General features: G+C 66.0%; 55 protein-coding genes (1 of these 55 running past the window's edge). 11 read left to right on the top strand and 44 right to left on the bottom strand.

The annotated features are described in order from the left end of the window. Positions 1–406: the 3' portion of a TIM barrel protein gene (locus tag BMW90_RS18165; RefSeq protein ID WP_074837799.1), read on the top strand. 488 nt of this gene lie to the left of the window's left edge; the window shows 406 of its 894 coding nt (coding positions 489–894); its start codon lies off the left edge, out of view; the stop codon is at positions 404–406. Positions 407–418: 12 nt separating this feature from the next. Then, positions 419–1,552: a Gfo/Idh/MocA family protein gene (locus BMW90_RS18160; protein WP_074837797.1), complete on the top strand. Its 1,134-nt coding sequence runs from the start codon at positions 419–421 to the stop codon at positions 1,550–1,552. A gap of 3 nt (positions 1,553–1,555) precedes the next feature. Here the strand turns inward: BMW90_RS18160 and BMW90_RS18155 are convergent, their stop codons facing one another. From BMW90_RS18155 to BMW90_RS18135, 5 genes are all read right to left on the bottom strand, one after another. Further along, positions 1,556–2,554, bottom strand: a complete 999-nt coding sequence (locus BMW90_RS18155) for a LacI family DNA-binding transcriptional regulator (RefSeq protein ID WP_074837795.1) — start codon at positions 2,552–2,554, stop codon at positions 1,556–1,558. Positions 2,555–2,685: 131 nt separating this feature from the next. Then, complete coding sequence (locus BMW90_RS18150; RefSeq protein WP_048535804.1) at positions 2,686–3,429, bottom strand: sulfite exporter TauE/SafE family protein; 744 nt, start codon at positions 3,427–3,429, stop codon at positions 2,686–2,688. A 60-nt stretch (positions 3,430–3,489) separates the two neighbouring features. After that, a complete protein-coding gene (locus BMW90_RS18145) occupies positions 3,490–4,548 on the bottom strand; it encodes a LacI family DNA-binding transcriptional regulator (protein ID WP_048535803.1) in 1,059 nt (352 codons plus the stop codon). A gap of 39 nt (positions 4,549–4,587) precedes the next feature. After that, entirely contained in the window at positions 4,588–5,379 is a 792-nt protein-coding gene (locus BMW90_RS18140; RefSeq protein ID WP_074837793.1) for an inositol monophosphatase family protein, read from the bottom strand. Then, the gene (locus BMW90_RS18135; RefSeq protein ID WP_074837792.1) at positions 5,376–5,978 is read right to left on the bottom strand and encodes an AAA family ATPase; all 603 of its coding nucleotides are present in this window, start codon (positions 5,976–5,978) and stop codon (positions 5,376–5,378) included. Before BMW90_RS18135 ends, BMW90_RS18140 begins: the two co-directional genes overlap by 4 nt. A 187-nt stretch (positions 5,979–6,165) precedes the next feature. On the opposite strand from BMW90_RS18135, the gene BMW90_RS18130 reads away from it, so the two are divergent. The 5 genes from BMW90_RS18130 (at position 6,166) to BMW90_RS18110 (ending at position 11,821) form a co-directional block, all read left to right on the top strand. Further along, a complete protein-coding gene (locus tag BMW90_RS18130; protein WP_074837790.1) occupies positions 6,166–7,761 on the top strand; it encodes an ABC transporter substrate-binding protein in 1,596 nt (531 codons plus the stop codon). Positions 7,762–7,824: 63 nt separating this feature from the next. Continuing rightward, positions 7,825–8,796 carry an ABC transporter permease gene (locus BMW90_RS18125; RefSeq protein ID WP_082154709.1) on the top strand — a complete coding sequence of 324 codons (972 nt, stop codon included), beginning with the start codon at positions 7,825–7,827 and terminating at the stop codon, positions 8,794–8,796. Further along, positions 8,793–9,758: an ABC transporter permease gene (locus tag BMW90_RS18120; RefSeq protein WP_074837787.1), complete on the top strand. Its 966-nt coding sequence runs from the start codon at positions 8,793–8,795 to the stop codon at positions 9,756–9,758. The genes BMW90_RS18125 and BMW90_RS18120 overlap by 4 nt, the downstream gene beginning before the upstream one ends. A gap of 13 nt (positions 9,759–9,771) precedes the next feature. Next, entirely contained in the window at positions 9,772–10,788 is a 1,017-nt protein-coding gene (locus tag BMW90_RS18115) for an ABC transporter ATP-binding protein (RefSeq protein WP_048535793.1), read from the top strand. Next, entirely contained in the window at positions 10,781–11,821 is a 1,041-nt protein-coding gene (locus BMW90_RS18110; RefSeq protein ID WP_074837786.1) for an ABC transporter ATP-binding protein, read from the top strand. Before BMW90_RS18115 ends, BMW90_RS18110 begins: the two co-directional genes overlap by 8 nt. A 72-nt stretch (positions 11,822–11,893) precedes the next feature. Here BMW90_RS18110 and BMW90_RS18105 read toward each other — a convergent pair whose 3' ends face one another. The 36 genes from BMW90_RS18105 to BMW90_RS17930 all read right to left on the bottom strand — a co-directional run bounded on the left by BMW90_RS18105 (position 11,894) and on the right by BMW90_RS17930 (position 49,392). Beyond that, the gene (locus tag BMW90_RS18105; protein WP_074837785.1) at positions 11,894–13,003 is read right to left on the bottom strand and encodes a nucleoside hydrolase; all 1,110 of its coding nucleotides are present in this window, start codon (positions 13,001–13,003) and stop codon (positions 11,894–11,896) included. A 12-nt stretch (positions 13,004–13,015) separates the two neighbouring features. Next, the gene (locus BMW90_RS18100) at positions 13,016–13,876 is read right to left on the bottom strand and encodes an ABC transporter permease (protein WP_048535788.1); all 861 of its coding nucleotides are present in this window, start codon (positions 13,874–13,876) and stop codon (positions 13,016–13,018) included. A gap of 1 nt (position 13,877) precedes the next feature. After that, positions 13,878–14,813, bottom strand: a complete 936-nt coding sequence (locus BMW90_RS18095) for an ABC transporter permease (RefSeq protein ID WP_211568937.1) — start codon at positions 14,811–14,813, stop codon at positions 13,878–13,880. A 69-nt stretch (positions 14,814–14,882) separates the two neighbouring features. Beyond that, entirely contained in the window at positions 14,883–16,232 is a 1,350-nt protein-coding gene (locus BMW90_RS18090; RefSeq protein ID WP_074837781.1) for an ABC transporter substrate-binding protein, read from the bottom strand. A gap of 38 nt (positions 16,233–16,270) precedes the next feature. Beyond that, positions 16,271–17,314, bottom strand: coding sequence for an ABC transporter ATP-binding protein (locus BMW90_RS18085; RefSeq protein WP_074837779.1), 1,044 nt, complete (start codon positions 17,312–17,314; stop codon positions 16,271–16,273). A gap of 70 nt (positions 17,315–17,384) precedes the next feature. Further along, complete coding sequence (locus tag BMW90_RS18080) at positions 17,385–18,806, bottom strand: L-fucose/L-arabinose isomerase family protein (protein ID WP_074837777.1); 1,422 nt, start codon at positions 18,804–18,806, stop codon at positions 17,385–17,387. Between the two features lie 15 nt (positions 18,807–18,821). Beyond that, positions 18,822–19,559, bottom strand: coding sequence for a GntR family transcriptional regulator (locus BMW90_RS18075; RefSeq protein WP_048535781.1), 738 nt, complete (start codon positions 19,557–19,559; stop codon positions 18,822–18,824). A gap of 50 nt (positions 19,560–19,609) precedes the next feature. After that, complete coding sequence (locus tag BMW90_RS18070) at positions 19,610–21,079, bottom strand: aldehyde dehydrogenase family protein (RefSeq protein WP_074837775.1); 1,470 nt, start codon at positions 21,077–21,079, stop codon at positions 19,610–19,612. After that, positions 21,076–21,996, bottom strand: a complete 921-nt coding sequence (locus BMW90_RS18065; RefSeq protein ID WP_074837773.1) for a tagatose 1,6-diphosphate aldolase — start codon at positions 21,994–21,996, stop codon at positions 21,076–21,078. The genes BMW90_RS18070 and BMW90_RS18065 overlap by 4 nt, the downstream gene beginning before the upstream one ends. Further along, entirely contained in the window at positions 21,993–23,024 is a 1,032-nt protein-coding gene (locus tag BMW90_RS18060) for a dihydroxyacetone kinase subunit DhaK (protein ID WP_074837771.1), read from the bottom strand. Before BMW90_RS18060 ends, BMW90_RS18065 begins: the two co-directional genes overlap by 4 nt. Beyond that, the gene (locus BMW90_RS18055; RefSeq protein WP_074837769.1) at positions 23,021–23,566 is read right to left on the bottom strand and encodes a DAK2 domain-containing protein; all 546 of its coding nucleotides are present in this window, start codon (positions 23,564–23,566) and stop codon (positions 23,021–23,023) included. Before BMW90_RS18055 ends, BMW90_RS18060 begins: the two co-directional genes overlap by 4 nt. Next, positions 23,556–24,401: a sugar phosphate isomerase/epimerase family protein gene (locus tag BMW90_RS18050; RefSeq protein WP_074837768.1), complete on the bottom strand. Its 846-nt coding sequence runs from the start codon at positions 24,399–24,401 to the stop codon at positions 23,556–23,558. Before BMW90_RS18050 ends, BMW90_RS18055 begins: the two co-directional genes overlap by 11 nt. A 42-nt stretch (positions 24,402–24,443) precedes the next feature. Continuing rightward, a complete protein-coding gene (locus BMW90_RS18045) occupies positions 24,444–26,120 on the bottom strand; it encodes an acetate--CoA ligase (protein WP_170850583.1) in 1,677 nt (558 codons plus the stop codon). Continuing rightward, positions 26,089–26,484, bottom strand: coding sequence for a PhlB family protein (locus tag BMW90_RS26440; protein ID WP_074837767.1), 396 nt, complete (start codon positions 26,482–26,484; stop codon positions 26,089–26,091). The genes BMW90_RS18045 and BMW90_RS26440 overlap by 32 nt, the downstream gene beginning before the upstream one ends. Beyond that, positions 26,481–27,641 carry a thiolase family protein gene (locus BMW90_RS18035; RefSeq protein ID WP_074837766.1) on the bottom strand — a complete coding sequence of 387 codons (1,161 nt, stop codon included), beginning with the start codon at positions 27,639–27,641 and terminating at the stop codon, positions 26,481–26,483. Before BMW90_RS18035 ends, BMW90_RS26440 begins: the two co-directional genes overlap by 4 nt. After that, entirely contained in the window at positions 27,638–28,828 is a 1,191-nt protein-coding gene (locus BMW90_RS18030) for an MFS transporter (protein WP_170850582.1), read from the bottom strand. Before BMW90_RS18030 ends, BMW90_RS18035 begins: the two co-directional genes overlap by 4 nt. A 148-nt stretch (positions 28,829–28,976) precedes the next feature. Next, positions 28,977–30,344 (bottom strand): sulfatase family protein, encoded by a 1,368-nt coding sequence (locus BMW90_RS18025; protein ID WP_074837764.1) that lies wholly within the window; start codon positions 30,342–30,344, stop codon positions 28,977–28,979. Continuing rightward, positions 30,341–31,267 (bottom strand): carbohydrate kinase family protein, encoded by a 927-nt coding sequence (locus BMW90_RS18020; protein ID WP_074837763.1) that lies wholly within the window; start codon positions 31,265–31,267, stop codon positions 30,341–30,343. Before BMW90_RS18020 ends, BMW90_RS18025 begins: the two co-directional genes overlap by 4 nt. Then, positions 31,264–31,467 carry a hypothetical protein gene (locus BMW90_RS18015; RefSeq protein WP_074837762.1) on the bottom strand — a complete coding sequence of 68 codons (204 nt, stop codon included), beginning with the start codon at positions 31,465–31,467 and terminating at the stop codon, positions 31,264–31,266. Before BMW90_RS18015 ends, BMW90_RS18020 begins: the two co-directional genes overlap by 4 nt. Continuing rightward, positions 31,467–32,492 carry an ABC transporter ATP-binding protein gene (locus BMW90_RS18010; RefSeq protein WP_074837761.1) on the bottom strand — a complete coding sequence of 342 codons (1,026 nt, stop codon included), beginning with the start codon at positions 32,490–32,492 and terminating at the stop codon, positions 31,467–31,469. The genes BMW90_RS18015 and BMW90_RS18010 overlap by 1 nt, the downstream gene beginning before the upstream one ends. A gap of 4 nt (positions 32,493–32,496) precedes the next feature. Continuing rightward, on the bottom strand, positions 32,497–33,321 hold the full coding sequence (locus BMW90_RS18005) for a carbohydrate ABC transporter permease (protein WP_139211459.1): 825 nt from the start codon (positions 33,319–33,321) through the stop codon (positions 32,497–32,499). Further along, entirely contained in the window at positions 33,321–34,262 is a 942-nt protein-coding gene (locus BMW90_RS18000) for a carbohydrate ABC transporter permease (RefSeq protein WP_074837759.1), read from the bottom strand. The genes BMW90_RS18005 and BMW90_RS18000 overlap by 1 nt, the downstream gene beginning before the upstream one ends. Before the next feature lie 75 nt (positions 34,263–34,337). Continuing rightward, positions 34,338–35,600 (bottom strand): ABC transporter substrate-binding protein, encoded by a 1,263-nt coding sequence (locus BMW90_RS17995; RefSeq protein WP_074837758.1) that lies wholly within the window; start codon positions 35,598–35,600, stop codon positions 34,338–34,340. A 20-nt stretch (positions 35,601–35,620) separates the two neighbouring features. Next, the gene (locus tag BMW90_RS17990; RefSeq protein ID WP_074837757.1) at positions 35,621–37,168 is read right to left on the bottom strand and encodes a CehA/McbA family metallohydrolase domain-containing protein; all 1,548 of its coding nucleotides are present in this window, start codon (positions 37,166–37,168) and stop codon (positions 35,621–35,623) included. Next, on the bottom strand, positions 37,165–38,457 hold the full coding sequence (locus BMW90_RS17985; RefSeq protein WP_074837756.1) for a Gfo/Idh/MocA family protein: 1,293 nt from the start codon (positions 38,455–38,457) through the stop codon (positions 37,165–37,167). Before BMW90_RS17985 ends, BMW90_RS17990 begins: the two co-directional genes overlap by 4 nt. 70 nt (positions 38,458–38,527) lie before the next feature. Then, complete coding sequence (locus BMW90_RS17980; protein ID WP_074837755.1) at positions 38,528–39,610, bottom strand: GntR family transcriptional regulator; 1,083 nt, start codon at positions 39,608–39,610, stop codon at positions 38,528–38,530. 128 nt (positions 39,611–39,738) lie between these two features. Continuing rightward, entirely contained in the window at positions 39,739–40,095 is a 357-nt protein-coding gene (locus BMW90_RS17975) for a cupin domain-containing protein (protein ID WP_074837754.1), read from the bottom strand. Then, the gene (gene pta, locus BMW90_RS17970) at positions 40,092–41,117 is read right to left on the bottom strand and encodes a phosphate acetyltransferase (RefSeq protein ID WP_074837753.1); all 1,026 of its coding nucleotides are present in this window, start codon (positions 41,115–41,117) and stop codon (positions 40,092–40,094) included. Before pta ends, BMW90_RS17975 begins: the two co-directional genes overlap by 4 nt. 11 nt (positions 41,118–41,128) lie before the next feature. Next, complete coding sequence (locus BMW90_RS17965; protein WP_053083424.1) at positions 41,129–42,160, bottom strand: YeiH family protein; 1,032 nt, start codon at positions 42,158–42,160, stop codon at positions 41,129–41,131. Positions 42,161–42,217: 57 nt separating this feature from the next. Next, positions 42,218–44,008: a sulfoacetaldehyde acetyltransferase gene (xsc, locus tag BMW90_RS17960; protein ID WP_074837752.1), complete on the bottom strand. Its 1,791-nt coding sequence runs from the start codon at positions 44,006–44,008 to the stop codon at positions 42,218–42,220. 27 nt (positions 44,009–44,035) lie between these two features. Next, positions 44,036–45,433: an NAD(P)/FAD-dependent oxidoreductase gene (locus tag BMW90_RS17955; RefSeq protein ID WP_074837751.1), complete on the bottom strand. Its 1,398-nt coding sequence runs from the start codon at positions 45,431–45,433 to the stop codon at positions 44,036–44,038. A gap of 39 nt (positions 45,434–45,472) precedes the next feature. Then, complete coding sequence (locus BMW90_RS17950) at positions 45,473–45,871, bottom strand: nuclear transport factor 2 family protein (protein ID WP_048535739.1); 399 nt, start codon at positions 45,869–45,871, stop codon at positions 45,473–45,475. Positions 45,872–45,882: 11 nt separating this feature from the next. Then, positions 45,883–46,392, bottom strand: a complete 510-nt coding sequence (locus BMW90_RS17945) for a universal stress protein (RefSeq protein WP_074837750.1) — start codon at positions 46,390–46,392, stop codon at positions 45,883–45,885. Between the two features lie 14 nt (positions 46,393–46,406). Next, a complete protein-coding gene (locus BMW90_RS17940) occupies positions 46,407–47,747 on the bottom strand; it encodes a TRAP transporter large permease (protein WP_048535736.1) in 1,341 nt (446 codons plus the stop codon). A gap of 3 nt (positions 47,748–47,750) precedes the next feature. Next, positions 47,751–48,293, bottom strand: a complete 543-nt coding sequence (locus tag BMW90_RS17935) for a TRAP transporter small permease (protein WP_048535734.1) — start codon at positions 48,291–48,293, stop codon at positions 47,751–47,753. Positions 48,294–48,372: 79 nt separating this feature from the next. Then, on the bottom strand, positions 48,373–49,392 hold the full coding sequence (locus tag BMW90_RS17930; RefSeq protein WP_074837749.1) for a TRAP transporter substrate-binding protein: 1,020 nt from the start codon (positions 49,390–49,392) through the stop codon (positions 48,373–48,375). Positions 49,393–49,531: 139 nt separating this feature from the next. Here BMW90_RS17930 and BMW90_RS17925 point away from each other — a divergent pair, with 139 nt between their 5' ends. After that, the gene (locus tag BMW90_RS17925; protein WP_074837748.1) at positions 49,532–50,503 is read left to right on the top strand and encodes a LysR family transcriptional regulator; all 972 of its coding nucleotides are present in this window, start codon (positions 49,532–49,534) and stop codon (positions 50,501–50,503) included. 34 nt (positions 50,504–50,537) lie between these two features. On the opposite strand, the gene BMW90_RS17920 is transcribed toward BMW90_RS17925, so the two are convergent. After that, positions 50,538–51,566 carry a ParB/RepB/Spo0J family partition protein gene (locus BMW90_RS17920; protein ID WP_074837747.1) on the bottom strand — a complete coding sequence of 343 codons (1,029 nt, stop codon included), beginning with the start codon at positions 51,564–51,566 and terminating at the stop codon, positions 50,538–50,540. Continuing rightward, positions 51,563–52,873, bottom strand: a complete 1,311-nt coding sequence (locus BMW90_RS17915; protein WP_139211457.1) for an AAA family ATPase — start codon at positions 52,871–52,873, stop codon at positions 51,563–51,565. The genes BMW90_RS17920 and BMW90_RS17915 overlap by 4 nt, the downstream gene beginning before the upstream one ends. Before the next feature lie 369 nt (positions 52,874–53,242). Between BMW90_RS17915 and BMW90_RS17910 the strand changes: the two genes are divergently transcribed. Then, a complete protein-coding gene (locus BMW90_RS17910; RefSeq protein ID WP_074837746.1) occupies positions 53,243–53,953 on the top strand; it encodes a DnaA N-terminal domain-containing protein in 711 nt (236 codons plus the stop codon). A gap of 19 nt (positions 53,954–53,972) precedes the next feature. On the opposite strand, the gene BMW90_RS17905 is transcribed toward BMW90_RS17910, so the two are convergent. Further along, complete coding sequence (locus BMW90_RS17905) at positions 53,973–55,358, bottom strand: hypothetical protein (protein WP_074837745.1); 1,386 nt, start codon at positions 55,356–55,358, stop codon at positions 53,973–53,975. Positions 55,359–55,567: 209 nt separating this feature from the next. Here BMW90_RS17905 and BMW90_RS17900 point away from each other — a divergent pair, with 209 nt between their 5' ends. Both BMW90_RS17900 and BMW90_RS27290 read left to right on the top strand, forming a co-directional pair. After that, a complete protein-coding gene (locus BMW90_RS17900; RefSeq protein ID WP_244526545.1) occupies positions 55,568–56,074 on the top strand; it encodes a L,D-transpeptidase in 507 nt (168 codons plus the stop codon). Positions 56,075–56,100: 26 nt separating this feature from the next. Then, the coding region (locus BMW90_RS27290; protein ID WP_170850581.1) for a transposase family protein at positions 56,101–56,381 on the top strand (281 nt) is incomplete at its 3' end.

The following is a 56,381-nucleotide window of genomic DNA, read 5'->3' as shown; positions in this document are numbered from 1 at the left end:
GGATTTCGAACCCGAGCTGGAGCGCCTGCTGGACGAGGTCGACGACAAGATCCTCAAGATCTGTTTCGACACCGGCCACCATTCCTATGCCGGTTTCGATCCGGTGGCCTTCATGAAGAAACACATCGGTCGCATTTCCTACATGCATTTCAAGGACATCGACCCCGAGGTCAAAGCCCGGGTGATCGAGAACCGCACCGGCTTCTATGAGGCCTGCGGCCAGGGCATCTTCTGCAATCTCGGCGAAGGCGACGTGGATTTTCCGGCGGTGCGGCAGGTGTTGCTTGACGCCGGCTTCGAAGGCTGGTGCACGGTCGAGCAGGATTGCGATCCGACGCTGGATCCCGATCCGCTGGGCGATGCCCGGGCGAACCGGGAATACCTCGAATCCATCGGCTTCAAGTAAAGGGCAAGGGACATGGCAAAACTCAGATGGGGCATGATCGGCGGCGGCGAAGGCAGCCAGATCGGCCCGGCACACCGGTTGGGCGCGCTGGCGGATGGCCGGTTCGAGTTCACCGCAGGGGCGCTGGATCACCGGCCCGAGGCAGGCCGCGCCTACGCGCAGAAACTGGGCCTCGCCGCCGACCGGTCTTATGGCGACTGGCAAGAGATGCTGGCGGGCGAGAAAGACCGCAACGACCGGATCGATCTGGTCACCGTCGCCACGCCGAACGCCACGCATTTCGAGATCACCAAGGCGTTTCTCGAGGCCGGCTTCAACGTGCTCTGCGAAAAACCGATGACCATGACGGTCGAGGAAGGCGAAGAGATCGTGCGCGTGGCGGAAAAGACCGGCCGTATCTGCGCGGTCAACTACTGCTATTCGGCCTATCCGATGGTGCGCCAGGCCCGCGCCATGGTGCGCGCCGGCGAGATCGGCAAGGTGCGGCTCGTGGTCACCAACTTCAGCCACGGCCACCATGGCGATGCCACCGACGCCGACAATCCGCGCGTGCGCTGGCGCTATGATCCCAAGATGGCCGGTGTCTCCGGGCAATTCGCCGATTGCGGCATTCACGCGCTGCATATGGCGAGCTTTGTCTGCGACGACGAGGTCGAAAGGCTCTCGGCCGATTTCGCCTCGACGATTGCCAGCCGCGAGCTGGAAGACGACGCCATGATCAATTTCCGCCTGTCGGGTGGCACCGTCGGGCGGCTCTGGACCTCTTCCGTGGCGATCGGGCGGCAGCACGGTTTCGACATCCAGATCTTTGGCGAAACCGGCGGGCTGCGCTGGATGTCGGAACAGCCGAACCAGCTGATCTACACGCCGGTCGGCGGCCGCACCCAGATCATCGAAAAGGGCGAAGCCGGGCTGCACGAAGACGCGCAGCGCCTCAGCCGGGTGTCGATTGCCCACCCCGAGGGCTTTCCGCTGGCGGTGGCCAACATCTATTGCGACCTGGCCGATGCGATTGCCGGTGAGGCCCGCGACGGGCTACCCGGCGCCGAGGCCGGTGTCCGGTCAATGGCGGCGGTGCATCAGGCGGTGGCCTCGGCCCGCGACAAAGGCGCCTGGGTCGATGCCCGCCCGCCGATGTTCAGATAGCGTTCAGGGAGCGGGGCGCAAGGTGCCCCGCTCGACCACCGAGCAGGAAAAGACCCGCGCTTCCGGCGTCATTTCCCTGTTTTCCAACGTGGCGACCATCAGCTCGATCGACGAGGCGACAATCTCGCCGATCGGCTGGTGCAGCGTCGTCAGGTTGATGTTGTTCCAGCGCGCCATTTCCATGTCGTTCAGCCCGAGAATGCCGATATCGCCGGGACAGCTGTAACCCGAGTCCTGGATCGCCGACAGCGCCCCGATCGACAGCACGTCATCGCCGCAAAAATAGGCCTCGGCCGGGCGGCTCTCGAGCAGCCGGATCATCTCGCTGCGCCCGGCTTCGAAGGAATAGCTCCCGGCAAAGGAATGGCTGACCGTCACCTCGGAATGGCTGGCGAGTTCGGCCATGAAGCCCGTGTAGCGGTCCTGCGTCGTGGTCGCCGTCGTCGGGCCGCCGAGAAAGGCGATGTCGCGGTAGCCGCGAGCCAGCAGCGTTCGCGCCGCGAGCCGGCCGCTGGCCACGTTGTCGATGCCCACTACATGCACCTCTGGCGCGGTCGAAGCGCGGCCGAAAGCGTGTACCACCGGCATGCCGGCATCCTTGAACGCCTTGGAAAAATCCTGTGGCAAAGTGGAAGAGGCGACGACAACCCCGTCAACCGAATACTGCCGCAGCATCCGCACCGAATCCTCGGGCACCTGTTCGTCGGTGAGGTTGAGCAGCAAGGGGCGCAATCCCCGGTCCTGAAGCCCACGGGTGAAGAGATCGAAGACCTCGAGAAAGATCGGGTTGTGAAAGTTGTTCGACACCATCCCGACCATCTTGGTCCGCCCGGTTGTCAGGCTGGAGGCCAGCGCATTGGGGCTGTACCCCAGTTCGCGCGCCGCCTTCTCGACCTTGGCCCGGGTCTTGGCCGAGACCGAGGCGCCTTCGGTAAAGGTCCGCGACACTGCCGATCGCGACACTCCGGCACGCAGGGCCACCTCTCTCAATGTCACTGCCATATTGCCGTGTCCGTTCTGTGGTCCGGACCATGTCCTTTCCGGTTTCCGCCGCGCCAGAGCCCAATATAAACCGCTTGCAAAAGCGTATACAACACAATCGCGGGGCCCGGGCGGCGCGCGCGCCCCGCGGATCAGAACAATTGGCCGGAGGCCTTGATCACCAGATAGGCCGAAACCACGAACAGCAGCGCCTGGATGACAAACATATAGACCGCCTCGGGCATCCACAGCGCCAGCCGCCGCCCCAGCACCGCCCCGACCGAGGCGACGGCGGCCATCGCCAGCAGCGTCGGCAGATGGATGTTGGCAAACAATCCGACGGCGGAATAGGCCGGCAGCTTGAACAGGTTGATCGCCGCAAACACCAGCGTGTTGGTCCCGGCGTATTGCATCTTGGGCAGCTTCTGGGGCAGCACAAAGGTTTGAAACGGCGGCGCCCCGGTGTGCGAGATGAAGCTGGTGACGCCGGTGAGTGCACCCCAGAACATCCCCTTGGCAGGCCGGAACGGCACCACCTCGGTCCGGCCGCGCAGCTTCTTGCCGACCGCATGGCCGCAATAGAACAGCCCGACCAGCCCGGTCGCCATCTCGGCCACGCTGCGTGAAATGTACGGCGCCAGAAAGGTCGCGAGGATCACCCCGACCAACCCTGCGGGGATCAGCAGCGCCACGTTTCTGGCCGAGAACTCGCGGCGATAGAGCCAGACCCCCACCACATCGCTGACCAGAAAGATCGGCAACAGCACGCCGGCGGCCATCAGCGGATCCATCCAGAGCGACAGGATCGGCACCGCCAGCGCCGCCGCCGAGGCCAGCCCGCCTTTCGATGCGCCGACGATCAGCGCGGCGAGCAGGAACAATCCAAGCGTTTCCATGGTAGGGCGGTCCTTCGGCGCCGCAGGCGCAGACAAATGGGAGACGGAGTTTCTGAAAGGTCAGTCCGGCGGCGGCTCGGCGATCGAGGCCCGCTCGACCGCAGTACAGGCAAGCTGCCGGGTTTCCCAGCCCTCGGACCAGGTGTTGATACGGTGGCTGAGGATATCGACCGTCTCCTGCACCATGGCCTCGAGCGGCTGACGGATGGTGGTCAGACGATAGGAGGCGGCGGCGGCCAGATCGACATCGTCGAATCCCATGACCGAGAGGTCGCGCGGCAGGGTCAGGCCGAATTCGTCACGCGCCACATCCATCAGCGCCATCGCCAGCAGGTCGTTGGCACAGAACACCGCGTCGGGGCGCTCGGCCCGGCTCAGAAGCTTGCGGGCGCTCTCGACCCCGGCGGTATAGGTGTATTCGCGGGCATGGGTCGTCGCGATCACCCCCTGCCCCGCCTCTTCGATCGCGGCGCGAAACCCCTTGCCCCGTTCGATCGTGGTCGAGGCCGTCGAAGGTCCGGCCATGAACCCGAACCGCCGATGCCCCGATTGCAGCAGCCGCGCCCCGGCGACCCGGCCGCCGGCGGCATTGTCGGCGCAGACCACATGCAGATTGGCGCGGCGCGGACGCCGGGCAAAGGCCACCAGCGGAATGCGGCGCTTGTGACATTGCTCGGTGATATGTGGCGAGATCGACCCCGCCGAGACCACCAGCCCGTCAACGCTGTATTGCAGCACCAGTCGCGCCATCTCTTCGAGATCCTGGCCGTCGGAGACGTTGAGCAGCAAGACCCGCAAGCCACGGGCCTGAAGTGCCCGGGTGAAATGATCGAGCACCGTAAGGTAGATCGGGTTCTTGAAGTTGGCGAGGATCACACCGACGAGGTTTGTCCGCTGGGTCATCAGGCTGCGGGCGAGCACATTGGGCTGATAGCCGAGCTTGTCGGCCGCTTCCATCACCCTGACCCGCATCTTGGCCGAAACGCTGGCGCCCGGGGTGAAGACGCGCGAGACCGCCGACAGCGAAACGCCGGCCTCGCGCGCGACATCCATCGCGGTGATGCGGCTGGCATTCCGCTCAGAGGGAGTTTCGGTGCTTTCCTTCATGATCCGCGACAATATGATGTATTTTCCAAGCGGCGCAAACGGTTCCTCGGGTCAGTAAAGCCCGCGGACCGCATCCCAGAGCCCCGGCGTCGAAGCCAGCACCGGCCGTTTCGTTTCAGAGGCGAGCGACGGGGCGAAATCATTGGTGCGCCCCCCGGCCTCGCGCACCAGCAGCATGCCGGCCAGGTCGTCCCAGGGCGAAACCTTGGGCTCATAAGCCGCCAGCAGCCGCCCCGAGGCGACATAGGACAGCGCCAGGGCGCAGGCACCGACGCGAATGTACATGCCGCCGTCGGCCACCAGATTGCCGATGAAGGCCGCCGATTTGTGCGGCGCGCCATGTTCGTTCGCCCCGACCGCGATCAGCCCGGAACCGATGCCCTTGGCATCGGCCACCCGGATCGGCGCGCCGTTGAGAAAGGCGCCGCCGCCGGCGGTGGCATGGAACAGCTCGTCGGTGACCGGCGCGTAGATCGCCGAGACCACTGGCCGGGCGTCGATGGTATAGGTCAGCACCACGCACCATTGCGGCACGCCCAACATGAAACATGTGGTGCCATCTATCGGATCGATCACCCAGGCGGTATTGCCGCTTGCCGGGTCATGGGCGGTTTCCTCGCCGACAATCGCATCCCCGGGGAAAAGCCGGCCCAGCCGGTCGCGGATCAGCGCCTCGACCTCGAGATCGACATTGGTCACCCAGTCCTGCCTGCCCTTGGTCTGCACCGACAGGCTGCCCCGGTCGCGAAACGCCGCCAGCGCCACCCGGCCGGCCTCGCGCACGATCTCGCCGGCGGCGCGGGAGCGCGCTTCATAGGTCTGTGTCATGGTTGTCGCGGTCATGCGCTGCCCTGCCTTTCGCCCATGGCGCCGGCCCGTTCCAGCACCGTGCGAAGATTGCCGCGCAGGGTGTCGAGATCGCCGGTGTTCTCGATCCGCACGTCGGCGGCGGCGATCAGTTCGGCGTTGTTCTGAAAGACGCCATCGCCGCCATTGGCGCGCGCATCGTCCTTGCGAAACCGCTCGAGCTCGGCCGGATCGCCGGCCCGGGCCCGGCCCTGCACCCGCTGAAAGCGGCTTTCGGTGTCCAGCACCAGCGCCAGCAGAACCAGCCGCAGCCCCTTGTCCCTCGCGACCCTGCGCAGGTGGTCCAGCTCGTCGAGGTTGCGCAGCCCGTCGATCACCGCGCGGCGCTGCGCCATCAGATCGGTCTTCGCGATCAGCACCTCGGCATAATAGTGATTGCCGTGGCGCTCCTGCTGATTCTTGCCGTGGCTTTGCACCTGTTCGCGGGTGGGGGTGTCGATTGCCGCCTCGGCCTCTTGCCGCAAAAAGGCCGACAGCGAATAAGGCGCGAACCCCTCGTCGCGCAGCAGCCCGGTCGTGGTCGATTTCCCGGCCCCCGAATCGCCGCAAACCGCAATTATCAATCCGTCGCTCATTCACGCTCATCCTTGCATGGGCTTTCAATTTTGGGGCAGACTGCCCCTAAAAGAAAGCTATTTACTTGATGGGTTGAACCATATCGGATGAATTTCTTTTTGCAAGCCCTTGCAAAAATTCTGGACCAACCGTAACCTCGGATCACTTCAAGCCGGCACAGGCCGGGAACCTCGGGAGGAGAGACACATGCGACACAACTTGTCGGTATTGGCCTTGGTCGCGGCACAGGCCGCAGGGATTGCGGGCCCGGCGCTTGCAGCGCCCGCGGGCGAATTCGTGGTGGCCGTGCACCAGGAGCCGCAGGACCTCGCGGCCCAGGGAGCATACAAGGAAATCAATGCCCCGGGCCTGCGCAATGTGCTCGAAACCCTGATCGCCACCGATCCGGTGAGCGGCGAATACGTCCCGATCCTGGCCACCGCATGGGAGCGTGTGGACGAGAAAACCGTCCGCCTGACCCTGCGCGAGGGCGTGCAATTCCACGATGGCACCGAGATGACCGCCGAAGCGGCCGCCAGGGCCATCAGCTTCATCTGGAGCCCCGACAGCGCCTTCACCATTCAGGAGTACGCCGGCCCCGGCGTCATGAGCGCCAAGGCCATCGGCCCGCTCGAGATCGAGGTCACCTCGACCGAGCCCGATCCGATGCTGGAATTCCGCCTGACCCTGACCGGCATCTCTTCGGCCAAGCAGATCGAGGAAAGCCCGGCGTCGCACTTCAGCCATCCGATCGGCACCGGGCCCTATGTCTTTGACGAATGGGTGCGCGGCCAATACTGGACCGCCAGCGCCAACCCCGATTGGTGGGGCCTGAGCGCCGAAGACGCCTATGGCGAGACAACCCGGCAATTCGAGACCCTGCGCTTTGTCTTCCGGCCCGAGGGATCGGCCCGCAACGCCATGGTCCGCACCGGAGAGGCGCATCTGGCCACCAACCCCTCGCCCGAAGATTGCGACGCGGCCGAAGGCAATGACGGCTATTCCTGCGTCACCGGCCCCTCGGACGCCTATCTTTATGGCCGGCTCGACCAGTCGCTGCACGCCCATCCCGCGCTCGAGGACATGCGGGTGCGCAAGGCGATCTTTCACGCCCTCGATTACGAAGGCATCGCCGATCTGATCGGCCTCGCGTCGGTGCCGCAGGGCCAGCTCGGCACGCCCGACATGCTCGGCTTTGACGAGGATCTGTCGCAATACGACTACGACCCCGCGCTTTCCCGCCAGCTTCTGGAGGAAGCCCGCGCCGATGGTGTGGATGTCGACGGGCTGGTCGTCGAAGTGGTCGGCCGCAACACCACGCCGCGGGTCGGATCCGTGACCGAGGTGATCGGCTTCTTCCTCGAGCAGGTCGGCATCAACACCGAGATCAACGTGCAACTGCCCGATGTCTTCAACCCGCGGGTCCGCATCAAGGGCTATGCCGAAGAGGCGCCGCGCGCAATGATGCAGGTGCATGTGAAACAGAACGCCTCTGGCGAATTCGGCACCAACCTGCTGGGCAACTACGCCTGCCCCGACATCGACGATCCCTCGGGCGCCTCGCGGTCCTCGGTGCATTGCAACCCCGAATTCGATGCCAAGCTGGCCAAGGCGCTGACCCTTGCCGGCGACGACCGCGACGCGGCGCTGAAGGAGCTGGTGGGCTTTCTGCACGGGCAATACCCGATCATCCCGCTGGCCCTGCTCGACAAGGGCTATCTGATCCGGGACACATTCGACTATACCTTCGGGGTCGATCACCGGTTCCTGGCGGTGAACGTGACACCGGCGGAAGACTCCTGAACCGAGCTGCGCGGAGCGTTCCGGCGCTCCGCGTCCCCCTGACTTCAGCCGAGGTATAGCCTGATGCCCTACCTGCTCAGACGTTTCATGCAGTCGCTGCTGCTGCTGTTCGTCCTGATCTCCTTTGTCTTTGTCGTCGGCCGGATCATCGGTGATCCGGCGCTGATCATGTTGGGAACCAGCGCCTCCGAGACCGCGCTCGACCAACTGCGCGAGAACCTCGGTCTGAACCAGCCGATCTGGCAGCAATACCTGGTCTTCCTCGGAGATCTGGTGCAGGGCGATTTCGGCGTCAGCTTCCGCTACGGTTTTTCGATGATGCCGTCGGATGCGCTGCGCGCCGAGGGCACGCCGGTGCTGCCGATCGTGCTGAGCCGACTGCCGGCCACTTTCCTGCTGGCCGGCACCGCGCTGGTGCTGGCGTTTTCGCTGGCGGTGGTGCTGGGCTGTCTCGCGGCGATGTATCCGCGCTCCTGGATCGACAATCTGGTCAATGTGATCTCGCTGGCCTCGGTCTCGGTGGTGCAGTTCTGGCTCGGGCTGATCCTGATCATCGTGTTCAGCGTGCAGCTCGGCCTGCTGCCCACCGGCGGCTACGGCTCCTGGCAACATCTGATCCTGCCGGCGCTGACCCTGGCGGCGCGGCCGCTGGGGCGGATTTCCCAGGTAGTGCGCAGCGCCATGCTCGACGAGCTGTCGAAACCCTATATCGCCGCCGCCCGCGCCAAGGGTGTGCCGGAATGGCGCGTGGTCTTCGTGCATGCGCTCAAGAACGCCTCGATCCCGATCGTCACCATCACCGGTGACGAGCTGTCGCAACTCCTGACCGGGGCGATGCTGGTCGAGACGGTCTTTGCCTGGCCGGGCATCGGCCTTTTGCTGATCGACTCGCTCGGGCGGCGGGATCTGCCGATGGTGCAGGCCGGCATCTGCGTGGTCGCCGCTCTGGTGATCCTCGTGAACCTGGCGGTCGACTTCGCCTATACGGTGTTGAACCCGCGTATCGAAATGGACAACCGGGGAGGCCGGGCATGACCGCCGTCGACGCACAGACCCTGCCGCAAGACGAGGCGCATGACCGCGCGGCGGCAATCACCAGCCGGGCCTATTTCGGCGCCTTGATGCGCGACCGGGTGGCCTTTGTCTCGGCGATCTTTCTCGGGCTGTTGCTGATCGCCGCCCTCGGCGCCGATCTGCTGGCGCCCTACGAGCCGAACCAGGCCAACCTGCGGGCGCGTTTCGTGCCGCCCCTGGGCACCGCGCGCGACGGCGGCTTTCACCTGCTGGGCACCGACGAGCTGGGCCGCGACCTGTTCTCGCGGCTGATGCATGGCGCGCGGGTGTCGATGTCGATCGGCCTTCTGGGCGCGCTCTGTTCCGGCATTGTCGGCATCACGCTTGGGGTGCTGGCCGGTTTCTATCGCGGCCTGCTGGAAGACGTGCTGATGCGCGCGGTAGACGGCATGATGGCCCTGCCCTCGCTGCTGATCGCGCTGTTCATCCTGTTCGTGATCGGGCCGGGCTTCGGCAATCTGATCCTGATCTTTACCCTGCTGCACTGGATGGTCTTTGCCCGGATGGCGCGCTCGCTGACGCTCAACCACCAGCAGCACACCTATATCACCGCCGCCCGCGCCATCGGCGGCAGCGACCGGCGGATCATCCTGACGCATCTCCTGCCCAACATGGTCTCGCCGCTGATCGTGCTCTTCACCCTAGAAATCGCGGTGCTGATTCTGTCGGAGGCCTCGCTGTCCTTCCTCGGCTTCGGGGTGCAGGCGCCGCAATCCTCCTGGGGGCTGATGATCGCCCGCGGGCGGGAATACATCAGCTCGGCCTGGTGGCTGGTGGTGATGCCCGGCGCGGCGATCTTTCTCACTGCGCTGGCGCTGAACCTCGTTGCCGCCTGGGCGCGGGCGATCACCGACCCTGTGCAGCGCTGGCGCTGGCTGACCCCGCCACGCCGCAAAAGCCAGCCGATCGACGATGAAGACTGAGCCGGAGACCAAGATGCGAGCCATGCAACCCTATGAAACCCTGGATGCCGTCCCGGCCCCCCTGCTCGACATCCGCGACCTGCGGGTGAGCTTCGACACGCCGCACGGGCTGGTCAAGGCGGTCGGCGGCGTCAGCTGGTCGCTCTCTCCCGGCGAGACGCTGGGCATCATCGGCGAAAGCGGCTCGGGCAAGAGCGTCGGGCTCGAGGCGATAATGGGGCTGATCAAATCGCCCCCCGGTCATGTTTCGGGGCAGGTGCTGTTTGACGGCCGCGACGTGCTGACCATGGCGGAACGCGACCGCCGGCAGCTCCGAGGCGAGAAGATCGCAATGATCTTTCAGGATGCGATGAGCGCGCTGAACCCCAGCCTGACCGTCGGCACCCAGATCGCCGAGGTCTACCGCCTGCGCCGCAAATGCAGCCAGGCCGAGGCCGAACGCAAAGCCATCGAGCTGATGGACCGGGTCAAGATCCCCTCGGCCAAGACGCGGGTCGGCTGTTATCCGCACGAATTTTCCGGCGGCATGTGCCAGCGGGTGATGATCGCCACCGCGCTGGCGCTGAACCCGCAGATCCTGATCGCGGACGAGCCGACGACGGCGCTCGACGTCACCGTGCAGCGCCAGATCATGACCCTGCTGGCCGAGTTGCAGCGCGAAGACGGCATGGCGCTGGTGCTGATCACCCATGATCTCGGACTGGTGGCGGAAACCGTCGACCGGGCGATGGTGATGTATGCCGGGCGGATCGTCGAAAGCGGCCCGGTCGACGCGCTCTTCGAAACCCCGACCCATCCCTACACGCGCGGGCTGATCCGCTCGATGCCGCGCCTCGACGGGGCATCGGGCGCGCTGCACGCCATCGGCGGCACGCCGCCTGCCGCCGGGCGCATGCCCAGGGGCTGCGCCTTTCACCCCCGCTGCGAGCAGCGGGTCGACCGCTGCCTGACCGAGCGGCCGAACCTGCGGATGGTGGCCAAGGGCCAGGCCGCCGCCTGCCATCTGGCCGAGGAGACGCGCCATGACTGACACCCCCGTTTTCGAAGTCCGTGACATCCGCAAGGACTACGTTCTGGGCAAGCCGGGCCTCTTCGGCGGCAAGCTGCGGTCGCTGGCCGCGGTGCGCGACGTCAGCTTTACCCTGCGCCGCGGCGAAACGGTCGGGCTGGTCGGGGAATCCGGCTGCGGCAAGTCGAGCCTCGCCCGCACCGTGCTCCGTCTCAACGAGCCGACCGGCGGCGAGGTGCGTTATCACGGGCGCAACATTCTCGATCTGCCCAAGGCCGAGATGCAGAAGCTGCGCCGCCATATCCAGGTGGTGTTCCAGGATCCCTACAGCTCGCTCGATCCCCGGTTTACCGTGCGCCGCATCCTATCGGAACCCTGGCAGGTCTTTCCCGACATCGTGCCGCCCGCCCGGCGCGAGGCACGGGTGGCCGAGCTGCTGACGCTGGTCGGGCTAAACCCGTCCGACGCCGACCGCTATCCGCACCAGTTCTCCGGCGGTCAGCGCCAGAGGATCGGCATCGCCCGCGCGCTGGCGCTGGAGCCCGAGGTGATCGTCTGTGACGAGGCGGTCTCGGCGCTCGATGTCTCGGTACAGGCACAGGTGGTGAACCTGTTGAAGGATCTGCAAGACAAGCTTGGGCTGGCCTACCTCTTCATTGCGCATGACCTGTCGGTGGTGCGCCACATCTCGGACCGGGTGATCGTGATGTATCTGGGGCAGGTGGTCGAGGAGGGCCCGACCGACGCGGTGTTCCGTACACCCCGGCACCCCTATACCGTGGCCCTGCTTTCGGCGGTGCCGGTGCCCGATCCGAAACAGAAGGACCGCGATGTCATCGTGCTCGAAGGCGAGGTGCCCAATCCGATCATGCCGCCCTCGGGCTGCCCGTTTCATCCGCGCTGCGCCCATGCGCGCGATCTCTGCCGGCAGACGCCGCCGCCGGTGCGCGAGGTGGGCGACGCCAGGGTCCGCTGTCACTTTGCCGGCGAGCTCGAGCCCGCCGCCGATCTGCGGCATCTGGCCGGCCCGTCCGAGCCCGGCGACCGGGCCTGAGCCGGTCAGGCCGCAAATAGCTCGGGGGCGCGAAACACGCGCCCCCTTTGACTTTCAGGTGAGACCCGCCGGTCAGGATGGCGCGCGCGCCAAGGCCCGGTACATGTCCTCGAAAATCGCATCGCGGTTGAGATCATAGGCCTCGAGCATCAGGTGCCGCCCCTCGGGATGTTGCCAGTAAAGCCCGTCATCGAGCAGGGGCGACCGGGTCATATGGGTCGACACATAGCTTTCGTCGAACAGCCAGGCGACGTTGATCACGTCCCAGATCACCCAGGTCTTGGTTTCCCGCTCGGTGATGGCGAACATCTCGTGCAGCGGGTTGTGGGTATAGAGATGGTGCAGATAGGCGCCGATCGCCCCCTTGTCCTTCACGAAGCTTTCCATTTCCGGCAGCGACAGCTTGAGCTGCGCGCCGACGTGATAGCCCGGAAGATAGACATGCGGCACACCGCAATCGAACAGCAGTTGCGAAGCCAGCGGGTCCTGCACCAGATTCAGCGACGGCACGTTGCAGAACGGCGCGTAAGACGGAAAGCCCGAGGTCCAGACCACGACGATCCTTTCGATGATGTCGGGCGCCATCAGCAGGGCCGAGGCGATATTGGTCAGCGCCCCCATGGCCAGGATGTAGAGCGGCCGCTCGTCCTCGGCCCTTGCGCGTTCGATGATGAAACGCGCCGCCGGAGTGTCGACCGGCTGTTCCAGGCTTTCGAGGTAACCCGGCGTGCCGCGAAACACCTTGCCCTCCGCGGGCACGCCGCATTTGTCGAACACCCGCAGGATCTCTTCATAGGACAGTTCCGCGCCCTCGTCGGGCCCAACGAATTTGACATCTTCGGCCCGCTTGCCCTGATCCACCAGCCGCTGCGCCCAGCCGCCAAGACCGCCCATGAAGCGCCCCTTTTCGCCGGAGTCCCGCGCCGCTTCGAGCGCCTCGACCGAGGCGATCAGCTCGTCGCGGTGATGGGCAAAGCTGAAGGGCACCGCGGTGACGCCTTCGAGCTCGAGCCGCTCGGGCGAGAGCAGTGCCCAGGCGACGGCATATTGATCGTCGATCTCGTTGGCGGTGTCGGTGTCGATGATGACACGCGGTTTCGCGCTCGGGCGGCCGAGCCGCGCCTCGACGAAGGCATCGTCGAGCTTCGGAAACCGGTCGAGGATGGATTGCGGGGTGGTCATGGAATGGTCTCCTTAGTTTCCAAAGCCCTTGCCGAAGGCCTCTTCCTTGATGAAGCGCTCGGAAATGATCAGCAGGATGATGCCCGGCAGGGTGACAATCAGGGTGATCCCCGCCGCCGAGGCGTCGAGCGTGCCGCCGGCGATCTTGGAGAACAGCAGCGTCGGCAGCGTCACGATCTGGCCCTGACCGAGAAAGAAGGTCAGCAGAAAGATGTTGGTCGAGACGAGGAAGGTGAAGAGCGCGCCTGCCACCACGCCGGGCAGCAGCATCGGCAGGGTCACCAGCCGCAGCACCTGCCAGCGGCTTGCCCCGAGGATCATCGCCTGTTCCTCGAAATCGCGGCCCAGCCCCTGATAGACTGCGGTCAGCATCCGCACCATGTAGGGAATGGTCGGAATGAGATGGGCGATGATGATGCCCACGTAACTCCCCGCCAGCCCGAGCCGTATGAACATCATCAGAAGCGCGATGCCGATGGCGGCTTCGGGCACGATCAGCGGCAGCGACAGAAAGAATTCGAAGGCGCTCTTGCCGCGGAACTTCTCGCGCGCCAGCACCCGCGCCGCCGGCAGGCAGATCGCCAGGCAGATCACGGTGACGATCGAGCCGATCAGCACGGTGTTGACCGTCGCCTCCCAGACCCGGCTGTAGGGCGAGAGCACGTAATCCCAGGCCAGCGGCACCATCGCCCGGTCGCGCTGTTCCAGCCACCAGGTGCCGGGCAACAGGTCGGGCCAGGCCCAGCGGAAGGCAAAGCTCTGGATGATGAGCGGAATGAACGGCCCGAGGATGAACCCCGCGATGATCAGAAGGTAGAACTTCTGGAACGGCGACAGCCGGCTCGACAATGCGATGTTGAATTTCCTGGCCATGTCAGTTGCGTCCCATGCGGCGTTCGTAGCGGCGGTAGGCGGCGAGATAGCCAAACAGGATCACCCCGGCGACCAGCCCGATCGACACCACCGTCGCCATGCCCTGAAGTTGCAGCGTGTAGTCCGCGTCGTTGAAATAGCGCCAGGCCACCACCGGCAGCGTATCGGGAAAGCCGCCACCGAGGATGAAGGGCGCCTCGAAGGCCCCGACGTTGAAGGCAAAGCAGATCAGCGTCGACGACACCACGCCCGGCAGAATCTGCGGCAGGGTCACCCGAAAGAAGATCGTGCGGCGGTTGGCCCCGAGGATCGCCGCCGCCTCTTCGGTCTCGCGGCCGATGCCGAGCAGCACGGCATAGACCGCCAGGGTGATGAAAGGCGTCTGCTTCCAGACATAGACCGCGATGATGCCCCAGCCGTAATGGGTCTTGAGGATTTGCGGGAACTGCGCCGGGTCGTCGATCAGGCCGAAAAACGCCGCCAGTCGCGACAGCATCCCGCCGTTCGACAGCATCAGCACGGCCAGCGCGATGCCCACCGTGTAGGGGATCATCAGCGGCAGCTTGTAGAGATACTTGTAGAAGGTCTTGCTGGGAAAGGTCTTGACCAGCGCCAGCGCCAAAAGGATGCCGAGGATCAGCGCGATCACGGTGGAGACGGTGGCATAATAAAGCGTCAGCCCGAGCGAGACCCAGAAGGTGGACGAGCCCCAGAGCGCACCGAAATAGCTGAAATCCGGGAAGGTGTTGACCCCGAACCAGGGCGCGAAACCCAGCGATTGCAGGATCGCCAGAACCAGCGCGCCGCCGAACAGCAGCACCAGGATGGCCATGATCGGCACGAGTTGGACCATCTGCCAGAACCGGGTGCGGCGTTCGCGCGCCGTCATCCGTTCTTGGGCGCCGGATCTGGACGCAATCGACGATGATACGGACATCCGTGCCTCCGATTGGGATAGGAAAAAGGTGCGGCCACCCTGGGGAGCGGTGGGCGGCCGCCCTGCCGGTTACTTCGACAGGTTGTCGTAGGCGCGCGCGACGATCGCCTCGATCGGGTCGGTGCTGTCACGCTCGATGTATTCGAGCCAGGTGGCCTCGATCACGTCGACCAGCGTCGCATTGGTGTCGGGCGCGGCATTGGCGTCCAGTTCGGCCTGGGTCACCCCGACCAGCCCCGGGCTGGCCTCGACGATGGATTGCGCCTCGGCCTCCTCCAGTGTCCAGCCGTCGATGCCGGCCGGCATGCCGGTCTGTTGCAGTTTGGAGGCCTGCGCCTCGACCGAGGTCATCCAATCGGCCAGAACAAGCGCGGCACCCGGGTTCGGCGCATTGGCCGGGATCGCCAGATAGTTCTTGTTCTTGATCATGTTGCCTTCGGGAAAGACGAACTGCGTCGCGGCTTCGGGATAAGAGCCGGTGGCGAGGCCCGTGGCCACGGCATAAAGACCGAACTTGCAATTGAAATCGACTTCTCCGTTAAGGAACAGGCCGTCGAGTGCGGCATTGTCTTCCGGGTAACGCGGCGTGCCGCCGGCGGCGTCGAGCAGCAGCGGCTCGAGGTCGCGCAGATAGTCCAGCCCCGGCGCGATCAGCCGCGCCAGTTCTTCGGCCGGGATCTCGTCGACCGAGCGCTGGAACGGCTCGGCGCCGTTGCCATCGGGGTTATGCGCATAGATCGCCTCCTGCACGAAGGTGTTGCCGATGTAATGCGGCGGCTTGATATAGGTGAATTTGCCGGTGTTCGCCTCGAGATAGCCGCGCAGCTCGGCAAAGGTCGACGGCACATCCTCGGCCGCCACCCGATCCGCGTTGTAGGCGCAGACATATTGTTCGCCCGACCAGGGCACTTCGGCGCCGCCGGTCTCGACCCCGAAGTCGCGCAGGTTGAGCAGCGCGCGCGGGTCGTCGGGGTTCCATTCGAGGTTTTCCGCATTCGGCAACAGCCGCGCGAAACTGCCGAAAAGCGCGTCCTGCCGCTTCAGCGTGGCAAAATTCTCGCCATTGAGCCAGATCATGTCGACGCTGCCCTGGCCCACGCCCTTGCCCGAGTTCTTCTCGGCCAGCACCAGATCGACGGCATCCTTGGTGCCGGTGATGCGCACCGGGTTGAGCGTGACGTCGCGCGCGGCCAGGGCCGGTGTGACGACCCTGTCCATCCAGACGTTCAGCAGATCCGAGCCGCCCCAGTAATAGAGATTGACGGTGCCTTCCTCGGCCGCCCGTGCCTCGACCGCAGACCAGTCGATCTCGCCGGCGAGAAATCCGTCGCGGAACTGCGCCGCCTCGGCGTCCTGGGCCTGAGCGGCCCCCGCCGCAAAGAGCGCGAGCAGGCTCGCGACTGTTGCTGTATGTTTCATGATCTTCCTCCCTGATTTATCCAAGAACCGCTCGCAGCTCAGCTTGCCAGCAGCCAGACCCTGTCCGGGTCGATGTCGAGCCAGACCGGGGTATCGACCTCCACCAGCCGCCGCGCCTGTTCGGTGACGGTGATCCGATGAGCGCCGCAATCGACCGTGTAGTTGACGCTGGCGCCAAAGAAATCGCGCGCCACCACCTTGCCCGGAACGCCTCCCTGCGTCGGTTGGGTGATCATCAGGTCGATCGCCTCGCTGCGCAGCATCACCTGCACGTTCTCTCCGGCGCCAAAGCCCGGTCGCGGTGCCACCCGGATCGCGCCGACGCCGGTTTCGGCCAGATCGTCGGCTTTCATCGCGGCGGGGACGATATTGGTCGCCCCCATGAAATCGGCGACATCGAGATTGGCCGGCTGACGATAGAGCCGGTCGGGCGCATCATATTGCGCCAGATGGCCGTCAAAGATCACCGCCACCCGGTCGGCCAGCTCCATCGCCTCGACCTGGTCATGGGTGACAAAGATCGTGGTGATGCCGAAGCGTTGTTGCAGGTCGCGGATAAAGCGCCGCATCTCGCCGCGCAGCTTGGTGTCGAGGTTGGCCAACGGCTCATCCATCATCAGCACCGAAGGCTTGGTGATCAGCGTGCGGGCAATCGCCACCCGCTGCATCTGCCCGCCCGAGAGCTGTGCCGGAAAACGGTGGCGGAACTGGCCGAGCTGCACCACATCGAGCATCTCCTCCAGCCGATCGGCGATCTCGGCGCGCGGCGTGCCACGCACGCTCAGCCCGAAAGCAACGTTCTTCTCCACCGTCATATGCGGGAACAGCGCATAGCGCTGAAAGACCATGCCGACATTGCGGTCCTGCACCGGCTGTTCCGAGACGTCCTGATCGTCAAACAGGATGGCGCCGCCGCTCGGACGTTCCAGCCCCGCGATCATCCGCAGGGTCGTCGTCTTGCCACAGCCCGACGGACCAAGCAGCGCGACAAGCTCTCCCGATGCAATCTCCAGATCGATGTTCTCGATCGCCACGAAGCCGCCGAACTGCTTTCGCACGGCGTTGAGCTGGACCTTGGTCACATGGGCCTCCCTACAGACAATTTGTATTGTCTAATTAGTATGTACAAGTTCACACGCGCGAGCGGTTCTGTCAACCGATACCGTTCGCCAAACCGTCATGTTCGCTGATGATCTCCAGCGGCTCCATCGCCATCCAGGCCGTGAATTCGCGGAAATCACTGGCAAAAGATCCGGGCACCAGAACAAAGTGGTGATCGAGCCCGTGCTCCATCACCGAAGTCACGATATCGCCGGCAGAGTGGGCGCCCCTGGCCGAGCGAAAGTCGGTGACCCAGCCGCGACAGCCGGTGAACCCCGATTCGTCCCCCGCCCTGACCTCGGCCTCGAAGCCAAAGGCGGCGCTGCCGCTGCGGGCCACCCGCAGCACCGTATGCGGCCCGTCGGGAAAGACGAAATCAGCGATGGCGCCGAAACGCGGGCCGTCCGGCGTGCCGCGTCCGATCATCGGGTGGTTGATCCAGGCAGCCTCGGCCCCGCCCATGTAAAGCGGCCCGCCGCCGCCGTGCCACATCAGGATGCGGTCGGCGTCGAGCTGCGGCGAAGTCATGTCGAGCAGGCTGCCGACCCGGCCGGTCAGCGCCCGGGTGACGATCTGGGTCACCGTGCCCAGAACGTCGCCCTCCGAGGCCAGCGGCAGGTTGTCGACCTCTTCGAGCCAGGTGAAGGCGGCGCCGGGATGCATGCCCGGGTCGTCCTGCAAGGCCGGCCAATCCGACACCGCCAGACCGGCAAAGCCGTCCTCGGCCACGATCTGCCGCAAGGCCAGCGCCGCCCGTGCGGTCAGCGCCATCTGCGCGTCCGAAACGCCGCGCACCTCGGCCCGCGCCGCCATGGCCGCCACCTCCTGCGCCACCGGCTCGGCGCCGCAAGCGGCCATCGTGGCGGTCAGCCGATGCATGTCCACATGCACCGGCTCCACCCCGGTCGCACGCTTCAGCGTATCGGGCGAGACCGCCATGTTGTAGAAGGTCGGCGCCAGCCCGCCGATCACCCCGACCCGCGCATCGCGCAGCGCCGCCCGCGCCGAAAGGGCGCGGAAGCTGCGGCCCAACCGGGCGCGCAGGGCCGTGTCTTCCGACGCACCGAAATACCATTGCACCGGATTGCGACGCAGGTCACGCACGCCCCGCGCAATCGACAGGCTCATGTTGAGCGACACAAAGTTGTTGAGCTGGATATCACCCTCGTGGCCGGGCTCGGGCGTGGCCCAGACCCCCATCGGCAGGTCCGACAGCGCGATCTGCCGCGCCACGTCGCCCATGGTAAATCCGCCATGCAGCAACAGGATGAACTCCGCCCCCTGCCCACGGCACTGATCCAGCGCCTTCTGCGCCTCCGCGCCGGTCATCGGCACGCCCTCGGCCTCGACGATCCGCGCGCCACAGGCCCCGGCGATCTCTTCAAGCGCGGCCAGCGCGGCGTCGAACACGCCGTGGCGCTCGGGAAAGTAGCTGGGCAGGGAGGCCTTGATCAGGCCGATCACGAGGGGCATGGGCATTCCTTGGGTTCAGGCCGGGTCGGCTTCGCGCCGCGCCCCGACAAGGGTGTAGGTGATGGGACCGACCCGGTAGACTTGGTCGAAAAACACCGGCCGCTGGTCATCGTCGAAGGCGGTGCAGGCCTGTGACAGGATCGGCGTATCGGGTTTGATGCCCAGCCATTCGGCGGCATCGGCCGGCGCGGCACAGGAGCCCACGGTCTCGCAGGCGCGGCCCCAGTCGATCTTGAAGCGGTCGGCGAGGATGCGCAGGATCGACTGATCCTGCCCCTGCTCCGGGAAATCCGCCTTGCTCAGCCCCGGCACCAGCCGGCGCGGCAGCCAGGTGCTGACCAGGAGCTTGGGTTCGTCGTCGATGGTGCGCAGCCGGCGGATCAGCGCCACCGGCTCGTCAAACAGCGCCGTGACCTCGGCGGGCGGGGTCGGATCCTCTTCGCGGATTTCGATCAGCCGGGCGCCGGGCATCCGCCCTTCGCGCAGCACCATGTCTGTAAAGGAGGTGAGGCAGGTGGTTTCCGGCGGCGACAGCGTGTTGACCAGATAGCCGCTGCCCTGACGCGAGACCAGATAGCCGGCGTCGACCAGCAGTTCCAGCGCCCGGCGCGCGGTGACCCGGCTGACCGCAAAGGATTGCGCCAGCGTCTCCTCCGAAGGCAGCCGGGTGCCGACCGAATACATCCCGGCCTTGAGCCGCCGCAGCAACTCGTCATGGACAACCTGATATTTCGGGGCCGCGCGCGTGTTCATCCTGATACCTTTCTGATGCGTCCAATTGATTGCATCAAATCACGCATCCGTCAGCCCTGCCAGACAGACTTGGTTTGCGAGTAGAGCGACAGCGCCTCGCGGCCCATCTCGCGGCCATATCCGCTCTGCCCCATGCCGCCGAAAGGCGAGGCGGCGTCGGTGTCGCCCCAGCAATTGGTCCAGATCGTCCCGGCGCGCAGCCCCGCCGCCATGCGATTGGCGCGGCCAAGGTTCTGCGTCCAGCAACCGGCGGCGAGGCCGTAGACGGAGTCATTGGCCCGCGCCAGCACCTCCTCCTCCTCGTCGAAGGGCAGCACGCAGAGCACCGGGCCGAAGATCTCTTCCCGCGCGATGGTCATCGCGTCGCGCACTCCGGCCAGCACCGTCGGCTGCACGAAATATCCGGCCTCACCCTGCCGCGCGCCACCGGCCACCGCCTCGGCGCCCTCGGCGCGCCCGCTGTCGATATAGCCCAGCACCTTTTCCATCTGCGGCGAAGAGATCACCGGCCCCAGGTCATGCCCCGTCGAAGCCATCCCCGGCCCGATGCTCAGCCCGCGCGCCATTTCGGCCAGCGCCTCGGTCACGCGCTCCAGCAGGGGCCGCTGGACAAACAGCCGCGCGCCGGCGGTGCAGGACTGGCCATTGTTGCCGAAAAGCGCCCAGAAGGCGCCGGAAATTGCGCGGTCCAGCTCGGCATCGTCAAAGATGACGTTGGCCGCCTTGCCGCCAAGTTCGAGCGAGACCTTCTTGAGGTTGCCGGCCGAAGCCTCGACAATCCGCCGTCCAGTCTCGGTCGAGCCGGTAAAGCCCACCTTGTCGACACCGGGGTGCGCCGCCAGCGCCGCGCCGGCCTCGCGGCCATAGCCGGGAATGACGTTGAGAGCGCCGGGCGGAAAGCCCAGCTCAAGCGCCAGATCGGCGAGGTAGAGGGCAGACAGCGGCGTCTGTTCCGCCGGTTTCAGCACCACGGTATTGCCCGCCGCCAGCGCCGGCGCGAGTTTCCAGGCCACCATCAGCGTCGGATAGTTCCACGGCGTGATCAGCCCGCAGACACCGACCGGCTCGATCCGCGTGTAGTTGAAGCGCCCGGGGGTCGACACCGGGATCGTCGCGCCTTCGATCTTGCTCGGCCAGCCGGCGAAATAGCGGAAATGCCGCGCCGACCAGACCGCATCGACATCGCGCGCCACCGCGAAGGGCTTGCCGTTGTCGAGCGCGTCGAGCTGGCCGAAGATCGCCTTGCGGTCCTCGATGGCATCGGCCAGCCGCCAGAGAAGCTGGCCACGGTCATGCGCCGTCATCTGCCCCCAGGGACCGGCGAGCGCGGCGCGGGCGGCGGCCACGGCATCGTCGACATGGCCTCCGATGGCACAGGCGACCTCGGCCAGCTTTTCGCCGGTCGAGGGGTTCTCGACCGTGAGGGCGGCAGCGCTGTCGACCCGGTCGCCGCCGATACGCAGCCCCTGAACCTTGTCGAGAAAGCCTGCCACCTCGGGCAGAGGGGCAATCATGCTCATGCCAGCGCCTCGCCCAGTTTGCGCAGCCGGCGCAGGCCCTCATCGGCCATCCAGGCTTCGGCGGCTTCGGGGCCCTCGGCACCAAAGACGTCGATCGCATCCGACCAGATCGCCCGGCCGCACATGAAGCCCGCCACATCGACCCCGGCGGCGCGCGCCAGCTGCAACCCGGCCTCGAACTGCTCGAACGTCACCCCGGCGCTGAGGTAAAGCAGCGGCACATCGCCCGCCGCCTCGGCCGCCCGGCGAAAGACCGCCTCGGCCTCGGCGCGGCTCATCCGGTTTTCGCCGATGCCCTCAACATGGTTGAGATTGACCGGCAGCTCGACCTTGAGAATATCAATGTTGAACTCCGGTGCCGCGAAACTGCGGGTGGCGCGTTCGACCAGCTCCGGCTTGATCCCGGCAAACTCCGCCGAGGCGCCGTCTTCGATCCCGCGGTCATAGACAATCGGCTCGAACAGGAAACTGACGCCGTGTTCCCGGCACTCGGCCCCGATCTGCCGCACCAGCGCCTGCTTGCGGTCGTTGATCGCGGCGGGGTCGTTGGGGCCGTAGTAGAGGAAGAACTTCAGCACCCCGACACCCAGCCCGGAATAGTCCGATACCTTCAGGTTGTCGGGCAGCACGGTGATCCGGTCGTCGTTCGAAATCCGGTAGACATCGGCCTCATAGGCCAGCATCGGCAGGCAGGGCGCGGCGATCTCGGGCAGCAACTCGCGGCCGTAGTAGGCATCGACCAGCAGCGTTGTCGCCTCGGCGCTCATGGTGCGCGCCACCAGCTGCTTGAAGCGGAACAGGTCGTCGTCGCGCGCGGCGTCGCCACGCGCGGTACGGAGCGCCGCCGCCAGACCGCTGCCCTGATCGACGGCGACGCCGTGGATCGGCCGGCGCTGGCTCAAGGAAATGTCGGTCATGTCTGGCCCTCCTCGGGGATCAGGTGAATTTCGGGAAAGGCCGGGCTGTCCTGCGGCGCGCACCACAGGCGCAGCATCTCGTCGTCCGGTTCGAGCAGCGAGATCGAGACGCCGCCCATTTCCTGCGTCGTGACAAAGCTGCCCACCATCGGCGCCAGCGGCGTGATGCCCCGGCGGCGCAATTCAGCCTCGGTCTCGCGCCAGACGGTGAGCAGTTCCATCTGCGTGGTGCCGCCCATGCCGTTGACGATCACCGCCGCGCGGCCACCTTCGGCAATCGGCCGGTCCTCGAGCAGCCGGGCCAGCATTTCCTTGACCAGCCCCGCGACCGGCCCGGTCTTGACCCGGCCGACGCCCGGTTCGCCATGCACCCCCATGCCGAGGTAAATCTCGTCCTCGGGCAGCGAAAACATCGGCTGACCGGTGAGCGGCGATATGCCCGGAGAGACTGCCGCCGCGAGCGTCACGGTACGGTCACGCACCGCCTCGCCCAAGCGCATCAGCGCGGCCTGATCCATCCCCTCCTCGGCGGCGGCCCCGAGGATCTTGTAGATGAACATCGTGCCGGGGGCGCCACGCCGGTCCTGCCTCCGCTCGGGCGGTGCGGCGGAAATGTCGTCATACATCAGCAGCGGCAGCACGTTGATGCCGTCCTCCTCGGCCAGCATGGTCGCGGCGCGGCCGTTGATGACATCACCGGAATGCTGCGAGATCAGCAGGATCGAGCCCGCCTTGCCGGTCACCTCGCGCACGCCGTCGAGGATCAGGTCGGCCGAGGGCGCGGCAAAGACATCTCCCACTACGTTGGCGTCAAGCAGCCCCTCGCCGACAAACCCCATGGCGATCGGCTCGTGCCCGGCGCCATTGCCGATCAAGAGCGTCACCTTTTCGTCTGGGTTCTTGGCGCCGCGCCGGCGGACCACCACGCGCGGATCAAGCGTGCCGCGTTTGACCTGCGGACAGGCAGTGACAAAGCCGTCGATCATGTCGTCGACCATCGTCTCGGCGGAATTGAACAGCTTTTTCATGTCGCCCCCCCGGTTTTGGCCAGCAGCGCCAGTATCATCGTCAGCGACACGGCGCCGGGGTCGATCTCTCCCTTGCCACCACCTTCGACATATTGCGCCCGGCCGCGCCGCGCGACCATCTCCACCGTCGCATCGCGGCCCTGTTCCGCCGCTGTCACCGCCGCGGCCAGAGCGCCACCGCGCAGCGCCGCCACCGCCGGCGAAAGCGCGTCCACCATGCTCTTGTCGCCGGGCTTCACCTGCCCCAGATCGCGGATCCGCGCCTCGGCCCGGGCCAGACCGGCGGCCAGATCGGCGCCATTGTCGAGATGCTGTTCGATCTCGTGCAGCACCAGGCCAAAAAGCGTGCCCGACGCCCCGCCAGAGGCGCGCATGAAAGCCTTGGCCCGCGCGCCATCGGCGGCGCCGGCGGCGCGGGTCAGCCCGCGCAACAGGGTGCTGCCGTGATCGCCGTCACCCAGCGCCGCATCCAGCGCATTGAGCCGGTCCCGCTCGGTTTCGGCCAGATCGCGCAGGGCAGTGAAATATCGCTCAGCCGACATTGGCAAAGACCTCCTTCATATGGGCAAGCGCCTGCGCCGCCGCCTGATCGGCATCCGGCTCGATATCACGCCAGATGTTCAGATCGGCGCTGGTGGGGCGACCGGCGCACACGAACATTTCGGCCACGATCCAGCCCTGATAGCCGATGTCCTTGAGCGCCCTTGCATCGGCGGCGAAATCGTAGCGGCCGCTGCCCGGCACGCCACGGTCATTGTCGGAGACATGGTAATGCACCAGCGTGTCACCGGCAGCGCGCAGGGCGGCGGGCGGATCCTTCTCCTCGATATTCATGTGAAAACTGTCGAGCAGCACACCGACATTCGCCGCCCCGGCCGCGCGAGCGATGGCGCAGGCTTCGGCGGCGGTGCTGGTCAGATCGCTCTCGAAGCGGTTCAGCGCCTCGATTCCCAGGGTCACGCCATGCTGCGCCAGATGCGCCTGCATCTGCCCCAGCGTCTCACCCGAGCGCTTGGCGCGGTCGGCCTTGTGCGCCGGATCGAACTGCCCCCAGGGCGCGGCGACCACACCTGCGAGACGGGAGGAACCCAGCGCCGCGACCGTCTCGATCGCGCGCGCCAGGGTCTCGCGGGCGTGGTGCCGCACCTCCGGGTCGGCCGAGGCCGGATCGGCCTCGGGCCCCAACCCGGTAGAACAACTCAGCGCCACACCGGCATCGGCGGCGGCCTGGCGCAGACGGGCGGCCTGCTCCGGCCCGATACCCAGAAGCGACAGCTCCACGGCGTCGAAACCGAGGGCCGCCGCCCGGTCGAACAGCGGCGCCGGATCCTGGGTCCAGCGGTCCATCCACAGACCGGCATGAATTCCGAATTTCATCGCATCCTCCCTGTTGCAGTCACATTAGTATGTACAGATTTGTTATGTCAAATCCGAATCCGCCGTTTCCCGCGCCCGAAGCGCCTTTCTGTTGATCTTGCCCGAAGAGGTCATTTCGAACCCGGGAACGAATTCGATTTCACGCGGCGCCTTGTAGGCGGCGAGCCGGTCGCGGACATGGGATTTCAACGCCTCGCTCAGCTCGGCCCCGGCGGCAGCGGATGCCGCAAGCCGGACAAAGGCCTTGACGATCTGGCCGCGCTCGGCGTCGGGCTTGCCGATCACCGCCGCCTCGGCCACGGCCGGATGCGCCAGCAGGCATTCCTCGATCTCCGCCGGGCCGATGCGAAAGCCGGAGGATTTGATCAGATCGTCGGATCGGCCCTTGTACCAGAAATAGCCATCGGCATCGCGCACCGCGAGGTCTTGGGTGCGCATCCAGTCTCCCAGCCGCAGCTCGGCCTCCTTTTCGGCATTGTTCAAATATCCAAGGTAGCGCGTCGGCGCGGTGGCCGGGGTCACGATCTCGCCAGGTTCGCCGTCAGCCACCTCGCGCCCCTCGGCATCGACCAGCGCCACCCTGTGGCCGGGATAGGCTACGCCCATAGAACCGGGCTTGCGCGGGTAAAGCGCGGCGCAATTGCCGATCAGGTGGTTGACCTCGGTCATGCCGTAGAACTCGTTGCAGACGACGCCCAGCCGCTCTTCGGCCCAGGTCAGAGTATCGGCCGCCAGCGCCTCGCCGCCGGTGCAGATCACCCGCAGCGCCAGATCATGATCGGCGCGCGGATCGGGCGTCTGCGCCAGCCGCTTGATCGCGGTGGGGGCGAGAAAGGTATGCGTCACCCGGTGCCGCGCCATGAAGGCATAGGCCCAATCGGCTTTGAACCGGGCCTCCGAGGTGACCACCGGCCGTCCTGCCAGCCAGGCCGGGAACAACATGTCGAGCAGCCCGCCGACCCAGGCCCAGTCCGAGGGCGACCAGAACACCGCATCCGCATCATCCATCGTCAGATCGAAGAACAGGCTGATCGAGGGCACGTAGGAGGCCAGCACCCGATGGCCGTGGCGAATGCCCTTGGGCATGCCGGTCGAGCCGGAGGTATACATCAAGAGCGCCTCGTCATCGGCGCCGGTGTACTCAGGAACAAAGCCTTCGGGCGCAGGCCCCGCCAGCACATCGCGCAGCTCGGTCTCTTCCCCGGTGGTCTCGGCCACCAGCACATGCGCCAGCGCCGGGAACAGCCCCGCTGCCTCGCTCCGCAGCCCCGACCAGCCGGCCTCGGTTGTCAGCAGACAACGCGCGCCGCAGTGGTTGAGCGCATGGGCCAGCGCATCCGGGCCATAGAGCTGCGACAGGGTGACCGCGACACCGCCCAGCTTGCAGACCGCCATATGGCCGATCGCAGTTTCCGGCCGCATGCCGGTGTGCAGACCGATCGGATCGCCCCGCCCGAAGCCGAGCGCCCGCAGATGCGCCGCCAGCGCCGTGGCTGCTCGGTCGATCTCGCCAAAGCTCCAGCGTTCGAGGCTGCCGTCGGGGCGTTCAAAGACCATCGCCGGCGCCGCGGAACGTCCGGCGGCCAACTGCCGACCGACCGTCATCGCAAAGATGTTGGCGTCCTCGGGAATGTCGATCTCGACGCCGCCGCCGCTGCGCCTGAGACCGATCCCGGCCAGGGCCTCGTCACTCCAGTCGGCGAACACTTCGGTTTTCATCTTCGGTCTCCTCCAACGCCAGCCACAGGCCGGCATCCTCTTCGGGCGGCACCAGATGGCCGCGACTTGTGGTCAGCTCGGGGGTCTTGATCCGTACCATCACGGCAGTATCGGCGCCGTCGAAACGGGCCAGCGCCCAGGCGGCCTCGGGGGTGTCGGTGCGGTGTTCGACGAGGGCGGTGCCGCCCAGTTCGATCCATTGGCCGTCCCGCGCGCCGCAGGCCACGCAGGTCAGCCCCGGCGGAAAGGCCACATGGCCGCAAACGCAGCGCCACGCCAGCGCCCGACCTTCGGCCAGCGCGTCGAAATGCGGCGCAAGCCGACCTTTGGGCAGGGTATAGTCAAGCCGCAGGCTGCGTTTCATCGCGGCGCCTCCAGGATCGAGACGGCGCAGAGCGTGGCAATGCCGCCGTGGGTGTCGACCAGCGCAAAGCGTGGCGGCACTGCTGGCCGCAACCCGTGATAGCGCCCCTCGAGCTGTTGTGCCGCCGCCAGCACCTGCGCCACGCCAGTGGCGCCCACCGGCGCGCCCTGCCCCAGCAGCCCGCCGGAGAGGTTGACCGGCAGCGCGCCCTCGGCGGTGAAATGGCCCGCACGTTCCGCCGCCAGCACGTCGTCCGTCAGCCCCAGCGCATCGAGCGCCTGCAATTGCGCGCCGGAAAAGCTGTCGTAGACCTCGGCCAGGCCGACGTCGGACAGGGCACATCCGGCCTGGCCCAGCGCCGCGCGCAGAGCGACGCGCTTGGCGAAGAACCGCCCCGGCGCGGCCCGGTCGCCCAGCCGTACCCGGTCATTGGCCACGCCCATGCCGGCCAGCCGCGCCCGGCCGGCCCCGGCGGGCAGATCCCCAGGCGCCGCGAGGATCACGCAGGCCGCACCATCGCTCAGCGGCGAGCAATCGAGCCGCCGATACGGCGTGGCGACGGCGGCCGAGGCGCGCACATCGGCCTCGGTCACATCGAGCGGCAGATGGGCAAAGCGGTTGTGTCGCGCGTTCTGGCGGTTGCGGGCGGCAACGCGGGCGAAATCCGCCTCGGTGGCGCCGGTCTCGGCCATCCAGGCCCGCGCCGAGAGCGCGTAGATCGCGGCCGAGCCGATACCGCTCTCGCCCTCTGACCAGGCGTCGTAGGACAGGCTGTAGAGCGCACCGACGCTGGCCCCGTCAAGATGCGACGCCGAAGCCTCGAAGCCCAGCACCGCCACCCGCCGCGCCAACCCCGCTGCCACCAGCGCCGCGCCGGCCTGTACCGCCAGATGGCCGGTGGCGCCGCCACCTTCGACCCGCTGCACCCGGATGCCGTGCAGCCCCAACGCATCGGCGATCATTGCCGCCGGATTGAGCTGCAAGGAAAAGAAATCGCTCTCGCTCGCCACCACCAGCGCATCCACATCCGCCACTTCGAGCGCCGCATCGCGCAGGGCCTCGTCAAAGGCCACGAGGCACCAGTCTCGCCAGGAGCTGCCGTCCTTGCGACGGTTGAACGGCGTCATCGCGCCGCCGGCGATCCGCAGATCCTTCATGCCCAGCCCTCGCGCCGGGCCCGCAGCACCAGCCCCGCCAGCAAGGCCAGCCCGGCCAGGTCGGCCAGGAACACCAGCGCCAGCAGGCCGAAGAGGCCAAAGACCGCCGCCGCCCAGGCCCCGGCGGCGGGCGCGGCCGCCATCATCAACAGACCGATCATCGCGATCACCCCGAGCCGCCGGGCAAAACCCGCCTGCGGCAGCCAATGCGCCGCCAGCAGCGGCCGCAGGATGGTATGCACCCCGTAGCAGCCGCCCTGGATCACCAGCGCCAGCAGCACCACCCCCATCCCCGCGCCGCCCAGCAGTACCAGCGGCGGCAGCAGCATCACCGTGAACAGCCCCAGCGCCGCCCGTTCGAGGCCCAGCCCTCCCTGCATCCGCTCCCAGGCCAGTCGCCCGGCGATCTGGGCCGGGCCGAGCACCATCGGCAGCACCAGCGCATTGGCCAGCCCGCGGGTCTCGGCCAGCTGCACCGGCAGCTGAAACAACAGCGCCGCATGGCCGAACATCAGCAGGGCAAAGGCCAGGCCAAAAACAAGCGTGCGCCCCCCCGGTGTAGCGGCACCGGGCACATGCCGGGCTTCGGGCGCGGGCGTGTCGGCCGGCTCTGGCGGCAGCAGCAGCACCCCGAGCAAGGCCAGCCCGGCAAAGGCGGCCAGGATCCACTGCCAGCCCAGCCCGGCCGCCGCCAGCCCCGAGACCAGCGGAAAGGTCAGCAGCGTGGCGAACCCGGCCAGCAGCGTCACCGCAACAATCGGCCGACGCGCCGCCGGGCCGAAGCGGCGGATCATCAGGCTGAAACAGGGGTCATAAAGCGACATCGCCATCGGCGCGCCCAGCAGCACCAGCGCGGCGGCAACCGCCCAGAGGCTCTGGCCCAGCGCCGCAATCAAAAGAAGCGCCGCGCCGCCCACCCCGGCCAGCCGCAGCCCGCGCGGCCCCCAGCCCCGGTCGACGGCGCTGCCTGCCAGCGGGCAGAGCATCGCCCAGACAAGAAACCCCGCGCTCACCGCCGCCGAGACCGCGACCGGCGACCAGCCCGTGTCGCGCAGCATATGCGGCAGCACCGCGGGCAGCAGGTAGTAGAAGGCCGACCAGAACAGCAATTGCGCCAGGGCATGGCGCACAACATAGCCACGGTCCTGGGCGGCAGACGCTGGCGGGGTTGCTGCTTGGGTGGCCACGGCGGGAGAATCCGGTATATTTGTTACTACAAATTGAGTATTACCAAATGGCGAGCCACTTGGCTACGACAAATCCGGCCCCTTTTCGGGCAACCGCAGGTCGGGCGCAGACGAATGTTCAGGATGGCAGCCGGCCCGGACGCGGCGATCAGGGGGTGAAATCCCAAGCGCCGGGCAACTTCAAACCGGCCGCGACATGGTCTTGCGCGGCCAGCACAGAGACACCATCGCGCAGCAGCCAGGGGTCGCGGGTCCGGCGCTGCCATTGCTCCAGCGCCGCGCGCATCTCGGCCAGAACCGCCCCATAGCCGGCATGGCCGGCAAGATTGTGAAGTTCCAGCGGATCTGCGGCGAGGTCGAAAAGCTCTTCGGCAGGGCGGCGAACCAGGCGTTCCAGCGGCCGGGCCCCGGCCCCGGCCCGGCGTATCGCCGCGAAGGACAGGGAGCCGTAGATGTCGGTAGAGACCGGAAAGGGCAACTGCCAGGCGACATTGCGATGATATTTGTAGCGCGTATCGCGCAAAAAGCGGGTGGGCCAGTAATTGGTGATCTCGTGAAAGGTGTGCGAGCCGAACACCCGATCCCACCCGGAACGGCGCGCGCGGTCGTGCAAGACCGGCAGCAGCGAGCGACCCTCGCGTCGGCGGCCGTCCTGCGGCGGCTCCACCCCGGCCCAGTCGAGAAAGGTGGGCAAGAGATCGACAAAGGAAACCAAGTTGGGATTGGCGACCCCCGCCCCCTGCCCCGGCACCCGCAGGATCAGCGGCAGATGGACGCCGGCGTCGAACAGCGTCGTCTTGGAATGCACGAAGGGCGCACCATTGTCTGATAGGAAGACCACCAAGGTCTCGTCCGCCGCGCCCTGCCGGTCAAGCGCATCGAGGACAAGGCCGACGCCGCGATCCATGCGGGCCACGGCGTGATGATAGGCGGCCAGCTCGTGCCGCACTTCGGGCAGGTCGGCAAGCCAGGGCGGCACGGTGACCGCTTCGGGCGCAAAGATCGGATCGGGTCCGGCGGGATCGCCAAACCCCGCCCGGCTGGCATCTCGGTGCGGGTCGATGAAGCCGACGGTCAGAAAGAACGGGCGCGCACCGGCCCCGGCGATGAAGGCCTCGGCCCGCGCTGCCACCCAGGCGACATCGCGGCTGTCACTTTCCTGGCGCGATGCCCAGGGATAGGTGCTGTCCGGGCCGAGGTGCACCTTGCCGACGATCCCGGTGGCATGGCCCGCCGCAGCCAGCAAATTGGGCGCAGTGGCGACATCGGCAAAGGTCTGGAAATGGTGGCGGCCGTGGTGCAGCCCGTATTGCCCGGACTGGTGCGTATGCAGGCCGGTCTGGATGACACTGCGGCTGCCGGAGCACGAGGCGGTGGAGGTGAATGCGTGGGTAAAGCGCGTGCCCTGCGCGGCCAATCGGTCGATATTGGGGGTCCGCGCCGAGGCATCGCCGTAACACCCCGCCGTCATCCCGAGGTCATCGGCGATCATCAGCAGAATGTTGCGGCGTCTCATGCCCAGCGATCCGCCAGCGGACCGGTGCCGCGCGGAAACTCGGCGATCAGGCGGCTCGCGGTGGCGCATCCGCGTCCCAGCGCCGCTTCGGGCGCCGCGCCCTCGGCGATGGCCGCGAGATAACCGGCGTTGAAGGCATCGCCGGCGCCGACCGTATCGAAAGGCGCGGTCGGCGGTGCGGATGCGTGGCAAACCCGGCCGCCCTGCCAGCAACTCGCGCCCCGGGGGCCGCGTTTGGCGATGATGTGGCAGCGCTCCGGCAGACCGTCAGAGAGGGACCGGGCGGCGGCGGCCAGATCATCTTCCGGCCGCGCGGCAAGCGCGGTCAGTTCCTTGTCATTGAGCAGCAGGTGATCGGACAGCGCGGCCCAGCCCATCACCTGGGCGCGGGTCGCAGGTGTCCAGCCGCCGTCGGGCCAGCCCGGATCAATGGCGATCCCGGCTCCGGCGCGGCGCAACCACGTGAGCAGCGCCTCACCCTCGGCCGCCAGTCCCGGCGTGGCGAAACCGCCCGCCACCAGCACCAGCGCATCCTCCAGCGGCCAGCCCTCGAGCAGCGCCTCGACCATTGCCAGATCAAGCGCGGCCAGATGCCCGCCGAAAGACAGAAAACTGCGTTCTGCCCCGTCGTGCAGCACCCCGAAGCTGATGCCCGTCTGTCCGTCCAGCCGGCGGATGCGGTCGAGCCGACCGGAAAACCGCGCCGCCAGGATATCTGCCAGAGGGTCGGAACCGACGGCCGAAATCAGCCCGGCGGGATGTTCCAACCGCTGCAAGGCAAGCGCCGTATTGGCGGCCGATCCGCCCGGGCGCAGGTCACAGCGGTCCAGAAAAGTCTCGGTGCCCGGCTCAGGCCAATGCGCCAGCGTGCCCATCACCAGATCGACGTTGAGATTGCCGATGACGCAGATCGATCGCGTCATGCCGCCTCTCCCGAGGTAACCTTGGTCGAGCGCAGCGGCGTTCCCATGTCGGGCACGCTCCGCTGCGCCACCGGCAGTGCGCGGAAAATCGCGGCCGCCAGCCGGGCCTCCGCCGGCGCCTGGCTGCAAGAGCTCGTCGGCGCGTCACGATGCTGCCGGGCCATTTCGGCATTGAGAATGTCGAGACCGGTCTCCGCCATCACTCTGCCTCCGGCGCGCGGGCAAGCGGACGGCCTTCGGCATCAAACAGATGCGCGCGGCTTTCGTCGGGCGCGACGCAGACCGTATCACCCGCCCCGATCCGCATCTGCCCCGGCGCGCGCACCACCAGGGGCGTCTCCGACTGCGCGGTTTCGACATGCACATAGGTGTCCGACCCCAGATCCTCGGTCAGCAGGACGCGGCCCGGCCAGCCCCGGCCGTCCGAGGACAGCGACAGGTGCTCGGGGCGGATGCCGTATTCCGCCGCCGCCCGGGCCGCGGCCGGTTCACCGGCAATGAAGTTCATCCGGGGGCTGCCGATGAAGCCGGCGACAAAGCGCGAGGCCGGGCGCTCATAGAGATCGAGCGGCGTGCCCACCTGTTCGACATGGCCGCCATTCAGAACGACGATCCGGTCGGCCAGCGTCATTGCCTCGACCTGATCGTGGGTGACATAGATCATCGTCGTGCCGGCCAGCCGCGCATGCAGCCGCGCGATCTCGACCCGGGTCTCGCCGCGCAGCGCGGCGTCGAGGTTCGACAACGGCTCGTCGAACAGGAACACCCGCGGCTTGCGGGTGATCGCCCGGCCGATGGCCACCCGCTGCCGCTGGCCGCCCGAAAGCGCGCGGGGCTTGCGCTCCAGCAGGTCCCCGATCTTGAGCATGCGCGCGGCGTCTTCGACCCGCGCGGCGATCTCGGACCTCGCCAGCTTCGCCTGTTCGAGCCCGAACGACATGTTCTCGCGCACCGTCATATGGGGGTAGAGCGCGTAGGATTGAAACACCATCGACACCCCGCGCGCGGCCGGCAACGCCTCGGTCATGTCCTCGCCGCCGATCCGCAGTTTGCCCGACGTGATGTCCTCCAGCCCGGCGATCATCCGCAGCAGGGTGGATTTGCCACAGCCCGAAGGGCCGACAAAGACGACGAATTCGCCCTTTTCCAGTGACAGGTCGACATCGGTGACAACCCGGGCTTTGCCGAAGGATTTGCAGATCTTGTTCAGCTCGACTTTGGCCATGGATTTATCCTTTCACCGCGCCGGCGGTCAGGCCGGAAATGATCTTTCTCTGGAAAACGAGGACCAGCGCAATCAGCGGCAGCGTCACGATCACCGAGGCCGCCATGATGCTGCCCCAGGGGATCTCGAACTCGCTCGCGCCCGAGATCAGCGCGATCGCGACCGGCACCGTGCGCTGAGTGTCGGTCGACATGAAGGTCAGCGCGAACAGGAATTCGTTCCACGCATGGATGAAGGCCAGCAGACCGGTCGTCACAAGCGCCGGCCACAGCAGCGGCAGGAACACCCTGCGGATGATCGTCAACGGCGCGGCGCCATCCATGATCGCCGCTTCCTCGATCTCCTTGGGCAGCTTGCGCATGAAGGTGGTCAGCACCCAGACGGTGAACGGCAGGGTGAAGATCATGTAGGAAAAGACCAGCGACCACAGCGAATTGAACAGACCCATCGCCCGGATCAATGCGAACAGCCCCGACAGGACGGCGATCTGCGGGAACATCGACACCGACAGGATCAGCAGCAGGATCTTGCCCCGCCCGAGAAACGGCACCCGGGCCAGCGCATAAGACGCGGTGACCGCGAACCCCAGCGACACGATCACCACGACGGTCGAGACAAAGACCGAATTGAGGATCTGCCGGCCAAAGACGCCATCCTCGAAGGCCGCGCGATAGTTCGACAGGTCGATGACCTTGGGAAGATAGTTAACGTCAAAGATCGCCTGCCCGCTCTCGAGCGAGGTGAGCACCGCGTAGTAGAAGGGGAACAGCGCCTGCGCCAGAATGATGGCCACCAGCGCGTAGAAGCCGGCGATTTTCGCGATCCGCATCAGTCGGTCTCCTTGCCTTCCAAATCCATCCGCGTGAGGTAGATGAACCCGATGGTGATCAGCGCCACGATCAGGAACAGCAACGTCGAGGCCGCCGAGCCATAAGCGAACTTGTCGTAATCGAAGAGGTTTTCGCGCGCATAGACCGACATGGTCCGGGTCGCGTCGGTGTTGGGCGTCAGCACGTAGACGATGTCGAAGACACGCAGCGCATCGAGCCCCCGGAACACCACCCCCACCAGCAGGGCCGGCATCACCAGCGGCAGCGTCACCTTGCGGAACACCCGCACCGGATTGATGCCGTCGAGCCGCGCAGCTTCGTAGATGTCATCCGGGATCATTTGCAGCCCGGCGAGGATCAACAGAGCCATGAAGGGGGTCGTCTTCCAGATATCGACCATCATCACCGCCGCCATGGCGGTATCGGCCGAGGCGGTCCAGGCGATCGGGGTGGCGATCAGGCCCAGCTTGATCAGCATGTCGTTGATGATGCCGAACTGATCATGCAGCATCCAGCCCCACATCTTGGCCGAAACCACGGTGGGGATCGCCCAGGGCACCAGCACCAGCGTGCGGACCACCGCACGGCCCGGGAATTTCGCGTTCAGCACCAGCGCGATGATCAGGCCGAACAGGGTCTCGAAAGAGACGCTGACCACCGCGAACCAGACGGTATTGCGCACCGCGCGCCACCAGCGGTCATCGGCCAGCAGGCCCAGCCATTCACCCTGGCCATTGCCGTAGTCGAGCCATTCGATGTAGTTGCGCAGCCCGACAAATCGCGCCGCATCGATATTGTTGAGCGAGGCATCGGTGAAGCCGAACCAGATCGTCTGGCCGAGCGGAAAGAGCGCGACGGCCCCCAACACGATCAGCATCGGGGCAAGAAACATCCATGCCGCCCTGGTGCGCTGTCGGGTCAGTCCTGTCTTCTGTGGCATGGTCGGGGTTCCGTGGATCTGTAGGGCCGCGCCGAACGGCGGCGCGGCCTGGTGGGGGTGCAGCCGGCCGAAGGCCTACCAGCCCGCGCCCTTGAGCCGGCTCAGCCGGGCGTTCAACCGGGCGACGGCGGCGCCGGCCTCCATCTCGCCGGACATCACGTCATGCGCGGCGGTCCAGATTTCCGAGGACACCTCGTTGTAATCGGCCTTGGTCGGCGCCGAGGGGCGCACGATGGCATTGTCGATCACCGGTTGCCACAGCGGAATGAACGGTTGCCGCGCGCCGATCTCTTCATCCTGGTAGAGCGCCGAAAGCGTGGGCGGCCTGGACGCCTCGATCGCGCGCTTGCGCTGGCTCTCGGTGTCGTTGAGGAAGCGCACCAGCTCGATCGCGGCGTCCTGATGCTCGGAATAGCGCGCCACGCCCAGGTGCGAGCCGCCGAGGATCGAGGCGCCCTGCCCCGAGGCCCCGGCCGGCAGGGTGGTGACATCGACGTCGTCCTTGATCGGACTATCCTCGCCGGTGACCAACGCATAGGCGTAATTCCAGTTGCGCATGAAGACCGCATTGCCCGACTGGAACACGCCGCGGGCGTCTTCCTCGGCATAGTTCAGCACGCCTTCGGGGGCGATGTCACCGACCCAGGTGGCGGCCAGCGTCAGTGCCTCGACGGCGGCCTCGTTATTGACCGAAATGGCGCCGTCCGGCTCGACCACCTGCCCGCCACCGTAAGACGCAATCCATTCCATCGCGTTGCAGGTCAGCCCTTCATAGGCCGCGCCCTGATAGACATAGCCCCAGAGCTCGGAATTGCCGGCGGCGCGTTCGGCCTCCATGATCTCCTTGGCGGTGGCGGTCAGCTCTTCCCAGGTTCCGGGCACCGGCTTGCCGTGTTTCTCCAGCAGGTCGGCGCGGTAATAGAGCGCCGGCGCGCCAAGAAACATCGGCAGCGCCACCAGCTTGCCATCGACCGTCTGGCTTTCCACCGCGGCGGGCACGAATTGATCGATGATATCGGCGGTGGCTTCGGTGAGGTCGATGAAGTGGTCGGCGAGTTGCGGCGCCCAGATGACGTCGAGCCGGTAAACATCGATGTCGGCGCTCTGCGCCGCCAGCCACAGCTTGTATTGCGCGAACTGATCGGTCGTGCGCTCCGGCATCGAGACGATGTTGACGGTATGCCCGGTTTCCGCTTCGAAGCGGTCAAGGTTGGCGCGCAGCACATCCTGATCGCGGCCAACCGCGCCGTGCACGATATTGAGCTCATCGGCGCTGACGAAACCGGCAAGGGCGGTGCTGGCCGCAAGGCTGAGCGTGAGGGTCTTCCACAGTGACATGTCGTTCTCCCTGGTGATGTTTACGCGCCTTTTCGGCAGAAGATGGGAGAGCCCCATGCCATCTGCCCGTCCGACTGGCGCAGCCGGACGTAAATGTTTTCCCCGTCTTCGACCGGGCCGAGCGGCACCGCGCCCGCCCATTGCCAGCGTGACGGTGCCGGCAGCGGATGAAAGCGGTAGGCCGGGCTGTCGATCGGCCCGAGATTGCCGGCAAGCGCGCCGTCGCACAGCCGCGCGGCATCAATATCGATGCGCTGGTCGCAAAGGTCGGCGAGGATCCGCGCGCCGGGCGCCAGCCGCAGCCGCAGGGCCAGACCCTGGGTGGCGGCGGTGGAATTGTTCGGATTGGCCTCGGCGGTCACGGCAAAGCGAGCAATTCCGCCCGCCAGCTGCGCCTCGGGCAACGCGTGGTCCGCATCCTCGCCTTCCAGCGGCGACACGACCTCCTGGCCGCGAAAGCGCGGTTCCAGCGCGAGTATCTCGCCACCCTCGACGCGGATCTCGCCGGTCCAGCGATGCGCCGATCCGCGCGCGCCCCAACCCAGCTCGAGATAGAGGATCGTCTCGCCCGCCCCGGTCAGCGGCGCCGGGTCCAGCGCCGGCGAGAGGCGGGCGTGCAGCCGGCCGTTACGGATCACGTCGATCACGTCGATCTCGCCGCCGGCGACCGCCTCGATGTCGAGCTGCGCCGCCTTGGCGGGTGCCATCACGCCGCCGGTCATTACATCGCCCACCGCGCTCAGCAGGTGGATATTGTCGCCGGTCAATGCCACGGTCCGACGCGCCATGATCGCGTCCCAGAGACCTGCCCGACCGGCATGATCGGCAAACACCGCCATGCGCCCGTGGCCGTAGGACCCGGGAAAGGCGCTGTGATGATCGGTATTGCCGACAACGCCAAAGACATGGCCCTGCGCCAGCCCCCACTGCATCGTCGAATGGCCATCCACAGGCCCCATGGAATGCAGGTAGCTGCGTGGGGTTTCGGAAGTTTCGGCGCAGCCGTGCATGGAGTTCATCTCCACCACCGGCGACAGCCGCTCTTCGAAGCTGTCCCAGTTGATCCCCCGCGCGCCCCGGCGATAGCCGATGTGATGCGGGAAGGCAAACGCGCGCCCCGGCATCTCGCGGTCCAGCAGGGCATGCAGCTCGGGCGGGCTGTCGGCGAACCAGAGCGGCGCGGGCGCGAGATCGCGGTACACGATGGTATAATCGCCGTGCTCGGATCCATGGATTTCATATCCCGGAAAAACCGTGAACGCCTCGGTCTCTGCCGCCGCCAACACCTCGAAATGGGCGCGCCAGCCGTCGCGCAGCCGGGCAAAGCCCTCGACGTGGAAATTGACGATATGCGCGACCGCCGGGTCATCGACCGGCATGTCCGGCCAATGGGCATGGCCGGTTATCGACACGAAATCAAGCTGCAACGCCGCCCGCGCCAGCGCATCGGCAAAGCGGCCATGACCATAGGACAGGTCGCAATGGTTGTGGATGTCGCCGAAACGCGGCGCCACGCCCAGGCGGCGGGCAAGCGGCAGGTCGGCCGGGGGCAGATAGGCGCGGCTCATAGGAACTCCTGGGTTCTGGGATCGACCGGGCGGCCCTGCGCGGCCAGACTCCGCTTGGCCGCGGCGACCAGCTCGAGCGAGACGAGCCCGTCGCGCACGCCGGCCGGTGGCAGCTCTCCGTCCATGAACCGGCGCATGGCGCGAACCAGTTCCAGATCGGCACCAAAATGCGAGCTCGACCTGTCCGCCGCTCCGGCCTCGATGATCTCGCGGTTCTTGCCATGGGCACTCACCAGGTCGATCTGGCCGGAATGCCGCTCCATCCGCAACCGGCCGTTGGCGCCGATGATCTCAAGCGTTTCCTGGTCTTCGGAATAGGGGCCGAAGATGGTGAAGAACAGCGTGGCCACCAGCCCGCTCGTAAAGCGCACGGTGACGACGGCGTGGTCGTCGATGTCGGCGCCGGGGAGATAGACACAATTGTCGTTGCGGTCCTGCGCGGCCTCGGCGGTCAGCCAGCTGTCGTTGGGAACCCGGCCGACGCCCTCGGCCTTGTCGATCAACGTCTCGTGGCGGCGGTAAGGGCAGTCGCGGTCGCATTCGGAACAACGCGCCGGTGCCGTCGGATCTGGGGCAAAGATCGTCGTGCGCCCGCCGGTCGCGGTGACCGAAACCGGCTCGCAGCCCGCGATCCAGTTCAGCACGTCGAAATGATGCGAGCCCTTGTCATTGATCGCCCCGCCCGAGGCTGCATCCTCGCGGTGCCAGAGTTGCAGATAACGGCTGTAGGGAATGACCGAACGCAACAGCACCATGCGGGGTTCGGCGATCGCCTCGGTGCGGGCCAGGCCGATGGCTTCGATCCAGGGCCGCTCGTAGCGGCGGGTAAAGCCCATCATGATCGGTTGGCCGCTCTCGGCCTCGATCGCGACGATCCCGCGGGCATCCGCGAGACTGACGGAAATCGGCTTGTCGAGATAGATGCGCTTGCCCGCCGCCGCCGCCACGCGCACCGGTTCGAGATGGGCGTTTGTATGGGTGGTGACGATGACAAGGTCGACCTGCGGATCGGACACCGCTTCGGCCAGGCTGACGGCGGGGCGGGCCAGAGGGCCGAGGCCCTGGCTGGCATAGATCGCATTGAGATGCCGGGCCGCCATCTGTGCCCGCTCGGGCAGCCGGTCATGCACCGCGACGATGCGAAACCCGGTCTCGCGCGCCAGTTCCGCCATCCGGCTGCCGACGTAATAGATGCCGCGTTCGCCCGCGCCGATCACCGCGACGCCGATGCTGCGTTGGCCCGATCCGGGCGTATAGCTGGCCGTCGGATGTGCGGAACTCTGTGGCATGGGCGCTCCCGAATGCTCGATTCGGGATCAGGTTAAATGAGTATAACTCATGCCACATCCAGGGTTATACTCACCCGGTGACATCAACTGTCAGGTCGTCGACGCTGCCGAACCTGGCCGTGTGGATCGGCAGGTAATGCACCTCGGGCGGCGGCCCGTCGGGCGTGAGCCGGTCGCGCAGCACCCGCTCGAAGGTGTCGATCTTTTCGGCGTCGGCATTGCCGACGGTGTCGAACCGGTTCAAGTGCTCCGACGGGAAATCCACGCTGCCCAACATCATCACCGAAAGATCGCGCCCCGGCACGATGCCGTTTTCCCAAAGCGCGCGATCGAGCAGATAGCCCTCGACCACGCCCCAGGTGATCAGCCCGGTCACGCTCAGCGCGCCGTCATCGCCGCGCAACCCTGCGATCGAGGTCGAGATGTCGGCGCCCGGGAAGGAGCCCGGCAGCGCATCGAGCTCGATCAGCCAGCCTGCCCCCTGCCCCGCGGCGTCGCTCAGGCGCTGATATTCCCGCCGCGCCATGGCGATCGGCCGGGCCGAATGCGCCGAGGTGAGAAAGCCGATGCGCTCATGCCCCGCAGCGCGCAGGTTGCGCCAGGCCAGCGCGAAGGCCTCGCGCCAGTTTGTGCCGATCGCATCCATCCGAAGCCCGGTGGCCGAGATGCCGTCGAACACCACAGAACCCGCGATCTCGGTGATCCGCGACAGAAATGGCAGAGGCAGCGTCTCGAAATGGGTCTGTAGCAGGCACACCCGGAACCGCCCGATCCGCGACAGAATCGAAAGCGCCTGCGCCTCGTCGGTGAACCCCAGAAGCAGGATCGAGATGCCGGCCGCCTTCATCCGCTTTTCGATCTCGAGGATCAGGGTCCGGGCCAGCCGGCTGTCCGAGACCTTGTAGAGCAGCAGGATGTCGGCCTCATGCGCCGGTGCGGAAGGAACCGGGTCGCGGATGACGATCCCCAGCCCGCGCCGCACCTCGAGCTGTCCGGTCGCGATGAAAGGCGCCAGCGCACGTTCGACCACCCGCTGCGAGGTGCGGAACCGGCGCATGAGCTCGCGCATTGTCGGCAGCCGCGCGCCGGGACCGCACCGGTCGATCTCGGCCGTGATCCAGCTGGCGAGCCGATCCTGCGTCGCCTCGGTCACGGCAGGCGGACCGGGCGGATGGAAACTGTGTATGAGGTCGGAACCACGGGGTATTCGGCGCCCTGAGTGATGGTGATCGTGTCAGGACAGGCTACAGGCAATGCCGCCGGGCTCCAAGCCGGGGCGGATCACTCCTGGAAGATGACGAAATGCTTCTCGCAGGTCTCCAGCACTTCCCAATGACCGCGAAAGCCGTTGGGAATCAGGAAGCTGTCGCCGGGGCCGAACTCCTGCCTGTGGCCGTCCTCGTGGATCAGCGCACAGCGGCCGCGCAGGATGTAGCAATATTCGTCGCGGCCGGTGAAAGCCTGCCAGCGCCCCGGAGTCGAGACCCAGCTTCCGGCCTTCAGCCGCCCCCCTGCCCCGTCATAGTGCAATCCGATCTGCTGGTGCGGATCGCCATCGGAGACACGGCCGGGCTCGTCGGCGAGGCGGCGTTCGGAGGTGTCGGCGGCGGCGGTCGACAGGTTGATGACATGGCTCATAGGGCAGGCTCCGGTTCGGCAAGGCAGGCGGCATCGGCCTGGGCGGCGGTGACGGCGATCATGTGCAGGATGTCCTCGGAGGAACAGCCGCGCGACAGATCGTTGGCCGGTTTGGCCAGACCTTGAAGCACCGGGCCGATGGCCACCGCACCGCCCAGACGCTGGGCGATCTTGTAGGCGATGTTGCCGCTTTCGAGGTTGGGAAAGACAAAGACGTTGGCATTGCCGCCCAGCGGCGAATCCTTGGCCTTGGCGGCGGCGACATCGGGCACGAAGGCGGCGTCGAACTGCAATTCGCCATCGATCAGCAGCGTCGGATCGGCGGCCCGTGCCAGCGCCGTGGCCTGCACCACCTTGGAGACCGAGTCATGCGCGGCGCTGCCCCGGGTCGAGAACGACAGCATGGCAACTCGCGGCACCTCGGCGGTCAGCGTGCGAAAGCTTTCGGCGGCAGAACGCGCGATGATCGCCATTTCCTCGGCGTCGGGATCGATCACCAGGCCGCTGTCGGCAAAGATATGAGCGCCTTTCTTGGCGTGTTGTTCGGCACAGAACAGCATCAGGAAAAAGCTCGACACCAGCGGCGTGCCGGGTTTCGGCCCGATCACCTGGATCGCGGTGCGCACGATCTCGGCGGTGGTGGCGACGGCGCCGCCGATGGTGCCGTCGGCCTGCCCCGAGGCCACCAGCGCGGCGGCAAAGACATGGGCATTGTTCACCGCCGCGCGGGCGGCCTCGGGCGTGACGCCCTTGTGCTTCCGGCGGGCGTGAAACAGCGCCGCCAGATCGTCGGACAGCGGAGAGGTTTCGGGATCGTGCAGCGCAATGCCCTCGGCGGAGAGGCCCGCCGCGGCAAATCCGGCGCGCATCGCGGCTTCGGGGCCCACCAGAATGGGCCTGGCGATCTGCCTGTCGCGGGCGGCGCAGGCCGCCTGGATGACGCGGGGATCGGCACCCTCGCTGAGCACGATGCGGCGGTTCGAGCGGGCGGCATTGGCCAGCAGCATTTCGAGCGGTTTCATGACATGGCTCCTCAGTGGCCCAGCAACATCACGCCGGCAATGACCAGCGCGGCGATAAAGAGAGTTTCCGCCACGATCATGAAGATCGCCTGTCCGCCGACATCGAGGATACGCTTCAGCGAGGTCTTCATGCCGACGGCGGCGATCGAGATCAGCAGCGCCCAGCGGGACAGATCCGACATCGCGTCGGAGATCTGGGACGGGATCAGCCCGAAGGAATTCAGTGTGGCAAAGAACAGGAAGCCGACCACAAAGACCGGCAGCAGCGGCGGGCGCTTGCCGGCGTCGGCGCCGTTGGCATGGCGGCGCACCAGGATCGAGATCACCAGCACCACCGGCGCCAGCATCGCGACCCGGATCAGCTTGACCAGGGTGGCGACCTCGCCAGTCTCGTTCGAGACCGAGAAGCCCGCGCCAACCACCTGGGCCACGTCGTGGATGGTCCCGCCCAGGAAGACGCCGGCCACCTCGTCAGAGAATTCGAAGGTCCGCGCCAGGATCGGATAGAGGATCATCGCCACGGTCGACAGCACGGTGACCGAGAGCACGGTGAAGATCAGATTGCGTTCGGAATGTTCGTTCTTGGGCAGCACGGCCGAGATCGCCATGGCGGCCGAGGCGCCGCAGATCGCCACCGAGCCGCCGGTCAGCACGCCAAAGCGCCAGCCCCGGCCCAGAAGCCGCGCGGCGGCGAGGCCGAAGAGGATGGTCAGCACCACCCCGGCGATTACCAGCCCGATCAGCTCTGCGCCCAGCCCCACCATCAGCTCGGCCGAGATCCGCACCCCCAGCAGCGCCACGCCGAAGCGCAGCACCGAGCGGGCGGTGAATTCGATGCCCGGCTTGCAGGGGCCGTCTTCGGCCAGGAAGTGAAAGGCAATGCCCAGCAGCAGCGCCATCAGCATCGCCGGCGCGCCATAGTGGTCCGAGAGGAATTGCGCCGCGGCAGCGATGACCGCCGCAACAAGAAAGCCGTGCAGCTTGGGTTGCACGATCTCGCGCAGGGCGAAAAGGGCGGAGCGGGGGGCAAGTGCCGTCTGCATGGCGATCCTCGTCAGGGAATGGGGTCTCCCGGCCCCTGAAGGCCGGGAGAGAGGGGGTTACTCGGCGGCCAGGCGCACCGGGGCGGCCATGTCGGCGCCATCGATCCCGGCGACCTGCACCGGTTTCTTCATCGCATCGCGGCGGAAGGGATCGCCCAGTTCCTGGTTGATCATCGCTTCGATCAGCGTGGTCACGCCGTTCTCCATCTGATCCTTGATCGCGGTGTTCAGCGCCTCGGTCAGCTCTTCCATGGTGCGCGCCACGACGCCCTTGAGCCCGCAGGCATTGGCGATGCCGGCATAGCTCACCTGGGTGTCGAGCTCGGTGCCGACGAAGTTGTCGTCGAACCAGAGCGTCGAGTTGCGCTTTTCCGCGCCCCACTGGTAGTTGCGGAACACGATCTGGGTGATCGGCGGCCATTCGCCCCGGCCGATGGCGGTCAGTTCGTTCACCGCGATGCCAAAGGCGCCGTCACCGGCAAAACCCACCACCGGGGTGTCCGGCTGGCCGATCTTGGCGCCGACAATCGCCGGCAGACCATAGCCACAGGGGCCGAAGAGACCGGGCGCCAGGTATTTGCGGCCCGCCTCGAAATCCGGGTAGGCGTTGCCGATGGCGCAGTTGTTGCCGATGTCGGACGAGATGATCGCCTCTTTCGGCAGCGCGGCCGAGATCGCCCGCCAAGCCATGCGGGGGGACATCCAGTCGGGCTTGGCTTCCCGCGCACGCTCGTTCCAGGTGGTGCCGGGATCGTCCTGCTCGTGGTCCATGGAGGAGAGCTGCTGCGCCCACCGCGACTTGGTTTCGGCGATGCGGTTCTTGCGCTCTTCGCGGCCGTCGTCGCCGGCGGCGTCGGAGAGCCGCGACAGGATTCCGTTGGCGACCTTGGCAGCGTCCCCGACAATGCCGACCGAGACCTTCTTGGTCAGGCCGATGCGGTCGGGGTTGATGTCGACCTGGATGATCTTGGCGTCCTTGGGCCAGTAATCCATGCCATAGCCCGGCAGGGTCGAGAACGGGTTGAGCCGCGTGCCGAGGCAGAGCACCACATCGGCCTGGGCGATCAGCTCCATGCCCGCCTTGGAACCGTTGTAGCCCAGCGGACCGGCAAACAGCGGATGCGGGCCCGGGAAGGCGTCATTGTGCTGATAGCCGACGCAGACCGGCGCGGTCAGACGTTCGGCCAGATCCTTCGACGCGGTGATACCGCCATTGGACAGGACGACGCCGGCACCGTTCAGGATCACCGGGTTCTTCGCGTTGGAGATCAGCTCCGCCGCCTTCTCGATCGAGGTCTCGCCGCCCGGCGAGGCTTCGAACTCGATCGGGTCGGGCAGGTCGATGTCGATCACCTGGGTCCACATGTCGCGCGGAATGTTGAGCTGCGCCGGGCCCGAGAGCCGCTTGGCCTGGGCGATCACCCGGGTCAGCACCTCGGCGACGCGCGACGGGTCACGCACCTCTTCCTGATAGGCGACCATATCCTCGAACAGTTTCATCTGTTCGACTTCCTGGAAGCCGCCCTGGCCGATGGTCTTGTTGGCCGCCTGCGGCGTCACCAGCAGCAGCGGGGTGTGGTTCCAATAGGCGGTTTTCACGGCGGTGACGAAGTTGGTGATGCCCGGCCCGTTCTGGGCGATCATCATCGACATTTCGCCGGTGGCGCGGGTGTAGCCATCGGCCATCATGCCGGCGCTGCCTTCATGCGCGCAGTCCCAGAAGGTGATCTTGGCCTTGGGGAAGAGATCCGAGATCGGCATCATGGCCGAGCCGATGATGCCAAAGGCGTGGCGGATGCCGTGGCGTTGCAGAACCTTGACGAAGGCTTCTTCGGTGGTCATTTTCATGGGAATTCTCCTTTTGAACCGGGGGCGTTAGATGATTTCGTCCTTGAGGTAGTACCAGCCGTAGGCCATGCGCTGGCCCAACCTGCGGAACGGTGTGAGCAGCCCGTGCGAGGGCAGCGGCGAATTGAAGATCGGCAGAACGGGGGTCTTTTCGCCGGCGATCTGCTGCGCCATGCGGCGGCCGGCTTGGGCGGAATACATCACCCCGTTGCCGCCATAGCCCATGGCATAGAAAATCCGCGACTCCCGATCCGGCTGGCAGATCCGGGGCATCATGTCGTGGCTGACATCGACCCAGCCCCACCAGGAATAATCCAGGCCGATGCCTTCGAGCGCCGGGAACTTGCGTGCCAGCCCGCGCCGCAGCAGCGCCAGATGCTTGTCGTTCTCGGCATCGCGCCCGGTGACGGCGCTGCGCGAGCCGATCTGCATCCGGTTGTCGGGCAGCAGACGGTAGTAGTGGCGCAGGGTCCGCGTGTCGGTCAGCGGCGAGGTCACCTGTATGCCGCAGGCCTCGAGCTCGGAAGGCGTCAGCACCCGCGTCACCATCGAGTTCGACAGGATCGGCATCAGCCGATGCTTGGTGCGCTTGTGCAGGCCGACCGGAGTATAGCCGGCCGTGGCGACGGCGACGGTCCTGGTCTTGACCGTGCCACCCGGCGTGCGCAGGTAGTGCCAGCCGCCCTGCTCCCGCCAGCCCATCACCGGGCTCGCAGTGTGGATGCGCGCGCCCAGACGCCGGGCCATGCGGACATAGCCAAAGGCCAGCTTGGCGGCGTGGATGCAGGTGCCATCCGGCTCCCAGAGCGCGCCGGCGGCTTCCTGATCCTTGACATGTTCCGCGTGCAGTTCCTCGCGCGAGAGGATTTTCGCGCCGTAGCCGAAGGTCTGGTTCAGCACCTCGCATTCGCGGCGAAGCCCGGCCATCACCTTGTCGCGGTGGGCAATGTAGTAATGGCCGCCGGGCTGCGGATCGCAATCGATCTCCTCGCTGGCGATCAGGTCCTCGAAAAGCCGGAAGGCCTCAGTCACCTCGTCGTGCATGGCGCGCGCCACATCGACGCCCCAGCGCTTGATCCACTGCGACCGCTTGAGCCGGCCCGAGGAGATCTGCGCCTGACCGCCATTGCGGGTGGAGCAGCCCCAGGCCACCGAATTGGCCTCGAGCACCAGGGGTTGCAAGCCGTGATCCTTGGCCAGGTGGATCGCGGTCGACAGGCCGGTATAGCCCGAGCCGATCACCACGACATCAGCCTCGCAATCGGCGGTGATCGGGCCGTCGTCCTCTGGCGCCGGGCCGGCGGTGCCGACCCAGTAGGTCGGCGCGAAGTCCCGGTTGTGGCCCGGCCCCGCGTCGACAATGGGATCATACTTCGGATCGTAGCTGGCCTTGGGCCAGCAGAGAGGGATCGAACCGTCGGGCATCTGGAACAACCTCCTGAGAGTGAGCGGGGAAAGCTGGGATCAGGCCTTGAAGGCCGGGCGGGATTTGCGAAGCGCCTGTTTCACGACGATCTTGCCGTCGCGCAGGGTGAAGAGATCGGCGCCCTCGGCCTCGATCCGCATGCCGTTCGCGTCGGTGCCCGAGAAGGTCCATTCCGACACCGCACGATCGCCGTGCACGAAATGCGAATGGTGATCCCAATGCGCATCGGTCATGCCGGCCCAGACCCCGGAGAACGCCTTGGCAATGGCCTCGGCCCCGTCCACCCTGGCGCCGAATTTCTCGTCGCCGCCAACGGTGTAGAACACGCAATCCTCGGCGAAATGGGTCATCACGCCATCGATGTCGTGACGGTTGAAGGCGTCGAAGGTGGCGGCCAGATCATCGGCGGTCAGGGTTTTCTCAAGCGTGGTAGTCATGTCATGTCCTTTCATTTGGCGGGTGTGTCGGCGTCATCCCGATAGGGGATGATCAGCGTGGGAATGTCGGATCGGCGCAGCACCCGCTTGGCGACGGTGCCGAGGAAGCTGTGCGACAGCCCGTGGTCATGGGTGCCCATGACGATCAGGTCGCAGCCAAGCTCGCGGGCGCGGCGCAAGATCACCTCGGCCGGATAGCCATCGGTCACCTCGACGCTGGTCACCTGATCGCGGACCTTGCGGTCTTTGTCCTCCAGCGCCGCCCAGAAGCGCGCCTGGCGCTCGGCCAGCAGCTTGCGCACCATTTCATGCCGCGCCCGGGTGGCGGATGTCCGGCTGTCCTCGTTCACAACGAAAAGCTCGAAGGTGATGCGGGCGTCTTCCGAGACCGGCTCGTTGACGTGCAGTACGTGGATCTTTGCCCCGGTGGCCTGCGCCAGGCTGGCGGTGTGGCGCAGCGCATAGGTCGAATTGCGCGACAGGTTGGTGGCAAAGAGGATGTGGGTAACGCTTGGTGTCATGTCCCCTGCCCCGCTCAGTAGCCCAGGAGCCGCGGCAGCCACAGGGACAGCTCTGGCACGAAGGCGATGATGAAGATGGTGATCGTGTTGATCGCGGCGAAGGGCAGCGCCCGGAGCGAGATTTCCTCGATCGAGATGTTCGAGATGCCCGAGGCGATGAAGAGGTTTTCGCCCAGCGGCGGGGTCTGGAAGCCGATGCCGAGCGCGCAGACCATGACCACGCCGAAGTGGATCGGGTCGATGCCGACGCTGTAGGCCACCGGCAGCATCACCGGCACCAGGATCAGGATCGTGGCCAGCGTCTCCATGAACATGCCGACGAAGAGAAGGAAGAAGATGATCAGCGCCCAGATGACATAGATGTTCGAGGTGAGATCGAGCATCGACTCGGCGATCATCGCAGGGATCTGGTTTTCCACCAGCAGCCGGCCAAAGACGGTGGCGGTGAAGAGGATCAGCAGCACCCGACCGGTGAGCCAGGTGGTGGCTTCCAGTGACTGGAACAGGGATTTCCAGGTCAGCTCGCGATAGATCACGACGCCGACAAAGAGCGTATAGGCGATGGCGACGATGGCGGCCTCGGTCGGGGTGAAAAAGCCGGTGTAGATGCCGCCCAGGATCACCAGCGGCGCCATCAGCGACCAGAAGCCCTTGTAAAGCTGGGTGGTGATGGTCTGCATCGACCAGCCTTCGGCATTGCCGGAATAGCCACGCTTGCGGGCCAGCAGGAAGTTCATCAAGAGCAGCGACGAGGCGATCAGGAAGGCCGGCACGAAACCCGCGATGAAGAGCTTGGAGATCGACACCGACTGAAAGGTGCCATGTTCGGCCACGGCCTCGGGCGGCGGCACCATGCCAAGGGCGGCGATGCCGAAGATCACCATCGGGATCGACGGCGGAATGACGATGCCAAGGCCCCCGGACGAGGCGGTGACAGCGGATGCATAGCCCTTGTCATAGCCGCGACGGATCATCGCCGGGATCATCAGCATGCCCACGGCGGCGGTGGTTGCCGGGCCCGAGCCCGAGATCGCGCCAAAGAACAGGCAGGCCATGACGGTGGCGGCGGAAATGCCGCCGGTGAACGGCCCGGCAAAGCTCTCGGCGACATTGATCAGCCGCTTCGAGATGCCGGCGGCCTCCATCAGCGCGCCGGCCAGAATGAAGGCGGGCAGCGCCATCAGCGGGAACGACCCGACCGAAGTAAAGGCGATCTGCACGAATTTGATCGGGTTGTCGCCCAGCACGACGAAGGAGACCAGCGACGAGACGCCAAGCGCCACGGTGATTGGCGCGCCGATGATCAGAAGCAGCAGGAACGAGCCGAACAGCAGGGTGGTGATTTCGGTTTCCATCGCTCAGGCCTCCTGCACGCGGGTTGCGGGGGTTTCGGCCTGGATGGCGTCGAGGTCGATCTGGTCGGGGTCGGACACGTCGTCACCGCGCACCAGCTTGATGTAATTCACCTGAAGGATGCGGATCGTCATCAGGGTGAAGGCCACGGGCAGCACCACATAGACCCATTTCATCTCGATCCCGAGGGTCTGGCTTTTCCAGAACTTGTTCATCTTGTTGAAGACAAAGTCGTAGGACAGCCAGATGAAGGTGACATTGAAGGCCACCCAGAACAGATCGGCAAAGGCCTCGATCCATTTCACGTGGCGGCGCGGCAGGAATCGGAACTGAAACGTGACGCGGTTGTGTGCGCCCTTCAGCGCCGCGTAACTGGCACCGAAGAACACGAACCAGACGAACATGTAGACGCTGAGTTCCTCGATCCACGAGAAGGAATAGCCAAACACCTCGCGCGCCACGATCTGAACGAAGAGCAGCAGCACGAAGCCGCTGAGCAGCGTGCGGCAGATGAGGCTTTCGAGATTGTTGAAGATGCGGGCCAGCATGGGGCACTCCTGTCCTGTTCGGGGAAGCGCGGGTCTGCGCTTCCCCGTCCGGTCGGCCGGTTTGGGGAGGGGAACCGGGTTAGTTGGTGGCGACCGGATCGCGGCCGATGGCGGCCAGCGCCTCGTTCAGCTTTTCGACACCGCCGATCGAATCATAGAACTGCGGCCAGACTTCGCTGGTGGCGAGATCGATGAATTCCTGCTCGCCGTCCGCGGGGTCGGAGATCTGCATGCCGCGCTCGACCAGCACGTTCTTGATCTGCTCTTCCTGCTCGCGCAGATACTGGGCCGAAAATTCGGTGGCCGCCTGCCCCGCGTCCAGAACGGCCTGTTGTTCCTCTTCCGACAAGCCCTGGAACACCGCTTCCGACACGATCAGCGGCTCGATCGAGAACAGGTAGCGCAGATTGGTGACGTGGCTCTGAACCTCGTCGAATTTCATTGAGTAAACAGTGATATAGGGGTTGTCCTGACCGTCCACCACGCCAGTTTGCAGGCCGGCGAACGTCTCGGACCAGGCCATCGGCGTCGGGTTCACACCCCAGGCCTTGTAGGTGGCGATCATGATCTCGTTTTTCGGCACGCGCACCACCAGGTCCTGAAGATCGGCGACGGTGGTCACGGGTTTCTTCGAGTTGGTAAGGACGCGAAAGCCGGAATAGGCCCAGCCGAGGATGCGCACGCCACTGTCACGCAGGGTGTTTTCCACCAGCTCCTGGCCGATCGGGCCCTGGGTCAGGGTTTCGGCATCCTCGAGGCTCAGCATCATGTAGGGCAGGGTCAGCACGCCGACGCTGGGCGAAAACGGCGTGACGTTGTTGATCGCGAGGATCGAGAAATCCAGCAGGCCCATGGCGGCGTCATTGACGGTGTCTTGCTCGGAGCCAAGCTGGCCGTTGAGAAACAGCGTGCCGGTATGAGCGCCGCCGGTATTTTCCACGAGCGCGGCGACGAAGGCCTTGCCAAGCGCTTCCTGGGTGCCGCCGGCGCCATCGCCGACCGCGATCTTGAAATTCTTGGCCGAGGCCGGAGCCGCCGCGATCAGCGCCGCCAGCGAGACCGCCGTGCCGAAACGCGCCAGTTTTCCAATGAAAGTCATGCCATCCTCCCGAGGCAGTTAAAATTTCCCGCCTCGGGGTTCGTTATCCCAAAGCACGATGGGGCCGGTATAGGGCGTTTCAATGCGTGCAAAAATGTGCCAGATTGAAAGTATGGTTTCATAAATCGGAAACATTGCCATGGCCCGACAGATGCTCATCCCGCAGATCGGCAATGCCGACCTGAAACTGTTGCGGATTTTCAAGACGGTGGCGGAATGCGGCGGCATCTCGGCCGCCGAATCCGAGCTAAACACCGGCCGCTCGACGATTTCGAAACACCTGTCCGACCTGGAAACACGACTTGGCTTTCGACTGTGCAACCGAGGGCCCGCCGGGTTTTTCTTGACCGACGAAGGCGCGCAGGTTCTGACGGCCACCGATGCGCTTCTGGAATCGGTGCGCGACTTTCGCACCCGGATGAACGAGGTGCGGCAAAAACTGGTCGGCACACTGCGCATCGCCGCCTTCGATCAGAGCATTTCCAACCCCGAGGCGCGGCTGAGCCATGCGCTGCGGCTGTTTTCGGACCGTGCGCCGGATGTCGATCTCGACCTGTCGATGTTGCCGCCCAACATTATCGAGGCACGGCTTCAGGAGGGACAGCTCGATATCGGCATCATCGCCCGTCACCGCCCCCTGCCCGGCCTCGATTACATGCCGGTGCATGGCGAGGACATGTACCTCTATTGCGGCCGCGGTCACCCGTTCTTTGACGCACCCGAGGCGCTCGATCTGGAAACGGTGCGTGGCGCGCGATATGCCGGTATCTCGTTCAACTCGCCCAACCTCCAGGTCGGGCAATCACTGAACATGCGGTCCCGGGCCGTGGTGCAGAACGAGATGATGCTGGCGATGCTTGTGCTGTCGGGCCAATACGTCGGCTTCATCCCGGCCCATATGGCCGAGCAATTCGAGCAGCAGGACAAGATGCGCCGGGTGCTGCCAGACCAGATTCACTATCGCACCTCCTTTGCCGCCGCCACCCGCCGCGCACCCGAGCCGAACCGGCTGACCCGGGTGTTCCTCGATGTGCTGCGCGAAACCTATCCCGCCGGATCCCCTGCCCCGCAAAGCAGAACGCCCGCCGATGTGGGCGGGCGTTGCGGGTAACCCATGGGTTACGGTCGCTGTGGTAACCCGCGGGTTACCGGTTCAGCGCGGCCTCGAAAGCCTCGATCGCATGTTGCAGCCGCTTGCGATCGACCGACGAGAAATCGACCTCTGACAGGATGCGGCATTCGCCCTTGCGGGCGGTCACCTTGGTGCTGCCGACGTGAAATTCGTACTTCACGCTTTTCTCCGCCTGCGGCTTGCGCGGCGTCTGGGCGGTGCCATCGGCAAAGCGGCGCAGGATGGCGGTCTGCTCTTCAGCGGTCTCCGCCTCTGCCAGATCCGCACGCAGGGCCGGCGCCAGATCGGGCGCCCCCTGCAACCGCCGCGCCACCTCGACCCCCAGATTGCGCGCCACCGCCTTGGGGAATTTCAGCGCCGTGTCCAGCTCGTCCAGCAGAAAGACGAAGCTGCGGATATAGCTGCGCTTCATCTTGTGCAGCGAAGCATAGATCCGGCTGACCAGATCGGCGGCCGCCTGCCCCTCCTCGCGCGCCGCGATGATCGCCACCTGCGCCATCTCGGCAAAGGTCAGGTCTTCGCGAATGACGTTTTCCTCGACCATGTCGATATAGAGATCGATGCGGTTCACCGCGCCGTCATCGACCCGCGCCACCGCATGGGCAAAGCGGTCGTCGGCGGTTTCCTTGTAAAGCTGTCGCAGCGCGGTCAGCCGTCGCCAGCCTTTCTTGAGCTGATAGCCGCCGGCGACGGCAAAGACCTCGATCGGCTCCTTCTGGCCGCGTTCGCGGATCGAGGTCTTGAGTTCCTCCATCTCGTCCGAGGCAGCCACCGCGTCGAGATCGAGCCTGTCGCGCGGCAGGGCGTCGGTCTGGATATCACCGAGCGCGATCTCGACAAGCACCCGGCCCTCGCCCTGCGCCCGGCGCCATTCCTTGGCGTCGGACGCATTCTGCCGGCGCTGCTCGACCAGGCTCTCGGTGCTTTCGGCCAGCGATCCGGCCGCTTCGCGCACTGCGGCCCCCATCGGGCCAACCTCGCGTTTGCGCTTGGGGGTGTCCGGCGTCTCGATCGGGCCGAAACCGAATTTGTTCTTGCTCATGCCTCAACCTCCTCTTTTGCCTCGCGCCGCTCCCAGGCGCGCAACACCACCTCCTTGAACTCGTCATAGGTGGCATCGAACGACTGGCGCGCGCGCTTCCATGTCTCGCGCGTCATCTGGCGATAATCCTGTTCGTAGACCGACATCTGAAAGCGCCCCGATTGCTCGACCGCGCGGGTCATCTCGATGGCGTTGTTGCAGACGTCGGCGCCAAAGACATTGCGGAACGCCTCCATCATCGCGACATGCAACGGGTTCGACGCCTCGAAACGGGTCATCAGCAGCCGGATGTCATCGAACTGCTTGGGCAGAGTGATACCGGCGTCCTGGGCGATCCTGGCATACCCCTCCGAAATATCCTCGAGCGCATCGCCGAGCTGGCCCAGAAAGCTGGTGGTGCTGTCATATTCCCAATAGCCGGGGCCGGAGGGGATATAGAGGATATCGGCGGCAAAGGCGGCGTTCAGCGACTGATAGCCGATGGCGGGCGGGCAATCGAAGATGATCAGATCGAATTGGTCGTCCGGCAACTCGTCCAGATATCGCGCGACGCAGCCAAAGAAGCTCCAGGCCTTGTGCATCGAGCGATATTGCGCGCTGGCAAATTCGACAAAAGCGGCATTGGCGCAAGAGGGAATGATGTCGATGGTGGGCCAGGCGGTTTTCTGGATGAAATCCTGCACCCGTTGGGCGCCGATCGATTGCACATCCTCCGGCAGCTCGTCGGCGGTGGGGTAGGGGCAATCGGCGGGGTCGTCATAGGCGGCGGCAATGCGGTCGGCCTCGCGGCAGAGATCGCGGCACATGATGCCCCAGACGGTGTTCCATTCCTTGACCTCGACCAGCCCCATGGAATGGGTCAGGGTCGCCTGCGGATCGAAATCGACCACCAGCACGCGGTAGCCGTCGAGCGCGGCGGCATTGGCCAGGTGCTGCGCCACCACCGTCTTGCCGACACCGCCCTTGAAGTTCGACACCGCGACCCGCATCGCCCGGCCGCCGGGGCGTTTGGGCAGCAGGGTCTTGCCGCGAAACCGGATGCGGCGGCGCAGCTCGTTGATCTCGGCCAGCGAGAACCAGCGCTGCCGGCCGTCCTCTTCGGTGGCGCCCTGCGGCAGCGACGGGTCGTCGGCCAGCTTCTTGCGCAAGGTATCGGCAGGCACGTTGAACATGAACTGGCTGATTTCCCAGATCGAGAACGGACGCAGGATTTTCTCTTCGCCCGGAGAGAAGGTCGCCTTGCGGACCGCCGCCTGTTGCGCAAGGCTTCGTTCGTTCATCGATTGCAGGTTGGAATGATCTCGCATGACCTCACTCGCGTTTTATGCTATTGAAGCCTGAATAACCGGATTTTACCGAAGCGCAAAACGCAGAAATCCCGAAATCGCGATTTTTGCCGGAAGCGCCGGGAAAAACGGGAAATTTGTGGAGAACCTGCAACGAATTGGGTGACACCGTGATGCCAATCGCAGGATATAGGGTGACAGACAGTGGGCAATAGGGTGACAACTGAGTGTCCCCCTATACCAATATACCTTCTATTTCTTTATTTTCAGGATTTCAGAGAGCGTTCCCGTATTTAACTCGTTGTTGACAAAAAACGGGATTAGTGAACACTCAACACCAGAACGGGAATCGGACAGAGAGACGATCCCGGAGGCAAAGAGTGGGCAGATATGGATGCAAAGCGGTATACCGGGCCACAGGCGGGGTCACAGAAGTACGATCTTCTGACTGCGCTGTCGGTGGCGGGGTTGAGCGGCTCTCCCGGGTTTCAGACCTCGATGCTGCGGTTGGTGGCGTTGGTGACGGCACGCTACAACTGGGGCCGCAACGAGCTAACCGTCGGGCAACGCGAAATGGCGCGGCTCTGGTCGGTCGACGAACGGACGGTGAAACGCGAGATCAAGCGGCTGACAGCGGCGTCGATCCTGCTTCAGCTTCGGCCGGGGGTGCGGGGCAGGGTGGCCGCCTACCGGCTCAACATCGCCGAGATCCACCGGCTGAGTGCGCCGGTCTGGGATCGGGTCGGCCCGGACTACGCCGACCGCATGGCGCAGCAGGCGCCGCCACCCGCAGCGCCCACGGTGACACAGGTCGATTTCGCGGCGGCCCAGCTGGCGGACCCACCGCAGCAGATCGATCCACCCGCCGGGCAGGGCGGTCCCTGGGCGCGAACGCTGGCGCGGCTGGCGCAGCTCGAACCGGCATTGCACCGAAGCTGGTTCGCCGCGCTTACACCCGGGGCCTGCGAGGCCGGCGTGCTGACGCTTCGGGCGCCGTCGCAGTTTCAGGCGCGGTATGTTCAGACCCATCATCAGCGGCTGCTCCTGGGCACCGCGCAGATGGAATTCCCCGATCTCAGGCGGATCGAGATCTGCGCCTGACACCGTGGGATGCCGCGCGTCAGGCCGGGGCCAGCACGAAAGCATAGAGCAGCGTCCAGAGGCTCAGCGCCAGCCCGAGGGTGATCACGAAGAGCCCGTTCCAGCGCAGGCCGACATGCAGCGGGCTGACACCGCCGAAGCTGCCGGTCAGGATGGTGGTGGCGGTAAAGGGCGAACAGATGCCGCCAATGGCCCAACCGGCGACAATCGCGGTGACCAGCGCCGCCGGGGTGACACCCAGGCTCGCGGCCTCGGGGATAAGCGGCGCAATCAGGGTGACCCCGAGGATCGGGTTCATTCCAAGCTGGCCCAGCAACGGAACGATCCACACCAGAGAGACCAGCAGCAGCCAGGGCGGCATCACCCCCAGGTCAAGCCCCAGCCCGGCCATGATCGGCGCCAGCAGCGGCGCGCCGAGCGTGCCGATATAGCCGGCCATCATCAGCAACACGATCTCTCCGCGATAGCCGGGGAGGTCGGTAAAGAGGAATTGCCGCGCCGGGGCGGCGATAGCGCCGCGATATTGCAACAGCGCCCAGACCAGCGAGATCAGCGGCACCACGAGAAGCACCACACCGACGATACGCACCTCGGTCAGCAGGTGCAGCCCGCCGACCGACACCCCGAGCAGCGCCAGCAGCACAAAGAGCGGCGTCAGCCGGCGGAACGAGCCCTCGATGGGGCGGGGTGGGGGGCGGACGGCCAGCCGCGGCTTCAGCAGCGTGTCCAGCGCCCAGCCGAGCCCGGCGAGGATCAGCGCCGAGACCATGCCGGGCAGGGCTGCATCGCGCCAGCTTGCGCCGGGGATCAGCACGGTGGTGATCGCCATGGAAAACGCCAGCGGCGACCAGGGCAGCGTCGAGACAAAGCCGCGCTGGATCGCCAGCAGCATGCGCCGCCTGCGGTGGCCCCGGATCACCGGGTCGCTGTCTGCCGCGGCCGCAGAGGTGGCCAGCCCGCCAAGCAGCGCGATCGCGCCATAGCTCAGCAGCAGTGCGAACATGTGGCCGCCGAGGCTCAGCGCCAGATAGCGCCGGCCCGGCGGCTGCGAGGCCAGGTAACGCCCGGCGTCGGCAATCGCCGGCGAGCTCTGGGCAATGCTGCGCAGGGTCGCCAGCGCGCAGAAGAAGGCGCCGATGAATCCGGCCGAGGCAAGGCCCCGGGCCAGCACCGCCGCCCAATCGTCCGAAACGGCACCGGTCCAGAGCGTCAGCCCCAGCCCGACCGCCACGAAGGCCAGCCGCGAGGCGCGGATGCGCGGTGCCAGCAGGACCACCACCGCGGCCGCCACCAGGGCACGCGGTGCTTCGGCTGCGGGCACCCGCCATTCGACCAGCCCGGTCAGCAGCACGAGCAGCGCCAGCAGGACGGCGGCGGCCCGGTCGAGGGGGGAGTTCGGTGTCATGCGGGCTCCGGGATTGGCTGCGCGGGCCGCGCCGCGTCGCCCAACTGTTACGAAGCCGCGCCGCCAAGGTCCAGAGAGCGCGGCGGGTTTTGGCCGGACCGCTCGCGCAGGGATGTGATCTCATGTGATCGGAACCAGGGCCTATACAAGTGGTTGAGCCCGAGACAAGGCGCGAAATTGCGCGCAGACTACGGACGAGAGGCACAGCTATGAACCGACGCGAACTTTTGAAAACCGGGATGGGGCTGGCGGCAATGTCGCTGCCCGGAGTGGCCAAGGCGCATGAAGCCGAGGTCAAGGATCATGAGTTGCCGGAGGCCATGTTGCCGCGTCTGGTGCGCATGGGTCCGGGATTTGCCCCCGGCGAGATTCACGTCAACCCGATCGAATTCGCGCTCTACTGGACGCTGCCCGGCGGCGACGCGATGCGCTACATCGTCGGCGTGGGCCGGCCCGGGCTCTACGAATCGGGCGAATTCTATGTCGGGGCCAAGAAGGAATGGCCGAGCTGGACGCCGACCCCCGGCATGATCGACCGTGAGCCGGAGAAATACGCCAAGTACAAAGACGGCATGCCCGGCGGGATCGACAATCCTCTGGGCGCCCGCGCGCTCTATCTGTTCACGCCGGAGCGCGGCGACACCTTTCTGCGCATCCATGGCACCAACGATCCCGACACGGGTTCTGCCTCAATCTGTGTGGCGCAACTATCCTGAGACTGGAAAATTCAGGAGGGGTAGTCGTGATTTCAAAGAAGCACTGGTCGCCCGGGAGCGATGTTTCGATTCAAAGCGTTGAGCGTAGTGATACCGGCGGGTGGCTTGTATCCGGCATTCTGACACCAAGAGGCATCTGCCCCGACTGTGGTTTGCATTCTCGACGACGTCATGGATGGCGGTATCGGCGGCTGCAGGATTTTCCCGCACATGGAGACGGGGTCACATTGGCACTCCAGGTTTGCCGCTGGCGATGCTTGGCTTCCGCTTGCCCTCGCCGGACGTTTTCAGACCATATTCCCTCGAT

Origin of the sequence: Marinovum algicola, from assembly GCF_900109145.1 — a bacterium.
GTDB classification, from domain to species: domain Bacteria; phylum Pseudomonadota; class Alphaproteobacteria; order Rhodobacterales; family Rhodobacteraceae; genus Marinovum; species Marinovum algicola.
This window is presented reverse-complemented; position numbering and strand designations above follow the sequence as displayed.

Excerpts from the sequence above, each read along its gene's own strand:
- BMW90_RS17985 (WP_074837756.1), bottom strand. The coding sequence starts at position 38,457 with ATGCCACAGAGTTCCGCACATCCGACGGCCAGCTATACGCCCGGATCG.
- BMW90_RS17900 (WP_244526545.1), top strand. The coding sequence starts at position 55,568 with ATGAACCGACGCGAACTTTTGAAAACCGGGATGGGGCTGGCGGCAATG.
- BMW90_RS17930 (WP_074837749.1), bottom strand. The coding sequence starts at position 49,392 with ATGACTTTCATTGGAAAACTGGCGCGTTTCGGCACGGCGGTCTCGCTG.
- BMW90_RS18050 (WP_074837768.1), bottom strand. The coding sequence starts at position 24,401 with ATGAAATTCGGAATTCATGCCGGTCTGTGGATGGACCGCTGGACCCAG.
- BMW90_RS18000 (WP_074837759.1), bottom strand. The coding sequence starts at position 34,262 with ATGCCACAGAAGACAGGACTGACCCGACAGCGCACCAGGGCGGCATGG.
- BMW90_RS18065 (WP_074837773.1), bottom strand. The coding sequence starts at position 21,996 with ATGACCGACATTTCCTTGAGCCAGCGCCGGCCGATCCACGGCGTCGCC.
- BMW90_RS18140 (WP_074837793.1), bottom strand. The coding sequence starts at position 5,379 with ATGACCGCGACAACCATGACACAGACCTATGAAGCGCGCTCCCGCGCC.
- BMW90_RS26440 (WP_074837767.1), bottom strand. The coding sequence starts at position 26,484 with ATGAAACGCAGCCTGCGGCTTGACTATACCCTGCCCAAAGGTCGGCTT.
- BMW90_RS17950 (WP_048535739.1), bottom strand. The coding sequence starts at position 45,871 with ATGACTACCACGCTTGAGAAAACCCTGACCGCCGATGATCTGGCCGCC.
- BMW90_RS18060 (WP_074837771.1), bottom strand. The coding sequence starts at position 23,024 with ATGAAAAAGCTGTTCAATTCCGCCGAGACGATGGTCGACGACATGATC.
- BMW90_RS18105 (WP_074837785.1), bottom strand. The coding sequence starts at position 13,003 with ATGACCACCCCGCAATCCATCCTCGACCGGTTTCCGAAGCTCGACGAT.
- BMW90_RS18090 (WP_074837781.1), bottom strand. The coding sequence starts at position 16,232 with ATGAAACATACAGCAACAGTCGCGAGCCTGCTCGCGCTCTTTGCGGCG.
- BMW90_RS18045 (WP_170850583.1), bottom strand. The coding sequence starts at position 26,120 with ATGAAAACCGAAGTGTTCGCCGACTGGAGTGACGAGGCCCTGGCCGGG.
- BMW90_RS18035 (WP_074837766.1), bottom strand. The coding sequence starts at position 27,641 with ATGAAGGATCTGCGGATCGCCGGCGGCGCGATGACGCCGTTCAACCGT.
- BMW90_RS18015 (WP_074837762.1), bottom strand. The coding sequence starts at position 31,467 with ATGGCGGAGACCGGTCTCGACATTCTCAATGCCGAAATGGCCCGGCAG.
- BMW90_RS18080 (WP_074837777.1), bottom strand. The coding sequence starts at position 18,806 with ATGCCCCTCGTGATCGGCCTGATCAAGGCCTCCCTGCCCAGCTACTTT.
- BMW90_RS17975 (WP_074837754.1), bottom strand. The coding sequence starts at position 40,095 with ATGAGCCATGTCATCAACCTGTCGACCGCCGCCGCCGACACCTCCGAA.
- BMW90_RS17925 (WP_074837748.1), top strand. The coding sequence starts at position 49,532 with ATGGCCCGACAGATGCTCATCCCGCAGATCGGCAATGCCGACCTGAAA.
- BMW90_RS18115 (WP_048535793.1), top strand. The coding sequence starts at position 9,772 with ATGCGAGCCATGCAACCCTATGAAACCCTGGATGCCGTCCCGGCCCCC.
- BMW90_RS17955 (WP_074837751.1), bottom strand. The coding sequence starts at position 45,433 with ATGCCCGACGGTTCGATCCCTCTCTGCTGGCCCAAGGCCAGCTACGAT.
- BMW90_RS18010 (WP_074837761.1), bottom strand. The coding sequence starts at position 32,492 with ATGGCCAAAGTCGAGCTGAACAAGATCTGCAAATCCTTCGGCAAAGCC.
- BMW90_RS17905 (WP_074837745.1), bottom strand. The coding sequence starts at position 55,358 with ATGACACCGAACTCCCCCCTCGACCGGGCCGCCGCCGTCCTGCTGGCG.
- BMW90_RS18160 (WP_074837797.1), top strand. The coding sequence starts at position 419 with ATGGCAAAACTCAGATGGGGCATGATCGGCGGCGGCGAAGGCAGCCAG.
- BMW90_RS18130 (WP_074837790.1), top strand. The coding sequence starts at position 6,166 with ATGCGACACAACTTGTCGGTATTGGCCTTGGTCGCGGCACAGGCCGCA.
- BMW90_RS18005 (WP_139211459.1), bottom strand. The coding sequence starts at position 33,321 with ATGCGGATCGCGAAAATCGCCGGCTTCTACGCGCTGGTGGCCATCATT.
- BMW90_RS18150 (WP_048535804.1), bottom strand. The coding sequence starts at position 3,429 with ATGGAAACGCTTGGATTGTTCCTGCTCGCCGCGCTGATCGTCGGCGCA.
- BMW90_RS17965 (WP_053083424.1), bottom strand. The coding sequence starts at position 42,160 with ATGCAGACGGCACTTGCCCCCCGCTCCGCCCTTTTCGCCCTGCGCGAG.
- BMW90_RS18135 (WP_074837792.1), bottom strand. The coding sequence starts at position 5,978 with ATGAGCGACGGATTGATAATTGCGGTTTGCGGCGATTCGGGGGCCGGG.
- BMW90_RS18055 (WP_074837769.1), bottom strand. The coding sequence starts at position 23,566 with ATGTCGGCTGAGCGATATTTCACTGCCCTGCGCGATCTGGCCGAAACC.
- pta (WP_074837753.1), bottom strand. The coding sequence starts at position 41,117 with ATGAAACCGCTCGAAATGCTGCTGGCCAATGCCGCCCGCTCGAACCGC.
- BMW90_RS18020 (WP_074837763.1), bottom strand. The coding sequence starts at position 31,267 with ATGACGCGATCGATCTGCGTCATCGGCAATCTCAACGTCGATCTGGTG.
- BMW90_RS17945 (WP_074837750.1), bottom strand. The coding sequence starts at position 46,392 with ATGACACCAAGCGTTACCCACATCCTCTTTGCCACCAACCTGTCGCGC.
- BMW90_RS17990 (WP_074837757.1), bottom strand. The coding sequence starts at position 37,168 with ATGAGCCGCGCCTATCTGCCCCCGGCCGACCTGCCGCTTGCCCGCCGC.
- BMW90_RS18025 (WP_074837764.1), bottom strand. The coding sequence starts at position 30,344 with ATGAGACGCCGCAACATTCTGCTGATGATCGCCGATGACCTCGGGATG.
- BMW90_RS18100 (WP_048535788.1), bottom strand. The coding sequence starts at position 13,876 with ATGGCCAGGAAATTCAACATCGCATTGTCGAGCCGGCTGTCGCCGTTC.
- BMW90_RS18075 (WP_048535781.1), bottom strand. The coding sequence starts at position 19,559 with ATGAACACGCGCGCGGCCCCGAAATATCAGGTTGTCCATGACGAGTTG.
- BMW90_RS18095 (WP_211568937.1), bottom strand. The coding sequence starts at position 14,813 with ATGTCCGTATCATCGTCGATTGCGTCCAGATCCGGCGCCCAAGAACGG.
- BMW90_RS18155 (WP_074837795.1), bottom strand. The coding sequence starts at position 2,554 with ATGGCAGTGACATTGAGAGAGGTGGCCCTGCGTGCCGGAGTGTCGCGA.
- BMW90_RS17915 (WP_139211457.1), bottom strand. The coding sequence starts at position 52,873 with ATGCGAGATCATTCCAACCTGCAATCGATGAACGAACGAAGCCTTGCG.
- BMW90_RS17910 (WP_074837746.1), top strand. The coding sequence starts at position 53,243 with ATGGATGCAAAGCGGTATACCGGGCCACAGGCGGGGTCACAGAAGTAC.
- xsc (WP_074837752.1), bottom strand. The coding sequence starts at position 44,008 with ATGAAAATGACCACCGAAGAAGCCTTCGTCAAGGTTCTGCAACGCCAC.
- BMW90_RS18120 (WP_074837787.1), top strand. The coding sequence starts at position 8,793 with ATGACCGCCGTCGACGCACAGACCCTGCCGCAAGACGAGGCGCATGAC.
- BMW90_RS17935 (WP_048535734.1), bottom strand. The coding sequence starts at position 48,293 with ATGCTGGCCCGCATCTTCAACAATCTCGAAAGCCTCATCTGCCGCACG.
- BMW90_RS17995 (WP_074837758.1), bottom strand. The coding sequence starts at position 35,600 with ATGTCACTGTGGAAGACCCTCACGCTCAGCCTTGCGGCCAGCACCGCC.
- BMW90_RS18110 (WP_074837786.1), top strand. The coding sequence starts at position 10,781 with ATGACTGACACCCCCGTTTTCGAAGTCCGTGACATCCGCAAGGACTAC.
- BMW90_RS17940 (WP_048535736.1), bottom strand. The coding sequence starts at position 47,747 with ATGGAAACCGAAATCACCACCCTGCTGTTCGGCTCGTTCCTGCTGCTT.
- BMW90_RS17920 (WP_074837747.1), bottom strand. The coding sequence starts at position 51,566 with ATGAGCAAGAACAAATTCGGTTTCGGCCCGATCGAGACGCCGGACACC.
- BMW90_RS18125 (WP_082154709.1), top strand. The coding sequence starts at position 7,825 with ATGCCCTACCTGCTCAGACGTTTCATGCAGTCGCTGCTGCTGCTGTTC.
- BMW90_RS18070 (WP_074837775.1), bottom strand. The coding sequence starts at position 21,079 with ATGAGCATGATTGCCCCTCTGCCCGAGGTGGCAGGCTTTCTCGACAAG.